At 55.1% G+C, this 52,735-nt stretch carries 70 protein-coding genes and 1 tRNA gene (1 of these 71 cut by a window edge); 18 read left to right on the top strand and 53 right to left on the bottom strand.

What is annotated here, in order from left to right; translation table 11 throughout:
• From ACR9ZQ_RS30345 to ACR9ZQ_RS30305, 9 genes are all read right to left on the bottom strand, one after another.
• On the bottom strand, positions 1-24 hold the 5' portion of the coding sequence (locus ACR9ZQ_RS30345; protein ID WP_481429441.1) for a hypothetical protein. 375 nt of this gene lie to the left of the window's left edge; 24 of the gene's 399 nt are visible here — the first part of the coding sequence; it begins with the start codon at positions 22-24; its stop codon lies beyond the left edge, outside the window.
• The gene (locus ACR9ZQ_RS30340) at positions 21-560 is read right to left on the bottom strand and encodes a hypothetical protein (RefSeq protein WP_481429440.1); all 540 of its coding nucleotides are present in this window, start codon (positions 558-560) and stop codon (positions 21-23) included. The genes ACR9ZQ_RS30345 and ACR9ZQ_RS30340 overlap by 4 nt, the downstream gene beginning before the upstream one ends.
• A gap of 1 nt (position 561) precedes the next feature.
• The gene (locus tag ACR9ZQ_RS30335) at positions 562-759 is read right to left on the bottom strand and encodes a hypothetical protein (protein ID WP_481429439.1); all 198 of its coding nucleotides are present in this window, start codon (positions 757-759) and stop codon (positions 562-564) included.
• A 10-nt stretch (positions 760-769) separates the two neighbouring features.
• Complete coding sequence (locus tag ACR9ZQ_RS30330; RefSeq protein WP_481429438.1) at positions 770-1,000, bottom strand: hypothetical protein; 231 nt, start codon at positions 998-1,000, stop codon at positions 770-772.
• Positions 997-1,356 carry a hypothetical protein gene (locus ACR9ZQ_RS30325; protein ID WP_481429437.1) on the bottom strand — a complete coding sequence of 120 codons (360 nt, stop codon included), beginning with the start codon at positions 1,354-1,356 and terminating at the stop codon, positions 997-999. Before ACR9ZQ_RS30325 ends, ACR9ZQ_RS30330 begins: the two co-directional genes overlap by 4 nt.
• A gap of 26 nt (positions 1,357-1,382) precedes the next feature.
• Complete coding sequence (locus ACR9ZQ_RS30320) at positions 1,383-2,003, bottom strand: hypothetical protein (RefSeq protein ID WP_481429436.1); 621 nt, start codon at positions 2,001-2,003, stop codon at positions 1,383-1,385.
• Positions 2,004-2,153: 150 nt separating this feature from the next.
• Positions 2,154-3,566, bottom strand: a complete 1,413-nt coding sequence (locus ACR9ZQ_RS30315) for a hypothetical protein (RefSeq protein WP_481429435.1) — start codon at positions 3,564-3,566, stop codon at positions 2,154-2,156.
• Between the two features lie 32 nt (positions 3,567-3,598).
• Complete coding sequence (locus ACR9ZQ_RS30310; RefSeq protein ID WP_481429434.1) at positions 3,599-3,988, bottom strand: hypothetical protein; 390 nt, start codon at positions 3,986-3,988, stop codon at positions 3,599-3,601.
• Positions 3,989-4,012: 24 nt separating this feature from the next.
• Complete coding sequence (locus tag ACR9ZQ_RS30305) at positions 4,013-4,288, bottom strand: hypothetical protein (protein ID WP_481429433.1); 276 nt, start codon at positions 4,286-4,288, stop codon at positions 4,013-4,015.
• Positions 4,289-4,484: 196 nt separating this feature from the next.
• Here ACR9ZQ_RS30305 and ACR9ZQ_RS30300 point away from each other — a divergent pair, with 196 nt between their 5' ends.
• The 3 genes from ACR9ZQ_RS30300 (at position 4,485) to ACR9ZQ_RS30290 (ending at position 6,224) form a co-directional block, all read left to right on the top strand.
• Entirely contained in the window at positions 4,485-5,057 is a 573-nt protein-coding gene (locus ACR9ZQ_RS30300) for a hypothetical protein (protein WP_481429432.1), read from the top strand.
• A 136-nt stretch (positions 5,058-5,193) separates the two neighbouring features.
• Positions 5,194-6,012, top strand: a complete 819-nt coding sequence (locus ACR9ZQ_RS30295; RefSeq protein WP_481429431.1) for a metallophosphoesterase — start codon at positions 5,194-5,196, stop codon at positions 6,010-6,012.
• Between the two features lie 41 nt (positions 6,013-6,053).
• Positions 6,054-6,224, top strand: coding sequence for a hypothetical protein (locus tag ACR9ZQ_RS30290; RefSeq protein WP_481429430.1), 171 nt, complete (start codon positions 6,054-6,056; stop codon positions 6,222-6,224).
• A gap of 39 nt (positions 6,225-6,263) precedes the next feature.
• Here the strand turns inward: ACR9ZQ_RS30290 and ACR9ZQ_RS30285 are convergent, their stop codons facing one another.
• The 3 genes from ACR9ZQ_RS30285 to ACR9ZQ_RS30275 form a co-directional block, all read right to left on the bottom strand.
• Positions 6,264-7,058, bottom strand: a complete 795-nt coding sequence (locus tag ACR9ZQ_RS30285; protein WP_481429429.1) for a hypothetical protein — start codon at positions 7,056-7,058, stop codon at positions 6,264-6,266.
• A 137-nt stretch (positions 7,059-7,195) separates the two neighbouring features.
• Entirely contained in the window at positions 7,196-8,233 is a 1,038-nt protein-coding gene (locus ACR9ZQ_RS30280) for an HNH endonuclease (RefSeq protein ID WP_481429428.1), read from the bottom strand.
• A 1-nt stretch (position 8,234) separates the two neighbouring features.
• Entirely contained in the window at positions 8,235-8,762 is a 528-nt protein-coding gene (locus tag ACR9ZQ_RS30275) for a hypothetical protein (RefSeq protein ID WP_481429427.1), read from the bottom strand.
• A gap of 115 nt (positions 8,763-8,877) precedes the next feature.
• On the opposite strand from ACR9ZQ_RS30275, the gene ACR9ZQ_RS30270 reads away from it, so the two are divergent.
• The 4 genes from ACR9ZQ_RS30270 to ACR9ZQ_RS30255 all read left to right on the top strand — a co-directional run bounded on the left by ACR9ZQ_RS30270 (position 8,878) and on the right by ACR9ZQ_RS30255 (position 11,313).
• Positions 8,878-9,561 (top strand): AAA family ATPase, encoded by a 684-nt coding sequence (locus tag ACR9ZQ_RS30270; protein ID WP_481429426.1) that lies wholly within the window; start codon positions 8,878-8,880, stop codon positions 9,559-9,561.
• Positions 9,521-9,811 carry a ribbon-helix-helix domain-containing protein gene (locus ACR9ZQ_RS30265; protein WP_481429425.1) on the top strand — a complete coding sequence of 97 codons (291 nt, stop codon included), beginning with the start codon at positions 9,521-9,523 and terminating at the stop codon, positions 9,809-9,811. The genes ACR9ZQ_RS30270 and ACR9ZQ_RS30265 overlap by 41 nt, the downstream gene beginning before the upstream one ends.
• 125 nt (positions 9,812-9,936) lie before the next feature.
• Positions 9,937-10,452 carry a hypothetical protein gene (locus ACR9ZQ_RS30260; protein ID WP_481429424.1) on the top strand — a complete coding sequence of 172 codons (516 nt, stop codon included), beginning with the start codon at positions 9,937-9,939 and terminating at the stop codon, positions 10,450-10,452.
• A gap of 78 nt (positions 10,453-10,530) precedes the next feature.
• A complete protein-coding gene (locus ACR9ZQ_RS30255; RefSeq protein ID WP_481429423.1) occupies positions 10,531-11,313 on the top strand; it encodes a hypothetical protein in 783 nt (260 codons plus the stop codon).
• Between the two features lie 55 nt (positions 11,314-11,368).
• Here ACR9ZQ_RS30255 and ACR9ZQ_RS30250 read toward each other — a convergent pair whose 3' ends face one another.
• From ACR9ZQ_RS30250 to ACR9ZQ_RS30200, 11 genes are all read right to left on the bottom strand, one after another.
• Entirely contained in the window at positions 11,369-11,872 is a 504-nt protein-coding gene (locus ACR9ZQ_RS30250) for a DUF6634 family protein (RefSeq protein WP_481429422.1), read from the bottom strand.
• Complete coding sequence (locus ACR9ZQ_RS30245; RefSeq protein WP_481429421.1) at positions 11,869-12,861, bottom strand: hypothetical protein; 993 nt, start codon at positions 12,859-12,861, stop codon at positions 11,869-11,871. Before ACR9ZQ_RS30245 ends, ACR9ZQ_RS30250 begins: the two co-directional genes overlap by 4 nt.
• A 79-nt stretch (positions 12,862-12,940) precedes the next feature.
• Positions 12,941-13,402, bottom strand: coding sequence for a hypothetical protein (locus ACR9ZQ_RS30240; protein ID WP_481429420.1), 462 nt, complete (start codon positions 13,400-13,402; stop codon positions 12,941-12,943).
• Positions 13,383-14,039, bottom strand: a complete 657-nt coding sequence (locus ACR9ZQ_RS30235; protein ID WP_481429419.1) for a hypothetical protein — start codon at positions 14,037-14,039, stop codon at positions 13,383-13,385. Before ACR9ZQ_RS30235 ends, ACR9ZQ_RS30240 begins: the two co-directional genes overlap by 20 nt.
• 10 nt (positions 14,040-14,049) lie before the next feature.
• Positions 14,050-14,415 (bottom strand): hypothetical protein, encoded by a 366-nt coding sequence (locus ACR9ZQ_RS30230; RefSeq protein ID WP_481429418.1) that lies wholly within the window; start codon positions 14,413-14,415, stop codon positions 14,050-14,052.
• 97 nt (positions 14,416-14,512) lie between these two features.
• Positions 14,513-14,986 carry a hypothetical protein gene (locus ACR9ZQ_RS30225; protein WP_481429417.1) on the bottom strand — a complete coding sequence of 158 codons (474 nt, stop codon included), beginning with the start codon at positions 14,984-14,986 and terminating at the stop codon, positions 14,513-14,515.
• 63 nt (positions 14,987-15,049) lie between these two features.
• Positions 15,050-17,458: a hypothetical protein gene (locus ACR9ZQ_RS30220; protein ID WP_481429416.1), complete on the bottom strand. Its 2,409-nt coding sequence runs from the start codon at positions 17,456-17,458 to the stop codon at positions 15,050-15,052.
• 47 nt (positions 17,459-17,505) lie between these two features.
• Entirely contained in the window at positions 17,506-17,859 is a 354-nt protein-coding gene (locus ACR9ZQ_RS30215; RefSeq protein WP_481429415.1) for a hypothetical protein, read from the bottom strand.
• Positions 17,860-18,104: 245 nt separating this feature from the next.
• A complete protein-coding gene (locus tag ACR9ZQ_RS30210) occupies positions 18,105-20,444 on the bottom strand; it encodes a TraM recognition domain-containing protein (protein WP_481429414.1) in 2,340 nt (779 codons plus the stop codon).
• Between the two features lies 1 nt (position 20,445).
• Positions 20,446-21,285, bottom strand: coding sequence for a hypothetical protein (locus tag ACR9ZQ_RS30205; RefSeq protein WP_481429413.1), 840 nt, complete (start codon positions 21,283-21,285; stop codon positions 20,446-20,448).
• Entirely contained in the window at positions 21,285-21,455 is a 171-nt protein-coding gene (locus tag ACR9ZQ_RS30200) for a hypothetical protein (protein WP_481429412.1), read from the bottom strand. Before ACR9ZQ_RS30200 ends, ACR9ZQ_RS30205 begins: the two co-directional genes overlap by 1 nt.
• A gap of 281 nt (positions 21,456-21,736) precedes the next feature.
• On the opposite strand from ACR9ZQ_RS30200, the gene ACR9ZQ_RS30195 reads away from it, so the two are divergent.
• Together ACR9ZQ_RS30195 and ACR9ZQ_RS30190 are read left to right on the top strand one after the other, a co-directional pair.
• Positions 21,737-21,925, top strand: a complete 189-nt coding sequence (locus ACR9ZQ_RS30195) for a hypothetical protein (protein WP_481429411.1) — start codon at positions 21,737-21,739, stop codon at positions 21,923-21,925.
• Positions 21,926-21,931: 6 nt separating this feature from the next.
• Positions 21,932-22,519: an ATPase gene (locus ACR9ZQ_RS30190; RefSeq protein WP_481429410.1), complete on the top strand. Its 588-nt coding sequence runs from the start codon at positions 21,932-21,934 to the stop codon at positions 22,517-22,519.
• Positions 22,520-22,565: 46 nt separating this feature from the next.
• On the opposite strand, the gene ACR9ZQ_RS30185 is transcribed toward ACR9ZQ_RS30190, so the two are convergent.
• Together ACR9ZQ_RS30185 and ACR9ZQ_RS30180 are read right to left on the bottom strand one after the other, a co-directional pair.
• On the bottom strand, positions 22,566-27,173 hold the full coding sequence (locus tag ACR9ZQ_RS30185) for an AAA family ATPase (RefSeq protein WP_481429409.1): 4,608 nt from the start codon (positions 27,171-27,173) through the stop codon (positions 22,566-22,568).
• An 11-nt stretch (positions 27,174-27,184) separates the two neighbouring features.
• Positions 27,185-27,643 carry a hypothetical protein gene (locus ACR9ZQ_RS30180; protein WP_481429408.1) on the bottom strand — a complete coding sequence of 153 codons (459 nt, stop codon included), beginning with the start codon at positions 27,641-27,643 and terminating at the stop codon, positions 27,185-27,187.
• Between the two features lie 691 nt (positions 27,644-28,334).
• Here ACR9ZQ_RS30180 and ACR9ZQ_RS30175 point away from each other — a divergent pair.
• The 5 genes from ACR9ZQ_RS30175 (at position 28,335) to ACR9ZQ_RS30155 (ending at position 31,301) form a co-directional block, all read left to right on the top strand.
• On the top strand, positions 28,335-28,790 hold the full coding sequence (locus tag ACR9ZQ_RS30175; RefSeq protein WP_481429407.1) for a hypothetical protein: 456 nt from the start codon (positions 28,335-28,337) through the stop codon (positions 28,788-28,790).
• A 33-nt stretch (positions 28,791-28,823) separates the two neighbouring features.
• A complete protein-coding gene (locus ACR9ZQ_RS30170) occupies positions 28,824-29,711 on the top strand; it encodes a hypothetical protein (protein ID WP_481429406.1) in 888 nt (295 codons plus the stop codon).
• 64 nt (positions 29,712-29,775) lie between these two features.
• Positions 29,776-30,555: a hypothetical protein gene (locus ACR9ZQ_RS30165; RefSeq protein ID WP_481429405.1), complete on the top strand. Its 780-nt coding sequence runs from the start codon at positions 29,776-29,778 to the stop codon at positions 30,553-30,555.
• Positions 30,556-30,619: 64 nt separating this feature from the next.
• Positions 30,620-30,964 carry a hypothetical protein gene (locus ACR9ZQ_RS30160; protein WP_481429404.1) on the top strand — a complete coding sequence of 115 codons (345 nt, stop codon included), beginning with the start codon at positions 30,620-30,622 and terminating at the stop codon, positions 30,962-30,964.
• A 7-nt stretch (positions 30,965-30,971) separates the two neighbouring features.
• Positions 30,972-31,301, top strand: coding sequence for a nucleotidyltransferase domain-containing protein (locus tag ACR9ZQ_RS30155; protein WP_481429403.1), 330 nt, complete (start codon positions 30,972-30,974; stop codon positions 31,299-31,301).
• Between the two features lie 143 nt (positions 31,302-31,444).
• Here the strand turns inward: ACR9ZQ_RS30155 and ACR9ZQ_RS30150 are convergent, their stop codons facing one another.
• The 5 genes from ACR9ZQ_RS30150 to ACR9ZQ_RS30130 all read right to left on the bottom strand — a co-directional run bounded on the left by ACR9ZQ_RS30150 (position 31,445) and on the right by ACR9ZQ_RS30130 (position 34,262).
• On the bottom strand, positions 31,445-31,651 hold the full coding sequence (locus ACR9ZQ_RS30150; RefSeq protein ID WP_481429402.1) for a hypothetical protein: 207 nt from the start codon (positions 31,649-31,651) through the stop codon (positions 31,445-31,447).
• On the bottom strand, positions 31,639-31,917 hold the full coding sequence (locus ACR9ZQ_RS30145; RefSeq protein WP_481429401.1) for a hypothetical protein: 279 nt from the start codon (positions 31,915-31,917) through the stop codon (positions 31,639-31,641). Before ACR9ZQ_RS30145 ends, ACR9ZQ_RS30150 begins: the two co-directional genes overlap by 13 nt.
• Before the next feature lie 96 nt (positions 31,918-32,013).
• Positions 32,014-32,382, bottom strand: coding sequence for a hypothetical protein (locus tag ACR9ZQ_RS30140; protein ID WP_481429400.1), 369 nt, complete (start codon positions 32,380-32,382; stop codon positions 32,014-32,016).
• 609 nt (positions 32,383-32,991) lie between these two features.
• Positions 32,992-33,063: transfer RNA gene (locus ACR9ZQ_RS30135), tRNA-Val, on the bottom strand.
• Between the two features lie 32 nt (positions 33,064-33,095).
• On the bottom strand, positions 33,096-34,262 hold the full coding sequence (locus ACR9ZQ_RS30130; protein WP_481429399.1) for a DUF2806 domain-containing protein: 1,167 nt from the start codon (positions 34,260-34,262) through the stop codon (positions 33,096-33,098).
• A gap of 180 nt (positions 34,263-34,442) precedes the next feature.
• On the opposite strand from ACR9ZQ_RS30130, the gene ACR9ZQ_RS30125 reads away from it, so the two are divergent.
• A complete protein-coding gene (locus ACR9ZQ_RS30125; RefSeq protein ID WP_481429398.1) occupies positions 34,443-35,201 on the top strand; it encodes a transglycosylase SLT domain-containing protein in 759 nt (252 codons plus the stop codon).
• Positions 35,202-35,258: 57 nt separating this feature from the next.
• On the opposite strand, the gene ACR9ZQ_RS30120 is transcribed toward ACR9ZQ_RS30125, so the two are convergent.
• Complete coding sequence (locus ACR9ZQ_RS30120; protein WP_481429397.1) at positions 35,259-35,549, bottom strand: helix-turn-helix domain-containing protein; 291 nt, start codon at positions 35,547-35,549, stop codon at positions 35,259-35,261.
• A gap of 94 nt (positions 35,550-35,643) precedes the next feature.
• Entirely contained in the window at positions 35,644-36,375 is a 732-nt protein-coding gene (locus tag ACR9ZQ_RS30115; protein ID WP_481429396.1) for a hypothetical protein, read from the bottom strand.
• Between the two features lie 115 nt (positions 36,376-36,490).
• On the opposite strand from ACR9ZQ_RS30115, the gene ACR9ZQ_RS30110 reads away from it, so the two are divergent.
• Together ACR9ZQ_RS30110 and ACR9ZQ_RS30105 are read left to right on the top strand one after the other, a co-directional pair.
• Positions 36,491-37,711 carry a hypothetical protein gene (locus tag ACR9ZQ_RS30110; protein WP_481429395.1) on the top strand — a complete coding sequence of 407 codons (1,221 nt, stop codon included), beginning with the start codon at positions 36,491-36,493 and terminating at the stop codon, positions 37,709-37,711.
• Between the two features lie 15 nt (positions 37,712-37,726).
• Positions 37,727-38,332 (top strand): hypothetical protein, encoded by a 606-nt coding sequence (locus ACR9ZQ_RS30105; protein WP_481429394.1) that lies wholly within the window; start codon positions 37,727-37,729, stop codon positions 38,330-38,332.
• Here ACR9ZQ_RS30105 and ACR9ZQ_RS30100 read toward each other — a convergent pair.
• Positions 38,221-39,282, bottom strand: coding sequence for a hypothetical protein (locus tag ACR9ZQ_RS30100; RefSeq protein WP_481429393.1), 1,062 nt, complete (start codon positions 39,280-39,282; stop codon positions 38,221-38,223). The two genes, ACR9ZQ_RS30105 and ACR9ZQ_RS30100, sit on opposite strands and share 112 nt — an antisense overlap.
• Positions 39,283-39,967: 685 nt before the next feature.
• Between ACR9ZQ_RS30100 and ACR9ZQ_RS30095 the strand changes: the two genes are divergently transcribed.
• Complete coding sequence (locus tag ACR9ZQ_RS30095) at positions 39,968-41,038, top strand: hypothetical protein (RefSeq protein WP_481429392.1); 1,071 nt, start codon at positions 39,968-39,970, stop codon at positions 41,036-41,038.
• Positions 41,039-41,040: 2 nt separating this feature from the next.
• Here the strand turns inward: ACR9ZQ_RS30095 and ACR9ZQ_RS30090 are convergent, their stop codons facing one another.
• The 20 genes from ACR9ZQ_RS30090 to ACR9ZQ_RS29995 all read right to left on the bottom strand — a co-directional run bounded on the left by ACR9ZQ_RS30090 (position 41,041) and on the right by ACR9ZQ_RS29995 (position 51,741).
• Positions 41,041-42,006: a hypothetical protein gene (locus tag ACR9ZQ_RS30090; protein WP_481429391.1), complete on the bottom strand. Its 966-nt coding sequence runs from the start codon at positions 42,004-42,006 to the stop codon at positions 41,041-41,043.
• On the bottom strand, positions 41,996-42,403 hold the full coding sequence (locus ACR9ZQ_RS30085; RefSeq protein ID WP_481429390.1) for a hypothetical protein: 408 nt from the start codon (positions 42,401-42,403) through the stop codon (positions 41,996-41,998). The genes ACR9ZQ_RS30090 and ACR9ZQ_RS30085 overlap by 11 nt, the downstream gene beginning before the upstream one ends.
• Positions 42,400-43,053, bottom strand: coding sequence for a hypothetical protein (locus ACR9ZQ_RS30080; RefSeq protein ID WP_481429389.1), 654 nt, complete (start codon positions 43,051-43,053; stop codon positions 42,400-42,402). The genes ACR9ZQ_RS30085 and ACR9ZQ_RS30080 overlap by 4 nt, the downstream gene beginning before the upstream one ends.
• Positions 43,054-43,309: 256 nt before the next feature.
• Positions 43,310-44,161 carry a hypothetical protein gene (locus tag ACR9ZQ_RS30075; RefSeq protein ID WP_481429388.1) on the bottom strand — a complete coding sequence of 284 codons (852 nt, stop codon included), beginning with the start codon at positions 44,159-44,161 and terminating at the stop codon, positions 43,310-43,312.
• Between the two features lie 158 nt (positions 44,162-44,319).
• Complete coding sequence (locus ACR9ZQ_RS30070) at positions 44,320-44,607, bottom strand: hypothetical protein (protein WP_481429387.1); 288 nt, start codon at positions 44,605-44,607, stop codon at positions 44,320-44,322.
• Positions 44,552-44,929, bottom strand: coding sequence for a hypothetical protein (locus ACR9ZQ_RS30065; RefSeq protein ID WP_481429386.1), 378 nt, complete (start codon positions 44,927-44,929; stop codon positions 44,552-44,554). Before ACR9ZQ_RS30065 ends, ACR9ZQ_RS30070 begins: the two co-directional genes overlap by 56 nt.
• 126 nt (positions 44,930-45,055) lie before the next feature.
• Positions 45,056-45,376 carry a hypothetical protein gene (locus ACR9ZQ_RS30060; RefSeq protein WP_481429385.1) on the bottom strand — a complete coding sequence of 107 codons (321 nt, stop codon included), beginning with the start codon at positions 45,374-45,376 and terminating at the stop codon, positions 45,056-45,058.
• A gap of 170 nt (positions 45,377-45,546) precedes the next feature.
• Entirely contained in the window at positions 45,547-46,068 is a 522-nt protein-coding gene (locus ACR9ZQ_RS30055; protein WP_481429384.1) for a hypothetical protein, read from the bottom strand.
• Positions 46,065-46,526, bottom strand: a complete 462-nt coding sequence (locus ACR9ZQ_RS30050; protein ID WP_481429383.1) for a hypothetical protein — start codon at positions 46,524-46,526, stop codon at positions 46,065-46,067. Before ACR9ZQ_RS30050 ends, ACR9ZQ_RS30055 begins: the two co-directional genes overlap by 4 nt.
• Complete coding sequence (locus ACR9ZQ_RS30045; protein ID WP_481429382.1) at positions 46,526-46,951, bottom strand: hypothetical protein; 426 nt, start codon at positions 46,949-46,951, stop codon at positions 46,526-46,528. Before ACR9ZQ_RS30045 ends, ACR9ZQ_RS30050 begins: the two co-directional genes overlap by 1 nt.
• A gap of 11 nt (positions 46,952-46,962) precedes the next feature.
• The gene (locus ACR9ZQ_RS30040; RefSeq protein WP_481429381.1) at positions 46,963-47,355 is read right to left on the bottom strand and encodes a hypothetical protein; all 393 of its coding nucleotides are present in this window, start codon (positions 47,353-47,355) and stop codon (positions 46,963-46,965) included.
• Positions 47,356-47,362: 7 nt separating this feature from the next.
• The gene (locus ACR9ZQ_RS30035; RefSeq protein ID WP_481429380.1) at positions 47,363-47,725 is read right to left on the bottom strand and encodes a hypothetical protein; all 363 of its coding nucleotides are present in this window, start codon (positions 47,723-47,725) and stop codon (positions 47,363-47,365) included.
• Between the two features lie 76 nt (positions 47,726-47,801).
• Positions 47,802-48,545, bottom strand: a complete 744-nt coding sequence (locus ACR9ZQ_RS30030) for a hypothetical protein (RefSeq protein WP_481429379.1) — start codon at positions 48,543-48,545, stop codon at positions 47,802-47,804.
• 236 nt (positions 48,546-48,781) lie between these two features.
• Entirely contained in the window at positions 48,782-49,162 is a 381-nt protein-coding gene (locus ACR9ZQ_RS30025) for a hypothetical protein (protein WP_481429378.1), read from the bottom strand.
• Between the two features lie 11 nt (positions 49,163-49,173).
• A complete protein-coding gene (locus ACR9ZQ_RS30020) occupies positions 49,174-49,479 on the bottom strand; it encodes a hypothetical protein (RefSeq protein WP_481429377.1) in 306 nt (101 codons plus the stop codon).
• A 21-nt stretch (positions 49,480-49,500) separates the two neighbouring features.
• A complete protein-coding gene (locus tag ACR9ZQ_RS30015) occupies positions 49,501-49,788 on the bottom strand; it encodes a hypothetical protein (protein ID WP_481429376.1) in 288 nt (95 codons plus the stop codon).
• Positions 49,785-50,027, bottom strand: a complete 243-nt coding sequence (locus tag ACR9ZQ_RS30010; protein WP_481429375.1) for a hypothetical protein — start codon at positions 50,025-50,027, stop codon at positions 49,785-49,787. The genes ACR9ZQ_RS30015 and ACR9ZQ_RS30010 overlap by 4 nt, the downstream gene beginning before the upstream one ends.
• Positions 50,024-50,515 carry a hypothetical protein gene (locus ACR9ZQ_RS30005; protein ID WP_481429374.1) on the bottom strand — a complete coding sequence of 164 codons (492 nt, stop codon included), beginning with the start codon at positions 50,513-50,515 and terminating at the stop codon, positions 50,024-50,026. Before ACR9ZQ_RS30005 ends, ACR9ZQ_RS30010 begins: the two co-directional genes overlap by 4 nt.
• A 95-nt stretch (positions 50,516-50,610) precedes the next feature.
• On the bottom strand, positions 50,611-51,087 hold the full coding sequence (locus ACR9ZQ_RS30000) for a hypothetical protein (RefSeq protein WP_481429373.1): 477 nt from the start codon (positions 51,085-51,087) through the stop codon (positions 50,611-50,613).
• 63 nt (positions 51,088-51,150) lie between these two features.
• Positions 51,151-51,741 (bottom strand): hypothetical protein, encoded by a 591-nt coding sequence (locus ACR9ZQ_RS29995; RefSeq protein ID WP_481429372.1) that lies wholly within the window; start codon positions 51,739-51,741, stop codon positions 51,151-51,153.
• Positions 51,742-52,735 lie beyond the last annotated feature (994 nt).

The following is a 52,735-nucleotide window of genomic DNA, read 5'->3' as shown; positions in this document are numbered from 1 at the left end:
GATGGCTGGGAGCAATCTGATCACGGCTGATCATCCTCGTTATGCTGATCGCGGAAATCGGTCTCGAAACCGGCCGCCCTAACTTCGATACGCCAAGCCACGATGTCCTCGCCGCCCTTGGGCGCGATCCAGACTTCTCCATTGACGACAAAGCCGAAAATGGTGCCAAGCCGCTCGACCAGCAGACGCTCGGCCTCGGAGAGGTCGAGGGGATAGCTCAGGCGTAAAGCACCGACTGGCTCTTTCAGCCAGGTAGCGACGATCACCTTAGAATTGGGGGCTGCTTTATCAGCCAGAAGCTCATACCCTCGGCTTTCGAGAGCATCGCGCAGAACCGAGATCGCATTGGCGGATGACAGCTTTTTGCCAGGACCCGGAACCGACCACACTCCCCTAAGAGCGCCCAATGCCCGTTGGTGCCCAGCGCCTTCGACGATGAAACCGAGATCGTCAGCAACTTGCTCAACCTCTTCGATTTGGAACGGGAACATGCGAGGGAACTGGACGGCCAAGGCCGGATGTCCGTCCTTCTCCTGCCAAGCGACTTTGATCGTTTTCATGTCAGTACCCAAGGAAATCGAGGACAGCAGAACCCTCGTATTCGCCATGCTCGTCGGCTTCCGCGACGACATCGCCGGTCTCGGTCTCGATGATTGCCCGGTCACTCTCCCGCAGCTCGGCCGCGATGGAATGACGACGGCATTCGGCAATGACCTCAGGGGCAGTGACAGTCGCTTGAAGCGCTTCCCAGTAGTTCACGGTCATTTCCTCAGAGATCGGTGACCGACGTGCCCGTATCATGATCCTTCTGGTTCATGATGAAGGTGGCACTGCCGTAGGCCTGATTGATGCTGTTGACGATTTCACCGCAGGCCTGGCGGATCGCGGCCGACGCAGTTGCATCGCGTTCGATGATTGCTGCTTGCTCCTGCAGGAGGATCAAGTTGTCGGCATACTTATGAAACAGTCGCAGCAGGTTGTTCACGCCCGGATGGCTCATGGTGCCTCCCCTGCCCGACTCTCCCAGATCGAACGACATTCGGTCGCCATCTGACGGAGGTTGGTGAGGATCAGCGGGAAGGCAGGGTCGTGTTGCAGATTGTCTGCAACCTCCTCAGCGAATTCAGCGATCTTGATCTCGGGCTCGTCTGCCTCGACCAAGAATGACGGGTACTGTTCCGTCACCCAGCCGATCAGGTCAGCGCCAGTCCAGGGATCGCGACGATCAATGGCGCGGAGCAGCTTGCTCTCCATCTCCTCGAACAACATGAACGCCTCCAAACTCTTCGCCGTAGCACGCGATTTTGCCAGCGACTGTTCCTGACGGGCGCGAAATTCCGGGGTTGTCTCAACCATGTTGCGCTCCCGTCAGGTTATGAGGATCAATCGCGACCGTCGCGCTGATCGGCAAGAACGGCCACACGCGAAATCGGGGTCGGCTTGTTCGCCTCGATCTCGATAACAACCGTCTGCTCATTGAACAGGAAGTCCGGAACCAGCTTCAGGATGTGGTCACGAGCCGCCAACAGTTCCGATTCCGCAGCCTCAAGGCCGATCTGCAGAAGGGCCTTGACCTGATGGGCATAGGCAGCGTCAGCGTTGGACGCGACTTCCAGCGCGGCCTTGAAGGCGAAGTCTGCCAGGTTGAAAGTGGTGCTGTCACCGACAAACACAATCGGCTCACCGCCTGCCAGGCTGTCCAGCTTCATCTTCAGAACCTTGGCGGTACGGTCCATCTCGGAGCGGCTACCGCTGAAGGGTGCAACTTCCTCGGCGTCACGGTATGCCTTGATCTGCGCGAGGCGAGCCTTGCAGTCGATAACCAGCTTCTCAGGAGACAGCTTGCCGTTGCGATGCGAGGAAAGGCGCAGGTCGTTGTGCTCGGCCAGCATTGCCGACAGCTTCGAGCTGATGATGGGCATGTCCAGTTCAAGCGGGAACTTCACGCCATTGTAGGCGACGGTGATGTCGGTGGCAGGCTTACGCTTCAGGAGGTTAAGCATTACAAGTTTCCTTCCTCGGGATTGGCAGTGCAGATGAGAGACAGCCGATACTGCATGAACCCAAAATAGTGGACAATGGGCACCATGTCAATATGTCATTGGCTCAATAGTGCGATCATCATGCTCGCGAACGGACGTCCGAAATCGGGACTAGAGAGTGGTAATGACACCCTCGATCTGGTTCCAGATACCTGTCGAGCGGAACACTTCCGCAAAAGTGTCAAAGGCAGGTTGAATTTTGACAGCTCGTTCAACGATTTGGGCGTAAACGCCACCTGCTTTTGAATCCTGGTAAACGGATGCTTCCGTGATTGTGTCGCCTTTTACCGACATCACGACGATGCCAGTGAGGAGGACTGCACCTGCCACATAATGCCGGTAGCGCTTCAGGCCGATCAGGGACGCCGCATAGCCTGAACCCTTGAACACATGCAGCGCAGCGCCAGCCAATGACAGCAGCAGAGCCATTGCAGGAAGGGTCGCGATACGGTGCGCCTCCTCCAGCTGATCCCTGGTTTTTTCGCTTCTAATTCCCTGAAGAACACGGGCGTAGGCGGGACCGTAGACACGAGCGGCGAATTGCTTGGGCGACATGGCCGGATCAACTGCCCCGGTCGGCTCGAATCCGAAGTCGCGGCCGATCTGACGACCGATCTCGTTCTGAACCTTTGCCGTTTGCCAGAACTCCGCTTTGCTGAGACCAGCAGGCAGGTCCATGCCGGTGGATCGACTGGCGATCTCCTGTCGGGCCTTCTTACGGTAGGCGGCGACGAAGCTGCCCCGGTCGAGGACATGCCAGTTCTCGGAAACGGGGATTTGAGCGCGCACCTTGTTCCGGATTCCAGCCGCAGTGTAACCGACGGTCGGCACGCCGTCAGGATACCGGCGACGAAGCTCATCGACGTACTTATTCCATTCGTCGGCAGCATCGTGGTCAATCCGCCCGACCGCGTTCAGGTAGGCATCAGATGCCTGCCGATAGCTGGAATAGGATCGCTCGATCTCAGGGGAGAGCTGATCGAAGAAACGGCTCTGGAACTCCTCGATGCTCCCGAGCTGACGCTTTGCCTCACGTTCTTGCAGCTGATCTGTATCATCGATCATGCCAAGCGCACGTCCACCGTCGGCAACAACGGGCATCGTAGCAATGAAGGCGTTCCAGGACGCGCTGGAAAGATCAGGCTTCAGATCGCCAAACCCCCTCTCCCGCATTTCATTCTGCAGGATCACGCTGTCATAGGAGCGCTTCAGCGCTTTTTCAGGCACCAGGAGCGGAGAATACTGCCCGATGGCCCAGAGCGCAGCGTAGGTGCCTCCTATGGTCAGCAGGGCTCCCAGCAGAGCGACCCCGACCGCCTCAGACAGCTTTGGAAACTCAAACCGGCAAAAGGGGATCAATGAGCCGCCGACGAATGCGAGGAAGATCGCGACACCCGTCAAGATGCGACCGAATTTCTCGACGACAGAAATCTGGTCCTGAGTGGCACCGGCGGCGATCAGGTGCATCAGGTAGCCGGAAAACGGCACTTCAATGCAGAGGTAGAGGGCGATCATGCCGAGCATCAGGGCATCGGTCTTGCGAGTATCCCAGAGCATTAGTCGCCCGCCTCGATCTCGCGCACCACATCTTCGAGATCGAAACCTTTGACGCGCTCGATCTCGACTTTTGACAAATCGGGTAGCTCCGGCATCTGGTCGCTGAAGAGGGTGAGGTAGATACGGTTTGTAGCGACGGCCATTTCATCACGGGCCAATTCGTAGGCACCGCAGGCCGCCTCGACGACATGCATTGCATTGACGACATTTTCCCTCAGCCGGGGATCGCTCAAGACCATAGAGCTGGAGCCAAGGGCAGAGAGCTTGTCCATAAGGCTGAAAGCGTGCTGCTCCGCAAGCGCCAGGTCAGCAACCAGACCGCTGATTTCGGAGGTCCTGCGAGCCGCGATATACGGGCCGAGGTAAATGATCTGAGCTTCTTTCGTCATGACATCGACCTCCCGGGCGACGGCTTAGGCCGCCTCCACCTTGCTGTTATCGTTCGTCTTAGGGGTTGGCATCCCGTACAGCTGCTGCGCACGGGCACACGCGACTTTGTCCATGCGGTCGATGAGGCCGATAGCCGTGGCCAGGTCCTTGACCAGATCATCAGTTGCTGGAGTGTCCGTCGCATTTGTCTGCGACATCAACGACCACCCGATTTGCTGAAGGTCAGCGATCCGGGAACGAATTTGGCGCAATTCACTAAGTTCAGCAGCGATCTGCTCACGCGGGTAAGACTTCGACATTCTCAATCCTTTAGACGCAATACTGGTAGTAGAAGGACGAGGCAGCTGAGGGCCGCCTCGTCTTTTGACGGGGTCAGTCAATGCCCTTCAGAAATCACCCATTGAGCTACTGATCTGATGAATTAATAGTGGACAATGGGCACCCTGTCAAGTATGGTGATGTCAGTGTTGAGTCTGAGTTCGAAAGGAAATGACGATGGGTTTCACACGTAAATGGTTCATGGCTGACACCCACTTCGGGCATCAGGCCATGCTGGGCTTCTGCCCTGAAACCCGCCCGTTTTCCTCAACGCACGAGATGGATCGGGCGATCATCGACAGCGTGAACGCTCGCGTGAAGAAGGATGACATTCTCTACATCCTGGGAGATTTCGCCTTTGGGAAAGACGAGAACCATATCAAGCGCTGCTTCCATGCCCTGAACGGTCGCAAGCTGTTGATCATCGGCAACCACGATGTTGATCGTGATGGGATGCTGAAGCCGGTCATCGCCGCCCTGCCCTGGGACGAAGCTCCCGTGCATTCTCTGATCACCAAAGACAATGGCACTCGCCTGTTCCTGGCTCACTACGCTCACCGCGCCTGGCCGGGACAATATAAGGGTGCGATCCACCTGTATGGACACAGTCACGGTCGCCTGCCCGGCTGGGCTCGCTCTCGTGACATTGGCCTGGACGTTGCAGACATGGGTTTTGGCCCCATGACGATGGACTTTATTCAGTCCACAGTTCCGGATCACATCGAAACAGGAGAAGAGGTCGAAGAGTGAAGAGCGTCAGTCGTCTCGGGTGACCCCTCCGAAATATGATCTATAGGTCATAGTTCAGCGAAAATATGGCTTATAGATCATAATACACCTATAGCCCTATACACCTAGCAATGTTGACATGTCGGAAAGTAAGACGATGAAGGCTGCTGTAATCTCCGACCTCCACCTCCGCCATGGAGCTGCCGGTGGGTACGGCCATACGCTGCCGAACGACGTCGACGTTGTGATCCTGGCTGGCGACATCACCGCGCCGATCACCAGCAGCCTCGCTTGGGCTCACCGCAACTTTGTCGTGGCGGGATACGAGGTTGTCATTGTCGCGGGCAACCATGAGTTCTACGAGCATTGCTTCGAATACAGCTTGCGCGATGCGCTCAGATATCGATCCAAATATCCTGGGGTCCACTTCCTCGAAAATGAGCAGGTCGTCATTGGCGGGGTTCGTTTCCTGGGTGCTACACTCTGGACCGATTTCAACCTCTACGGAGACCCTTTCACAGGAGCGATGCACGCTCTCCGTGGAATGAACGACTATCGAGCTATCACTTCTATTTCCCCTCAAGGATCGCGCCGCGATTTCGTGCCGTACATGACGGCCGATATGCACGATGCCAGCGTTCGGTTCCTGATGCAGTCGATGAACGAGGCTTTCGATGGTCCGACTGTCGTGGTGACGCACCATGCCCCTCACCCGCTCTCGGTTGCCGAGAAGTACGCGGGCGACGACTATAATCCATCATTCGCCTCGGACCTGTCGAAGCTGATCGAGAATTACCAGCCGGAGTTCTGGATTCACGGTCACACGCATACCAGCTTCGATTACGAAGTACCTGGTACGGGAACCCGCGTGGTCTGCAATCCTCGCGGCTATCTCCGCAGGAATCTTGGCGAATACGAGAACAGGGAATTCGACCCGCTCAAAGTGATCGAGATACCCATTCAACCTGCGGCTTGAGAAGTCGAGGGTTATAGGTCGCTACAATTTAGGGATAGCTGATGGACGAGACTCTCTCTCTTGATGAGCTGATGGACCTGGCTGAAAAGCAGTTGGATGCCATCGAGGCAAACGAGGCATTTGCGGACACCACCACGTGGTTATCCGTCCTAAGCTTCATTGAGCGCGTACAAAGGATCAACGCTTCACTTCAAGCGGATGAAACGCTCTAGGAAGCTAGTCCTATACACGTCGAGTCGTAGAGCTGCCGCTCAGCACTTCACGACCCCGAGGATGCTGAGCCCATCGGGTCCATGGCATTGCGCTTTTGCACGGTTCTCCGGCAGGAGGCAGTTTAGGGTGCATTCCTGAGGAGTAGCGGCGGCCGGTTCGACTTTCTTGACCTCGTCCTTGATGAAGGCGGGAATGAAAAACATCTTTGATTCAAAAGACGTATTCACCACAATCGTAATGGGATCGTCGCTTTCGCGGGTGCAGGTCTGAAATCTCCCGCCTGTCGTGATCACTGTGCCGTCTTTGACTGCCTCATCGCACTTCGCATTGATTACGGTTGGGTTACCCTCAACCGTAGCCTGGTTGACTGCCCCAGCCGAACGCATCTTGTATTGGATAACGAGCGTTTTTCCGTTCAGTTGCCCATTCAAGAACAAACCGGTCTGGTTGCCAGTGCAACTTGCCCACGCGTCCACGATGTTTTTGTCAGCTATTAGCTTGAGGACTTCTAGGTCGCGCTCATCAGACTGTGCGCTAGCAGTGTCGCCGCAATAGTCCTTTGACATACTCTCCATTTTTGAATTGCTCACGCTGCCATTTGCCGAGAATGGCCCATACGAACCGCCCGCGCTGCCAGAGTTGCTCCCGCTCTTCGATGAGCTGTAGGCATCACAAAATTTCTGCTTGAAGGTCGAGCTGAAACTGCCGCTTTGTAGCGTTTTATAGGTGTTGCGGACGCCGTCCTTCAGGATTGCGTCGCACTCACCCGCAAGAGCTGGCGAAACTGATGTGATAATGAAGGCTAGTGTCAGTAAAGATTTCTGAAAAGACATTGCTAAGGCCCCCCTCCGCAAAAAACACCCCCAATTTCGCGCTAACGTACTTGAATAGCAGCGCGATATCTAGGCCGCCGGAGACGCCAGCATTACCAAGCTACAGATATACACGTAGCGTCCTATAGTCGTAGGCGTTATAGCGCATTGGCTGCCGGTGGGCCTGAGCTAACGACCTCGGCATGTAGGACCACCGTGAAATCAGCCTTGGTAGGTTGATCCGACGAGAGATCGATCTTTGCCGACTTAGCCTCACCAAACGTGGCCGGGTCGACGAGGTCCGGGAACCGGAAGGGCGGCAAAGGCTCCCAAGGTGGGCTCGGGTCTTTGGCCTGGGAAGGCACAACTACCGTAAAGGTCTCGTTGCCATAGCGGAGCGCCAGAAGCATGTAGGGCAGTTTCGCGCCACCTGATGCCCTTCGCATCAGGGAGACTTCCAGCAGATCGGGCGGCATAGGTCCCGGCTGGAAGACGTATTGAACTTCGAGTTTCCCGGTCGCAAACGTTGTGTCAGGTGTGGTGATCCAGTTCAAAACGTGAGGAAAATTGGGAAGCTCGCTCTCTGGCAGAAGCGTGTAGGCGATTTTCCAGAACGCTTTCATTACGTTAAGCGGGATATGGTTTTCGCGACGAAGTTTCAGGGTCAGCTGCTGTTTCTCTTCGTCGAGTTCGAAAATCGGATCATCCTCGTAGGATACGATTTTGAACCCGTCGGTGCGGTCGTAATCGACCCTCCAGCTCTGGTCCCCTCCCCTCTTCAGCGTCGGAACCCCGTTTTTGCCCGATATGCGCGCGAGGGTCCGCATGGGCTTCGACCACTTGCCAAGGTCGTCTTCGATCCCATTGCCGAACATCTCATTGCAGGGATCGCATTCGTAGTAGCTTTCGAGAGACTTGTTCCCAAGGCCTTCCGGGATCGCGTGGGCGATCTTTTTAAAGGTTACCTCGGGCTTTGCTTTTCCACAAAACCGGCAAACCCTATTGTCCTTGTCCCCCAGCCTCACCTTTTGACCGACTTTAAGCTTGTGGTGCTCGATCAGCTCGTAGTTTGCCATGTAGAACAGGATCGCCTTCTTCCATTCTGGAAGCTCTCTCCGAACGGTACCGTTGACCAGGGCTTCTGGCGAAGTCGAGGAATTGAGATGTATACGCATAGATTTGTAGATTGATAGCATTCTATAGCTCTCGACAGTATCGGTCTGGGTTTGCAGCAATCTTTTCTGGCGTCACGCTGCCATCGGCTCTTTGGTCTGGAGACTCGTACATTGCCTGAGCGACCTGGAAAGACTGAAACAGCTCGTACTCCGGCCCATCGAGCGTATTGAGGATCGCATCCTGATCCTGAACCGTCCGCTCCAGGAAGTCGCGGTAGTGATCTACGTGTTCAGCATCAACCGGCAGATACTTCAGCCGGTATCGATCCTTGACGATCTGATTAAGGTCGAGCTTGCCCAGCGGCATCTCCCAACCGGCCAGCTTTGTGAACTCGCGGGCGACCAGGATCGCTGATACGAGATCGACGTGCATCTCCTGAACGAAATCGAGCTGCTGCCTCAGCAGGACATCGCTGAAGAACGCCAAGGCGTACGGGTCGCCTTCGCGGGCGCTGGCGGGATCAGCGATCAGGCGGGCAAGGACGTCGGTCGTTATCTTACCGCCGCACGCTTCCGTTATCGTATCAAGGACTGATGTCGTGGTTCGCATGCTCGGAACCATATCAGGAATTGAAACCGATGCAATCTAGGTGTATACATCCCGACACATCGACGCCTATCCAAATTTAACCGTATATTAATCGACACAGATACAGATAGGGCTCATGAAGATTCTCGCTATCACTTCACAAAAGGGCGGCGTCGCAAAGACCACGCTCGCCACGGCCCTCGCGGTCGCCGCAGAAGAAGACGGCAAGTCGGTTGCCGTATTCGACCTCGATCCCCAATCCAGCGCCTGCTTCTGGAGCGACCAGCGCAAGAAGGAGCTAGGCGAGGAAAAGGGGGCTTTGGCAGTCCGGGACATCCAGATTTCCCGACTAGCCCACTATCTTGATGCAATGCGCGAAGCCGGTGCTGACCTGGTAATCCTAGACTGCCCGCCGGTACACCGCGACATCGCTCACGACGCGGCTTCCCATGCAGACTTGGTGCTGATCCCGACGAAACCCGAGGTATTCTCGATCCGAGCTACACAGGCCACCGTGCAGGTCGCCCAAAGCCTGGGAAAGAAAGTCTCTGTGGTTCTGACGTTTTGCCCAACCCAAGGCCAAGAAGTCCAACAAACGAAGGCTATCATCACCATGCAGGGAGCAAGCCTCGCTCCAGTGGATATGCACCAACGCAAAGCCTACGGCCGGGCTCAGATGCAGGGCCTTACGCCTCAGGAGTTCGAACCCGATGGCAAGGCAGCGGAAGAAGTTAGACTCCTATACACGTATATTTCTCAACAGCTAGACGGAGCGACCGATGGCAACGAAGCCAAAACCAAGTCTGTTAAGCGCGCTTGATGCTGTAACGCCAGCGCCAGTAGCTGCAACACCGACCGTCGAGACACCTGTCGAGCCCGTAAAGAGGGTAGGGGCCATTCCAAGCCGTGAGAGTACGGTCCTCGTTGGAGCACACTTACCGGCACCATATGGCAAGGCGCTGAAACTCCTGTCGGCCGAAACCGGCCAGTCGCAACGCGATCTCATCGAAGAAGCACTGAAGATGCTTTTCGTGAAGAAGGGCGCTAGGACGCTAGGAATTGAGATGTAAACACCTAGAGCTGTCGGCACGCATACGGATCGGCAACCGCCATAGGAAGGCCGTGGTATGCCTGGAGACCGTGTAGGCAACTAGGCAAACCTACAGCTATACACCTCGACAAATATCGGAATAGAATGAAACCTCATACCTTTTGCGTCGCAGCCATTCTGGCCGCATCGTCAGCAACTGCTCAAGAACGCGTTGCACATCAGTCCGCAGAAAACGTCGAGTTCAAGCAATGGTCGCTTTGGTGCCGGGCCGATGTACTCGATGACTACGGCGACATCCGCTTCAAGCGCCATTGCACGGCATACCTATCGAGGCCGGGGGAGTTCGACAGCATCCCGATCATGACAATCACAGATAAGCACACCGGCCTGGCGTCGGCGGCAGCCCCTTCAGATTGCGATTACCAGCCGACACGAGTGGCGGTCGATGGCAAGCGCATCGATAACCTCGACGACGACAAGCAGATGGAAGCGATCTTCGCCGGGAAGAAGATGGTTCGCGAAGTCTGGAAGCTGCATTGGCCGGAATGCCAGCACAAGGACGTGACGGTAGACATCACCGGAGCGAAGGAGGCCTGGGAACGTCTGCTGAAACTGAAGGCAAAGATTTACGACAAGAATATTGCCTACACGCCTAAGTGACGCGATGGTGGCCCTCGGCACAACCGAGTCGGGGCAGGGGTCTTCATGGGGGTAGGGAAAGTCATTCGGCGCTGGCTTATGCTGCGCGTCATCGCTATCGCGTTGAAGAAGCGGACTTCCAAAACACTCATCCCACTCACGGGGGCAGAGAGCCGAACGAACGATATCTACGTCGTCTACCTCGTGAACGGGGAGGGGAAGGTCGATTTCGTCGTGGATGCCATGACCTCGACTGGCCTGGAGGGAAAGTTCATCAACAATGGCGTAGGTGAACCGGTTCAGGGATCGGTATCGCACACTGATCTACCGAATTATCTGCTCGACATTCGGCACTACTATCGCGGATTTGAATTCCAATCGCGTGGCATTTGGGCCTTCCTGTGGCCTTGGGCGATAAACTATCCCTATTTCGCCACCACGAGAGAGCGCCGCATCCAGGCGAAGTTCAACAAGCAGCTCCTGACAAGGATGGATCGGATCAAGGTCCTAGAGTACCTTGAATCGGAAACCGTCAAAGATCGCGCTTTCAGGACGAGCCCCACGAGGCTTCTTTCGGCTTTCTACACCGACCGGTGGGTAAACCGTCCCGACAAGGACGAGCTTATGACCTATTACACGCTGCTCCTTGGGGCTCTGCAGGAATCCGGAGACATCGAGGCGTTTGATAATGGCAGCAATTATGCCCTGAAGCCAAAGGCTCTGAACACAATCGCCGCGTATGGGATGGAAGAGCGCCGCCACAACGAAAATCGCAGCATTCAGGTCGCCATCGTAGCCCTGACGATTATCCTGCTGATCGTCGGCGCAGCCCAAGCTGTCGCCGCTGTCTGGGAAGCATTCTTCAAAGCCGCTTCGCCCTAGGTGTAGACGTGCCTAGGTGTATACGCCTAGACTCCGGATCAGCGTCAGCGTTTCCTCATGCGTCATCGTCACCTCCAGCGAAAGGATCGAGGCCCACTTCCTGGCAGTAGGACATGTAAAGGTCGTACGCCTGCTCCCTGGTCACGATCCTACGGCCGAGCATCACCAGGAGCGTGGACTCGAACTGGCCGACGCGCATGATTTTCGGGCCGAGCAGCTCGCGCATCTGCTCGATATACGATGGATGGCCTGGCTTGATCACGACCACATGATGCTTCTCGATCAGGTCCCAGATGCGGCTCTCACACGGTCCCATGCGAGAGACCAAGGCATAATAGTTGTTCTGGGTTTCAGCCCACTGCGGTTCGTCGGCCATGTCCATGCGCACCAGCTTCGAAGTGTAGATCACCTTGCCATCATCGAGGCGCGGGTGATCGTGAACGACACCCGTCAGCATGTGGTCCTCGCGACCGTAACCGACCACCCGCCAACGATTGAGGGACGGGGCGTTCGCCAACTGCTCGTACGTGGGGGCAGGATTGAGAATATCAGCCATCATGGGCGACCTCCAGGAGCTTCGGGAAGGATAGGGCGATCAGTTTCGGTGAAACCCAAGCGAACGACCAACACCGACATCAGCCCATCGAGTTCCTTTTCAAGGTGAGGGGTCGTGTCGCAGTCGTAATCGACCTCGTAGCCGGGGTTCCAATCGATGCAGTCTTTCAGGACGAAGCCGACGTCCATCGAAGCCGCGATCTTCATGGTTTGCTGCAAAATGTAGAACTGGCGGCTGGTCAGGCGGATAATGCAACCCTCACCAATGAGGCTGCCAAAAATTCCCCGAGCGCGGTCAGTCCAGTCCTGGATATACGGCCGAGTGTCAGCTAGCTCCTCGGCCGTCCCGCAAAGTTCAGTAATCTCCATTCCCACAAGCAGTTCATAGCCGGGAACATAGGTGGGTCTGAGGACCAGGAGGCCATCTTCAAAAGCGAGCTTGATATGGACGTATCCGGCCTGATCCCACTCGCGGACTTTGGCAGCTATCTTCCCGAGGTAGTCAAACGCGATCTCCCGGATGTCAACCGGCATTGAAGGATCGAGGGCAGGGGGTCCATCTCGGAACAGGAACGCGAGATCGGCCCAACGAGCTTCGTCCTGTTCGACCTGGGCGGCGGCAGAGGGCAGGTGCTGTTCACAGATGAAGCTCGTATGAGCCCGCTCCGTCGCGCCAGGCAACGCACTGGCACCTGGAAGACCGCAGACCTCACAATGCGACTGGGACGACAGCAGGAGCGCTTCCTGCGCCTTCAGGAGGGCGAGGGCGCTTTCGCCGGTCCAATTGAATTGCCAAGGGGCGACGAAAGCCTGCAGACCATAGGGCATGCGCTCACATCGAACGATCACGCAATCAGCGAGGTCACCGATCTCCTTCAGCTGGGAGAGGAAATGATCGACGGCATGAAACCAACCGTCCGGAAGCGCTGCCACGCTCGGGTCGAAGTACCACGGATATCTCTTCCGCAAGGTCTCGATCTGGTCTGCTTTCATGACGGTCTCCGGAATGAGAGGAAATGAAAAAGGGGAAAGCGTGAGCCTTCCCCTTCTAGCGATCAGGGCAGGGTAGGCGTCATTTCCAGAGATTGCTGGTGGATTGTTCCGCCGAGGTCCGGACGGAAGAGGTTTGCTCATATCGATCAGCATAATTCCGGCACCAAGCGCGATGGCGATAGACGACGTAGCGGTCGAAGAGATTCATGTTGAACCAGCTGGGGCAGAGGTCACCATGAATCTCATTCCGGGTGGCGATCTCACGAGCGCTCGGCTGTTTGTTCAACAGATAGATGCTGGGCAGAAGGCAGAGGCCTATGACAATCAGTCGGCGGAACGCAGCACCATAGCGGCGGTATTGAAGCACTCGGTAAAGGGAGAAGGCGGAGGGGATCGCAATCAGCGCTGCCCCAACGCAGAAAAACATCTCGTTATTGGGCTTGGTGCCATAAAGGACCAGGCCACAACCAGCCAAGACAAGCAGCCCAGCCTTAGAGGAGAAGGCGGCCAGAACTTTTGGGTCAACAGGTGTGTGTTGCATGGTCACTTCCAAAGGTTGCCGGTTGAGAGCACGGGTGCAATTCAGTCAGAACTTTCTCCAGCAAGCCCTCTTCATGCAGCAGCTCATCCCAGCTGAGCGTGTAGAAGTTGCGGGCGTACAGGATTTCCTTCATCCTTTCAGGCGGGAAAGATGGCCCGGTCATGAGGCCTTTGACCGACTGATCTTCTGGAACAGCTGACGATGCATACTTGCCGCCCTTCAGCTCACACCACTCCAAGTCCCAAACGTCATTGACGCGGCCTTCCCGAAGCGCGGAAAAGTAGTCACTGCAAAGGGCAGCTACATTTTGCTCACGGAATTCCTTCTCAGATCGGATCGCCCTGATACCACGATCCGAATCCTTTCCTGCCACCAACGAGACAATTGGCGGCAGCTTGTGGAAGCCCTCGTAAAAGCCGCCTGCAATAGCCGAGATAGTGAACAGTGCTGGGAGCCAGTTCTGAAAAAGATAGTTGCCTAGCGGCGATACGCCTTTCCAGCGAACGTCGCTGTAGCACATGAACAAAAAAACCGCGCCCGACATGACTGACCCGACCAAGGAATAGCCCGCAATCATCAGCACGAAACCCGCGATGATGGTGAGGAATGGCAGGTTCATTTTAGAGACGGCTCTCATGTTCTGTATCTCACTTGTTCACGTCGTACTGAGGATAGGCTTCACACCAGGAAATGTTGCGGTGAACGACCCACTGACCCCAGACACCGGCCTGGTGGTAGGTTGGGCAAAGGCTGGCAGCCACGCGGTCCCGGCTTTCCTTAAGCTGCTGGGCAGCATCAGCGCGTTCGTATCCGAAGCCTTTGCGGACACATGCCGATACATCACAGTAATTCCGGTAGTAGCTGTTCGTCATCATCGCACCGATGAAGGAACCGACAACCGGAAGGGCGACGTAGTAGACGAGCGCACCAAAGAGAGCGATTGCCAGCAAATCGCTGAGCAGTTCACCGAATGCATTTCCCGCCTTGGTGGCGCGATCAACTTTCTTCGTCATGGCTATCACCTTCAAAAACTCGATACGCTTAAATGATGGTGGACAATGGGCACCCTGTCAATAGGGCGTTGGGCTATTAGGGCATCAGAAGAAAGGATTATTTCCAGAGCTGAACAGCAGTGGTTTGCGAGGCGAGGGCCTGAGTATCCGCGCCTGGGAGGCGGTGGACGTAGTCCTTACACCAACGGCGGTCACGGTACTGACCGATGCTGCGGTCAAACCAGTTCCCGTCGCGCCAATTCAGGCATAGGACTTCGAAGGTGCGCTCGTAGGAAGCTAGCTGCGAAGCTGAGGGGTGCCCTTGCTCATTGAGCTGGCTGTAGGCTCCGAGGAAAAGCGGAACACCTAAAAGCAGGGCAATGACGGCCTGGTCGACGCTGAGCCAAGCCAAACGCGTCTTCGACCTCGACGCTCGATCATATCGAAAATGGTAGTGATAATTCCAGGCTAAGATCGAGATTAGAGTAGCAAAAGCCACGATCCATTCATGATAGAAAAGCGCAGCAGCCATTAGTACGACTAGGACCGGTTTACCAAGGGATTTGAAGTATTGCTTACTCTGATCGTTCATAACGGTTTTCCTCTGCCAGAATACAAATGGAAGGAGCCGCCCGAAGACGGCTCCCAATGTTGATCAGATGGAAAGGCTGGGCTCTTCACCCTCGTTCTTCGATACGGACTTAGCCTTCTCCTTGCTCTCCTGACGGGCGAGGTCAGCAGCTACGTCAGAACGGAGCGTGCCTTCCTTCTTCGCTTCGTCGAGAAGACCTTTGGCGTATTCCTCCCAGGAGGAAGGGCGCTTTGCCTCGACAGGCTTCTCGGCTTTCTCGGTCGTCTCGACCTGCTCCAGGCGAATGTCGCTTGTTTTCAACGTGTTCAGCAGTTCCGACTGGTTTGGGGCCTCAACTGCTGAAACGGTCTCGACCTCGGCGGCTTTGGTCTGGGAAGCTTCCTGACGCCGGGCTTCTCGCGCTGCTTCACGAGCCTCCGCAGAATCGGGATGGCCGAACTTAGAAAGAACATCCTGCTCGCGCTTAGTATCGCTGTCGATCAGCTGAAGGGGATCGTTCGCATCCCAGATAGCCCAACCTTCGGACTCACCGTAGTAGGAGCGCTGAAGCAGCTCGCCGCCTTTGAGCATATAACCGTCACCATCATGATGCAGGACAGTCCCCTCAGGCTGTTCGCGAAGCTGAGCGACCATTTCAACACGAGCGTCATAGTCCACGTACTGCCAAGGTTCGACATTGGCTCTTTCTGCTTCGACAGCGGCTTCCTGCTCAAGACGGCTGTTGTCGGCGGCACGCTTCCATTCCCAGTCTTCAACGCCGTTCGGTACGACAGACAGATCGATGGCGACCGCAGTGTTGCCCATCTCGAAAGAAGCGTGCGTCTGCTCAGCTTCACTGTAGAGCTGGGCGACATAGTCGTTGCGCTCACGTGCAGCTTCGCTTTCTAGTGCCTGCTCCTGCTCGATGGTCTGATTGTCGTAATCGGTGTAGAGGTCGGTTTCTTCCATGACGCCAGCCTCAAGGTTCTCGCGAACCTGCTCCTGAACAGCGCGTTCGCGCTCTTCCAGGTAGGCGGGCGAGACATCGAAAGCGTTGGCTTCTGCCTGCTCGACGGACTTCTCCTGAACTTCAACCAGAGCGGCTTCAACAACCGGCTCCCGAACCTTAGGCTCAACGACGACGCTCTCGCTGAGGAGTTCGCGAATTTCCTGATCTTCGACCTGCTGAAGCGTCAGAACTTGATCCTGAGTTTCCGTGGCGAAGAGGGGGACATCGCACTTATTGGCATCCCAGGCGAAGGACTGGTCAGGATCGGTCCAGGTCTCGATCAGGTTGTCGCCGTCGAGGTGGAAGGAAACGCCTTCGTCCTCAAAATTCAGGGTATCGAGGTCACCTTCGCGCAAGCGTTCAACGACTTCCAAGCGGAGAGCTGCCTGCTCGTCATCGGGTTCGAAGCCCTTCTCGATGGCATCGATTTCCTTCCATTCGACGCCTTCGTTCTCAGCGCCGATCTGCTTCAGGGTGGCGATGTCATAGGAACGGTCGTAAGGCTGGTCGATTACGTCATCGAGTTCCTCGTCATAATCCTTGACGATGGAGGTCTGACGCAGCTCCGAGCCGTCGGCAGACAGGTAATAGGTCTCGCCCGGCTGACCGAGCGCAGCCGACTGATTGCTGACAGTCGCTTCTGGCTCAGCGCGAAGGACATCGCGGATCGCTGCCAGCTGGGTCAGCTTGGGTGAAACGCCGGTATCGTCGGGATGACCGCGAAGGGCGGCAGGGTGATCCTTCAGGCTTTCATAGGTCTTGTTGCCATCATGCGAGATGTAATGGCTCCTCAGGACATTCACCTGCCTGAGCGTCTGTTCCTCTACCTGGCTCTCAACCTTGGAAGGAGAGGCGGGAACGCTACGGGGCGCAACCTCGACCCGAGTGAGGAAGTCATACACATCACGGTCGCGAGAAGCCTTGAGCTTGTCGAGAACGGGCGCGAAGACAGCTGCGCGGACCTGATCGCGAGCGCTCGCAGTCGGATTGGCCTTAGCCTGGGACTGCTTTGCAGCTTCCAGACGGGCATGCGCGGTCATCGCCTCGGACATGAAGCCCACACGAGAGCGCCAGACATCACCACCCCCGAAATCGAGCTTCACATGAGTGGGGGTGCCAACCTTGTTATACTCGATGGAGAACACCGCACCCGTATCAATCGGCAACTTGGCTGCGCGGCCTTGCTTGTAGAGAGCGGTGAGCTGCTGAGGATTGATTAGGCCACCCATCTTGTAGGCCATCTCGATTTCCTGATCCACCTGGACCTGAGCAAGTGCAGCTTTGTGTTCAGGTGTCTCAATCACAGATGGACGCGAATAGGCGTTAGCCGAGCCTCCACCTGGCATCAGGCGGCCGTAACGCAGCACGTAATCGTCTTGCGACATGAAGGAGCCGCCGCGACCGAAACCCATTCCAAGGCCGGGGCGGAATTCGTAGATTGGACGCAGGAGTTTACCAATGCGCTCTTTTAAGCCGTCGGCCATGGTCGTACCTCTCTCTCTAAGATTTCGGAATTAGACGGATGGGATGATCAGCGTGCTCGGCCGCGAGAAGCGGACTGCACATCTTTGGCGGCTTCCCGGTCATCTTTCCGGGTCGCGCTCCAGGTTGCATTTTCAGCTTTCTGGGTGTTGGAAGCGGCCTTCACACCGCGCCAATGTTCACCTGCTGCAGCGTAGTTCCTGTCGCGAGTCTCAGCGCCACGCTGCTGTCCATCATCCAGGGCATCCTGCCCCTTTAGCTGGTTGGCGTATGCCTGCCACTGCTGAAGTTCGTTGGACCGCTGGTGCTGCACCTCTTGCCAGTCAGCATCAAGGTTTGCGGCGATCTTCTCGACCAGCCCAGCGTAAGGCGATGAATTACCGCCACCCTCATTGTCAGCCATTTTCAACCTCGTTCGAACGCAAAACAAACAGAACGGGGATGACCTTTTTTGAAACAAAGGGTCGGCCGTCAGCATAGATAGTGCTGAAATATGCCGGATTTGTCAAGTATTAAGTCATTGATATTGCTGATAAAATCTCTTAAATCCGAGTATAGAACACTCGTAAGATTTTATCTAATTTGACTACTACTTGGACACATTCCCTGTTCTCTCCTTCCAAGGTGAGGGCTTTCGCCCCCTCCAATTCAGAGATCAGCCGTCTTCTCGAAGTCCACGAAGTCGGCACGCATCTGACCAGCTCGCTCGACCATGCAGAGCGCGTAGCCTTCACCTTTCCCGAAGTCATCGACCGTGATGCGGGCACGCGATTGCATTGCCTCCACGACCTTCTGCTCTTTCTCGCGGATTTCCTTATTCAGGTCCATGTGGGCTTTGACCTGCTCTTCGGGCTTCAGCTGATCGATCATCGCTCGGACATGATCGAGATTAACGGATCGGCGCGGCTCCGTATTGGGAATGAATTTGTTCAACCAGAGACCGTCGAACAATTTCACTCCACAGCTTGGCCCCGGCTCAGGGCCTTGTTTCCGGATCACTTCCTCATAGTTGGCGTAAACATCATCGTATGAGACTGGAGCCATCATTCCCTGAGACATCATCTTCGAATAATATTCGATGGTTTCCTCTTCGTCGGTCTTCAGTACGATCTTGGTAGCGAAGTTGTTCAACAGATTTCGTGTCGCAACCTCCCCGATCATAAGCTGTATTGCGGCGATGCTCTGCGTTGCGGCAATGAGGTGCAAATTTGTGGATCGTCCCACATTCCAAAATTTGGTGTCGGTCGCGTCGTCCTTCTCATCATGGGTGATGAGGGATTGGTATTCGTCTGCCACCATGCAACAGGAATATTTTTCAATCAGCTCCGGCTGATATTTCTGGCGACGAAGCGCCTGCGACATGAGGCGGGATTTCATCCACATCGTCGCCAAGGTGCCAGCTTCGTTTTCAGTGTTGGAGCTGATCGCGATCATGACGACATTGCCGTTCAACGCCTCTTCAACCGCTACAAGCTTTTCATTCTCTTTTTGGCCGTAGGTGCCGCAGAAGAAGCGCTTCCGGACTTCCTTGTGACGGAAGGCAGCCTGGAACACGCGGCGAACGTTGACCATGAAGCCATCAGCCGTCTCCTTGGCAATATCGAGATATGCTGTTTCCAGGTCACGGCACGCACTATAAGCGTCTTGAAGACGGATAGATGTCTCTGATCCATCGTCTTTATGCCTTTTGTTGTATATCGCTCGTGTCGCGAGAATGATCAGTTTGAGCAGATCACGATCTGTGGCGAGTTTGTAGATGCCATAAAGAGAGTACGGACGAGCCTCAAACTGCTTCATCATAAGGTCAGTGGCGATTTCTTCCCCGTCAAGGACCCTCGCGATCTGAGCGCAGTTGAAGAAGATTTCAGCAGCGGCGTCGTTCCAAAGACCCTCGCCTTTGCCGTTACCAGCGTCGAGCTGTCGCGCCATTCTCAGCATGGTGGCAGCGGCCATTTCGGGTTCCATGCCTGCAAGGACATCGACACCGTGTTGGTCATCGCCGCTAATTCCGACCACGTAGACTTTCTTTCCTTCAGGAACGAGAGGAAGAAGGTCCCGATACAGAATGCCTTTACCGTCAGTGACGTAAGCACCCATGGTGCGGCCCGACGCGAACTGAGTATTCATGATGCGCCGGAACATGGGGGTGATGACCAAGGTAGTCTTTCGACTACCACTCTGGCCCAGAATCATCACGTGCTTGCCCAGGGACTCCTCGTCGAGGCACATCATCTGGCCTTCCGTGGGAGAGCGCAGATTGCCACGGTCACGCATGATGCCGGTCGCTTGACCGAGAAGGATCAGGCTCTTCGTTTCCTTGCGCGTAGCAGCGCTTTCAACCTGACGACCATAGGCCGTGATTTCGGTGGGCCGGTTGGAAGCGTTCATCCGATGTAACGTGAGCACGTCGCTGGTAGGTGCACGAAGACGCCAGCTGATACTATCCCACATTCGCTGCATACCGGCAGTGAAAGCATTCCACCAGAAGATCGGGAAGAGGAGGGCGATAGGCCAACCATTCGAGATCGCGACGGAACCAGATGTCCACAGCATGGCTGCGGTTGCCTGCAGAGACCAGGATGCGATTGCGCCATATGCACCGCTCTCAACCGCCCACGTGGGGAATTCCGGCAGCATGTACCAGGTTTCCATCAGGAACGGGTAAGAGATCAACGCAACACCAGCTGCGAGGAAGGCGCTGAGTTTCAGAGCCTTGCGACCCGCCTTCGCCAGCAAGGTGCTTACCGCATCATCATCGACCTGATTCCATGCGAGCAGTGCAGCGTTTTGGCCGTTGATAAGCTTACCATCCCAAAGAGGCGGTCGGACCACATCAGCAGGCGCTGCGTACCATGCAGAGGGGTACTGATTGAATGGAACGGTGCGGCCTGCGAAGTCCCACAGATCACCCCTTTCAAGACTGTTTTTGCTGAACCTGAATGCGTGATCGCTTGCTTTAACGAGCGCTTTGGAAATGCCTTTGAACATATCAGCCTCTTGGAGCGATCATTGAGAGCACGGGGCGAACGTCAGTGGGAACGGTGCCAGACTTAGTTCTGTCTTCACATCCCGACGGGACTGGCCCCACAAAAGCGCGGCAAGCCTTGTCCTTGAATAGCAGGACCGACCATTGACCTTCGGCATGGCCCACGAATGGGACGACGTCGCTGTCACGAAGCACGATCAGAATGCCAGTCTGCAGTCTGTCACCGAACTTCGAGATTGCCTGTTCCGCTCCGGACACCTTAGGTCCAAATGACAGTGCAACAACGTTCTCCCACGGCTTTGACACTTTGCCAAAGCGAGGAAGGTCCTTTCGCATTGCTGCGACAAGATCGTTGAGATTGCCGACGGTGAGGCCATCCGGACGAGGACGATAATCCGCCATCCACGCAAGACGACCATCACCCTGCAGGCCTCCTCCCAGATCGAAATAGGTAGAGGCAGACTTCTGCCCCATATTCAAGATGAAGTCCGGAGGCCTGTGGTCGATCTGCGTGCCGAGGCTCACGTGAGGCAACTCTTGAATTTCAGGCATCCAAGCCGATGCAGCGTTGATCGCCAGATGATAACCGGCGAACAGACCTACCCAGATCAAGCCGCGTCTCATTCTTTTCGATCCAGTCAGCTTCGAAACACGAGCACCAAGCACCCGACCGCGAGATGCGATCTTTGAGACCTCCATATCCGACCAGTTGGCGCGGTACTCATCAGGCACGCCATCAGAAGCAGCGGGAACACGGAAAGTCGGCCGCTTGATCTTCGGAAGTCGCATTTTGCTGAGAAGCGATGGACGGACCTCGGTCGAGGTAGGCAGGACGTCAGTCATTATTGACCCTCAAGCTCTCTGCGAAATGCAGGCAGACTGTTATCGATGGCTTCGCGGATTATTGCGGACGCCGAATATTTCTTGGTCTTCCCCTTCGCCATCCGGTCAAGGGCAAGCTCCTTGATGACCCGAAACTGCTCGTCAGTAAGTTCGAATGATGTGGTGGGCATGCAATTATCCTCATGGTTCAACGATCCAATATGTCATTACCATAGGTGCTCATTGTCCACCATGGAAGATACGTGTAAATCATGGTCGAAACACAATTAATGATGGATTGATGATCTGTTGCGCCTATGATTCAGAATGAACCATCTATGAATCCAGAGCGTTAGGCCGGTATTAGAGGATGCAACCGACATGAGGACAGGCCTCGATTCCGTTTCAGATCGTGGCTATATATCGGCGACGGTTCTGGTATGATGTAACCGCTGAAACGACAGGAAACACGATGCTGCTGAAGCTGCTGCATGAAAAGCTGCCTGAGATCGAGCGCATTGGCGTCGAAGCCGAGGAGCGTGGCAAGAAGCTTGGCATCAAGCCGTCCTGGTCGAAAGCCAAGTCAACGACTGTCAGCAAAATCACCCGAGAGACAGCACCCTCGATCCCGGCTCCTACCGGCAAGCTCGCCAGCCGGTAAATCAGCATGTCGAAACCGCAATGCACGATCCTGGCCGGTCCTAACGGCTCCGGAAAGTCCTCGATCTACGCGAAGATGAAGCCGCCGGGCGAATTCGTAAATGCCGACGTCATTGAGGCCGCTTTAGAAGGCGACCTCAGCAAGGGCGAGCGGCAAATCAAAGCGGGCAGGGGTGCGGTCACCCGCGTTCGCGAGTTGATAGACGCAAGAGCTGATTTTGTTTTCGAAACCACCCTGGCAAGCCACCATTCGATTAACGTGATCGAGAGCGCCATCGACCACGGTTTTGAGGTCGGACTTCTCTTCGTAGCTCTGGATCATCCTCAAAGGAATGTGGAGCGCGTGCAGTTTCGCGTAGCGGACGGCGGCCATCACATTCCGTCTCCGGACATCATCAGGCGCTACAAGGCTTCCTTCTCGAACCTGAGCCGTGCGTTGAAGCTGGTCCACTCGGCCGCGATCATCGACAATTCAGATAAAGTCCCTGAGATCGTCTTCGAAATGGAGAAGCGAAGGATCGTCGCAGATCGATCCCGCGACATCGAATTTCATAAGACGTTATCAAAATACGTAAGATCAGCGACCCAAAAGTGAAAAAAGGCCCGCTTGCGACGGGCCTCGTTCTCGATGGGTGAGGGGACTACCGGCCGCGCCGTGGACCCTGAGTGAGTTTTTCCTCGTCCTCACGCTGCTTGGCTCTGGCCTGCTCCAGCTCCTTGGACGAAACCTTGCTACCTTGTTCCCTCACCAGCTGATCGGCCCATTCTTCCATCGTGCGGGGTCTGCGGAAGCCGGTCTTCTGTTCAGCCTGCTCCGACCTCTGCTCGCCGCGCTCGGACTTCAGACGAGCCTGCAGGGCTTCGCTGATATCTTTGAACTGTCGCTCAGGCCGCTCAACCTCGTGCTTGGCATTCGGATTTCCGGTCTCGACAGCCTCCCGAACGTCAGCCTCGAACTTGACGTTCTGCTCGTCGTTCTGACCAATGCCGCGCCAATCAGCATCGGGGTATTTCCGTGCCAGATCGTAGAACATCGCCAGCTCGGTTTCCTTTGGATTGCCAGCCGTGGTGACCCACAGGGTGTCCTCGCGATAATTCTGCGCCTGGAAGTCGGTTGCTAAGTCTGAGCTGCTTTCCGCCCATGCGATGAACTTCGGATCGACCGTATTGCCGTAGGTCATCAAAACACGTTGGGTGTCCGCAGAGGTCTCGTTCATGCGCTTGCCTTCGAAGCGGCCTACCGGCCCCTTGCGGATGACGCCAACAACCTGATCCTCAAACTTCAAAGCGAACATGAAGCCGTCGATATTGCGGTTCGGAATTGGCGTGTAGGTCTTTTTGACGCCACTTCCATCCACGATCCAATCCTTCTGCTCTGCGCTCTCCAACTTAAGGACGCCGAACGCTGCCAGGCGACGCTGAGTTTCCTCGTTGATCCCCCTGTTGATCAGGTCCTGGCTGTAGACGCCGTTTCCGACCTCGCGACCGAGAGCCCAGCGCTTCTCCTGCTTCTTGATCATTGAAACGTCGAAATCGGCCATCTTCGGCAGATCGCGCTCAAACCTCTCCTTTGGCGGAAGCTGAATGACGGGCTCCGGTTTGTAGGTGGAATTAGCAGAAGTGAATTCCTTGTCCGGCCGGGTGCGGAACACCCCACGCAGGAAGTGTTTCGCATCGCCGTTTGTCATGCCACGAAAGTGTTCCAGGAAACTTACGATATTACCATTCGCGCCTTTTTGCCCGCGCAGGAACCAAGTCCAGTCGCCCTTGAGCCACTGGGTCGCAACATATTTCACGCCCTTGCCGAAGCGGACGGTGTACTCAGTGCCTGCACCAAACTCCGCATGATGAGTGTTGCGGCCCCAAATCGATTCATGATCCTTAGTACCACCCTGCGACAACATGAATTCCGCCAGGTCTTTCCTGACAAACTCGTTGACTTCGTTGGGCATGACGCGACCCAGGTTCTCCGGATATTTCTTCGACTTATCCTTTGCCTTGAATTCATACCCGCTCTTCGCCGCCTGTTGCCTCAGCGCTTCAGCCGGGTTCTCCTTGGCATTGATGGGTTTATTCGAAACGGCGTTCGATAAAGCCTTCTCCTCTACTTTCGGCTTCCAACCATTTGCGAATGGGCCGGTCGGCCGGGTAGGGGGCTGACGACGTGGCAATGTGTTTTTCTGGCTTTCCTCCATCATTTCAAACTCTCTCACTCTCTCTTCATAAAGAACAATTTCTTTGTAGGCCTCGATGACCTCTTTTGGTGCGTCTACGAAATCACTGATGTTTTTCTTTGCGTCCTCTTTCTGGCTCTCACGAAGCCAGTCTTCGAGGATCATCTCGTCGGTCACGATCTTATCGCTGTCCGCAGGGTTCTCTTTGGCAACGACTTTGCCACCGCGCGAGAACTTCATCTCGACGCCACCGGCAGAAGCCAGTTTGTCGATCAGGCGCTCGCGCTCGACGTAGATGTTGCAGGATTCCTTGAATCTCGTCGCCGCGACATATGCTTGACGCCATGTCCAGCCGTCCGAAACCAGCAGGAATGTATGCAAAAATGTTGACCCCTGGGCGGAATGATTGGTTCCTGACCAAGCCCAGTTGACTTGTGGCACCTTCGGGGTAGGGCGCTTGTTTTTCTCCGATGGCTCCTCGCGGAAGCCGACCAGCTCGCTGACCTTGATTGCCATGTCATGCTTCATGTGATCGAAGCGGACAACGAAGACGTCCTCGGTGCCTTTCTGCTTGTCGGCAAGGATGATCTCCTTCACCGTGAAGGTCTGGCCGTTGAACAGCTTCTCCTGGTCGATGCTCAGGTTTTCGCCCAGCTGCATACGCTCGCCAGCGCGGACGCCAAGCTTGGTGATCGTTTCGCCGTCCTTTGCGAGAACGTCCAGCTTATATTCGAACTCGCCCAGCGCACCCTTCTCGATGAGGGCCTTACGGACGGACTGGTTGATCTTGCGAACTTCAGCGTTGGTCTGAGCGATTAGGTAGCAGGACTCGCCTGGATTGCTCTCCATCTTCTTCAGCATGTCAGACACGGCGCGATCAACAACCTGATCCCGGCCGTTCACGAAATGAACGAAGCCACGGTCATGATACTCGCGGAGAGCATCAGAGGTCTGTCGCATCGAAAGCTGTACCGAGGCCTTACGAGCCCACTGGTGGTTCTGGCGAATAATCTCGTCGAGGACGAATGAGCCATAGATCGAGCTGATGGCTCGGAACGGCGCACCGGCCTGAACGGCTTCGAGCTGACGGCTATCCCCGGTCAAAATCACCCGGCAACCGGTGACCCGTGCCATTTCGATAAGGTCTTCCATCTGTCGTAGCGAAAGCATTCCTGCCTCGTCGCAAATTATGGCCGACTGTTTCCCGATGTCGAGCTTCCCGGCCTTCCACTTTTCCAAGAGGCCGTGGATGGCCATACCGCGCTTGTCGCCACCGAACTCAATGCCGGTGTCGTCGCAGAGAACCTTGACCGCTTTCCAAGCGACAGCTGTGCCGTAAACCTCGTAGCCGTCTTCGCCCAGCGCCTTCACGAGAGCGCCCATGGTGAATGACTTACCGGCACCAGCTCGGCCTTCGATAACCTTGATCTGGCCTTCCCCGGCAGCATAGCGAACAGCATCAGCCTGCTTCTTCGTCAGGTGCAGGGTTTTCTCAACGGTCAGGAACGATCCGTCTTCCTGTTTCTGCTTCACCTGGACGGTCTTGCCCTCGGCAATGATGCGCTCGACCATCGACCTGCGTAGGGCAGGGGCAGTCGTTGCCATCATGTCCACCTTGGCAAGCATCTTCCATTCGCGGTCGATGATGTCTTGGGTAGAGAAGAAGCTATCAGGACCTTTCTTGCCGAGTGCGATCAGCTTCTCGTCACCAGCGATCTTGTCGTAAACGCGGGTCTGGATCGGCGTTCCACCATAAACTTGGACAGCCTCATAGATGTGCTTACGCATTTCCCTCTCAGAGAATGCGACTTCATTTTCGACCAGGTGATTGAACGCCTCTTCGACGACATCTTCTTCAACCAATTCGACCGGGCGTTTCTCACCGAGTTCGATACCAATTCGAGCAGCTTCCTCACGATATGCCGCCCACGACTTATCAAGCTCTTCGTCACGAGCTTCCTTCGCCTTCGTCATCTTGTCGATGACCGAATGAAGGTCCATTCCGAGATCGGTTGCTTCCTTTGCCCACTGGTCAACCAGCTCCTCGAAAGGCGGAAGCTCATCCTTATCCAAGCGGGTGTTGCGGTTGATATTGACGGTAGCTTCACGATCCTTCGATTTGTCATAGCCAAGGACTTCGGCCATTTCCGCAATCGTGTTCGTGCGCTTGCTCCAACCATCCTTCAGCTCGGATTCGAAACCGACGATACCCCATGCTTTGCGGATTTTCTCAAAATCCATTCCAGGGACCAAGTGGCCGATCTTATCCTTTAGCTTGTCGACCATATTGCCACGGAAGTTCGCCGCCAATGCGCCCCCGTAACGCTTCAATTCGATGTTATCGCCAGCGGTAATATGACCGTCCTTGTAAACGACCATGTTGATCCAGACGTTATGGATGTGCAGCTGCGGATCGCCATCGCGGCTCGTGCGATGGAAGAACTTGATGATCGGAGCATCGACAGCGGCCTCATAACCATATTCCATCAACAGCTCGCCGGTCTCCGGATCGTGTTTATGTTCGCCGGTAATAGGATCGATGACAGGCTTCGAGCGGCGGCCGACAATCCAGCCATTGTCGAATGCGTGCTGCAGCATGGCATCGTTTGCCTCATGCAGAGCAGCCTCAATACCCTGGACCAGCTCCAAGGAATATTTGTCGTTCGGGTTCCGCTTCAGCTCGGCCATCGCCAGCGCCCACAGAGCGGAGACATCCTTTGGCGGAGCGGTCATGTTGTCGAAACCGGGGCGGCGGTTCGCGTGAACCGGCTCACCAGTGATCGGTGAAACCTTCACGAAGTAGTCGCCGGTCAGTGGGTGACGGCCCTTCGCCATATCTTCCATGACGTCGAAGCTGACGTGCTGGCCGTTCTCGAAGAGCGCCTGTACGGGAAGAGAGGAAGGGACTTTTTGCTCAGGGGAGAATGCAACACCAGGCGCATCCTCGTTATCGAAATAACGGAACTGACGATGATCAAGTTTGCCTTCAGCCTGCAATTTCGCAGCCGACATCTTCGCCTTGTAGGCGTTCTCTCTGAAATACCCGAGGTGGGAGATGGCGACGGAAGTGAACAATTCGGAACCCCTTACGCGCTCTGCTTGATGCCGAGCAGGGCATTCTTCGCGGCCAGCTGATTGCGGAGGTCCGCGTTCTCTTCGAGCAGTCCAGCGATCAATTCGTTGTTGCGTTCCAGGTGCTCATTGTGGGCCTGAGAGGCTTCGAGTTCGACCTTTGCGATCTCGCCTTCAGTCAGAGCGCGGAACAGGAAGTTGAGGGCGTTATCGCCCATAGCCTGATCCTTCAGGATACCGATGACAGAGGTAAGTTGGGACACGGCATCATCAAGGCGACGGCCGCGATCCAGCTGAGCGAGCAGGGCTTCCTTGATGACGTCTGCACGCTTCAGAAGTTTTCTGTTCTCAAGACGATGAGCGTCGATCTCCTTATCGATGAGATCGAGAACGTGCGGCGGAAGAGAGACTTCAATAGTCTTCGAACCAGACGATGCCTTCGCCTTGGCGGGTGCTGCCTTCTTTTTTGTCAACGTCTTTGATGTCCCTGCAGGCATCGCATTTTCCTCTAATATTTCCGGCGGAGAAATCGTTAGATTTCAGAGACTTACCCGGCGACAGCCGGGACAATAAGGGCCATCCCGATGGCGTCTAGTATTCACCGCTTCCCCAGAAGCGTCTCCGCAATCATCAAACATCAGTTTGTGAATTGTCACAACAGCCGAAATCCAACTTCATTAATAATTCCTTCCACAACCAAAACCTAATTGATTTTTGAATATTTCTGAACTCAGCCTCAATCCCATCTTGTTGCCGACGATGACAACGTTGAAATCACACCATAGGTAATGTCCACAGTGTCAACAATGCACAACACCAAGCATCAATTTATGAAGAGCCCAGTTAAATCCTGATCAATCGCATAAGGTAAATTATGGAACTGACAACATATTTTGTGAACGGCACAGGTTATAAAAGGTTGAGATACCTTATCTTGCCTTTTTATAACGTCAATCCGATGTTTTTCGAATTATCGAATGGTAGCGATTTGACGAACCGTCATTTAACGTTTGCGGATTTTCAAAGCAGACCGATTTCAGCGCCGTATTGACGACGCGCGAATTTATGAGCAAGCGAGGAAATGATTAACCTCGAAATCTGATTGACAAAGCCCAATGTCCACTTCATCAATGTCGCCACGATAACGTGATGAGGTTTTCTCGGATGGCAGACGAAGAAGCAAAAGAGGTCGATTACAACGACATTGTAGCGGCCCTCAAGGAAATGGCGAAAACGCCAAACCGCAAGAACAAGACCCTGAAGGATCATCTGCGCGATCCAGAAATGAAAGCCGCAATCGAAGCTGCAAAATCTGCTGGATACAGCAACGAAGACATTGTGAATGTTCTTCGGAGCAAGGGCGTCATTACGACAGCCGGAACTTTTGGCAGTTACTGGTCTGAGGTCAGCCGTGAAGGCCAGGCCAACGCGGCACCCAGAGCGAAAGCAAAATCCACCAAGGCGTCCGCGCCGAAAGCTGCCGAAACCAGTTCCGAGCAGACTGCGGAAACGTCCGCAAAGCCGGATGCGAAAGCACCGGAAACGGGTTCCGATAACGGCAGCAAGCCTGAAACCAAGACACCCATCAATCCCGCACAGAGAGATCGTAAGTCCCTCTAAGAATGCCGACAGCGCCATAAGGAGTATTGTGTAATGGCAACTGCAGCAAAGAAGGTTGAAGCTCAAAGCTCAACCGGTCTCTTCGTGATCATGGCCTCCGACAAAGGTGGCGTTGGTAAATCCTTCTTCTTCCGCTTCCTGGCTGAATTCCTCCGGAAGCAGAAGGACGGCGTTTTGCTGTTCGACGGCGACGGCGGCACAGGTTCCTCTTTCCGCATTTTCGGCAAGCGCGATAATGACGGTTATCTGCTCGATGACCAGGACCCGGCCGTAGGCATCCAGCCCTACAATCTGCGAAAGTCTCGCCCCCGTGAAACCCTGATCAACTCCGCTACCCTCGGCGGCACGATCACGATGCACGATCTTCCCGGTGGTTCCTTCGATGCGATCTCCGAGATCGTTGATGGCGGCGGCGAAAGCCTGCACGGCATTTTTGAAGGCATCATTTCCGTCGATCAGAAGCCGGTCGTTTTCCACCTCGTCCACCATGAAGATGAAAGCACCGAGTCCGTTGCTCGTTTTCTGGATGCGACCGAAGGCCTCGACATCGTGCACATCGCCGTCCTCAACTACCGTGACGCGGAAGCCAAGGAAGATTTCGAGATGTGGTATGGCTTCGAAAATCATGAGGGCGAACGTGAAGGCGGTCGAACCCGTGAACGCCTCCTCGCCACTGGCGGATTTGAGATCGTGGTCCCTCGTCTGATGCTCTCGGCAGCATCGCGCATCAAGCGCAACAACCTGCTTTTCAGCGAAGCAGGTGACAAGGACAACCCGAAGTCAAAGCTCCTGACGCTGGCGCAGCGAGCGCAGGTGGATCGCTGGTATCGCCAGATGGTCAAGGCGCTCACTGACACTGAGAAGGCGACGAACCCGCAGTTCGAAACGGCGAAATCCTTCAAGGCTCTCTTCGGCATCTGATCAAAGCAATACCCGGTCTCTGCCAGGGACCGGGCTCCACCCATAGGAATAAGAGGGGCAGGATATGCGGGTGAAAATGGAGGCGGCCGATTTCTTCAACCGGATCGCCACGACGCTCGAACTCAAACAGGAAGATCGCATCCTCGCTTGGGACATCCTGACGAAGACGGGTTTTGCCGACGACGAATTCATGTCGGTCATGTTCATGACGTTCGCCAGAATGGGCGTCCTGAACAAGGAAATCTCCGAACTCTTCGCCAAGCTGCCCGAGGACATCCGGGAGGCGGTCACCGACGATCTGAAAGCAGAAGTCGAAAAGGCGCTCGCATCCGTTCCCGATAACCTTGCCGCCAAGGTCGATGAAGCTCTCAAAGCTTCCCTCGATCAGCTGGCTACAAATGTTGACATTATGGCCCAGAAGGAAGCTGACCGCCGTCAGACATTCCGGATGACTCAGGTCGCGGGTGGATGTGCGGCTATCGTCCTGGTGGCTCTCGGCTCCGGCTATTTCCTCGGTCGCGAAATGATCACTGCAGAAGCGCTCCGGATGGAGCAGCTGATGCAAAGGCCTGATGCGACCGCGATGATGACCCTTTCGAAGTTCAACGACTTCAATCGGATTGTCGCGGAATGTGGGGTGGGTCAGTTCGAGTTTCGTGGTGCCGCTGCTTGCCGTCCAAACGTCATGGTCAGCAAAGCGATGGTCACCTCGGAAGGGATCAATGATTTCTTCCTAACCGTGACCCGGTGGATTGTCTCCCTCGGGACGTTGGGCCTCCTGGGTGTCGGTGGTCTGATCGGCCTCGTCGCCGGTCGTTTCTGGGGCTCGCGTCGTCGGGCCTGATTTGAATCGGAATAGGAAGAACAGGGAAAGGGATCGAAATGGCTGGCAACGATATGTTTGGACAATGGCGAAAGCCTACATGATTGCGGACATGCTCTCCCCTCCTCGTCAGCCACAGGTCATCGAGACCGGCTACTCGCAAGCTGAGATGAATGCGTTTTCGGCAAAGGCTAATCGCGCCATCAAAAACCGCGACGACGCCATTCAGAAGCTCATCGGCCATGTAACGCAGCTCGTCGGTGCCAACAAGCAGTTGGTCAAAGGCGGCGGCAAGGCAACAGCCGATTATCTCGCAATGTTGGAAGGACAGCAATCGGAAGCGTTCCGGGTGATCTCTGAGCTTCGTACTCAGATCGCTCGCTTGGAAGTCGAGAACGACGATTTGAAGGCGGGCCGAATTCCGGCTTGATTATCGGATGACGCTCGAAGAACGAATTGCCGACGCGATCAGCAAGGCGATCACAGTTACGGAAACAATGGCATCAATGGATGTCGAAATTCTCGTGATCGGATCGTTGGCTGAAAGCCGGTTCCAAGAGCATTCCGATCTCGATTTCTTGGTGAGACGTTGCCCCCGAGACCTGATCTACGCCATCGAAGGTAAGATCGAAGACATCGTTCACCCGTTCAAGTTCGATGTCGTCTACGAAAACGAGATACCAAGTCACCGGCTGGATCGCTTCACACGCCACGCTGTCGATGCCCGCGAGCTGGCGCAACGTGATCTGCCCACGCTCGGCAGGTGACTACGCGACAGCGGTCACCCACGAGCCCGAAGGGCTCCGAAATTTTTGCCCCGCTTTCGGTACTTCTATATCCCAGGAACAAATGTTGACACTATGGACCTGGGAATAGGCAAAGAGGCCGTTTGGCCTCCTGCGGCCTCGTCTCAATGTCGGAAATCTTCCGGGCGGGTTTTGCCGTGAAACAGAAGGCCGGTCATGTTGACCAACGCCTCGGCATCATCGACCTCGACGGCCGAGAACAGATTTTTCTCTCTGTCCCGATTCAGCCATTTGAGGGCAGCTTCCAAAACGGCTTCGTTTTCGGTCCAGCCGTGGTAGCTCTCGAAATTCGCCTCGATCAGATACCACATCGAGCCGACTCCGTCCTGGATAGCATGGCTTCGAATTCAGCCCGTATGGTCTCGACCAAGGGTTCGACTGCAATGACCGGTGAACCGCTATCGCTCAGACCTTCGCGGACGTAATCGTAGCGGTCGCCGCCTGATCTATCGAAAAACACCTCGTAGATAAGCCCGTTGTCATGTTTGATGAAATCGCGCTCGACGCGTTTCCCGTCGCCGTCATCGTAGGCCAAAGCCACATGGCTCCGGCCGAACTCCTTAAAAACTGCCTTCATGTTCCTGCTCCCTGTTCCTCTGAGGTTTATTGTTCTGAGCGGTGAAGCTCGATTTCCGGCGCTGCCTCCCAACAGTCCGGAAACTGAGAGCCACCCTCAGGCGGCGGCTTTCACTGCCCACTGCTGCTCCTGCTTTTCGAGATAATCCTTGCAATCGTTGAAGAGCGTTCTCGGGTTCTCGTTTGCCAGCCAAAGCAGATCGAACAGTTTCTCGTCGCTCAAAGCCGGTGAAAATGCCTCATCTCCGGACTCCGACAGAAACTTGATCCGGATGTCCGCATACTGTCCGAACTGACCCTCAATGTTGGTCATGTTTCGTACGCCCATGACCGCCAGGGCCAGACCGCGAGCGTGGAACGGGTATCTCTGCTCCTCCTGGTATTTGAAACCCTTCTCCTTACCCTTGAAGCGGGCGACTTCGATAATGATGGAGTGAGCGATCTGCGGTGGTGTGAAAGTCAACATTTGTGGTTCTCCCAGTTCGGAGCTAATCGCCTTTCGATTAACTCTATATTTTTATTATTGAACGGGAGCTTGTCGGCTTCAACGGATAATGTATTTCCGAATGTTGCTAGACAATATGAAATGTTTCTGAGGTATATATTCGAAGAAGCCGTCAACGTTATTGAAATGTTGCTGAATTTTGCTGTGAAACTCACCCCACCTCGCCTCTCGGTGAAATCCCGTCAACAAAATACGTTGACGAAAAATCCCTGCCAGCAGGCCCCGGAGTGTCAACATTACTGACCCGGCCGGAAGCGTCTCCGGTCAGGCGACGGGTTGCCTTTGCAGACGCCGCTCAGGCTTTCCACCCGCCAGGCCAAAAGGGCCTGGCGGTGATCGAAGATCAAGGAAAGCGGCGTCAGCACAGGCACCGGCAGACGAAGGTTCCACTTTCCATTCTTTCGCCTAGAGAGGCCCCGTTTCGACGCGACGCGTGGCGCGGAGGAACGGCAGGCCGAACTTGGCGGGGGAATTGAAATGGAACGGCTGTCGGGGAACCCTCGGCGGGATTTTCAATCATCGACGCCATCGAGTGCTGCCAGGTGAAGCCATAATGAGCTAAGGGGTGGCTAGCCAGTAGAGGAATTGAACCTCTTGCCTCTGTGGTGTTATCACAGCGCTCTAACGATGAGCTAACCGGCCATCTCCCATGAAGCGCCACAAAGTGTGAGCTGTCAAGAACGTTGAAAGGCCGATGGCACCTCAACATCGGGACCAGTTTTACCCTTAAACAGGCTTTTGACAGCTTCGTAGTAAGCGTCGCTCTTCTCTCGCCGAGCCAGCTGGAAAAGCTCTCGGCCGACGGTCGAGAGCGGATTGGACTTTAATGCGACCTTCTCAGTGACTTGGAATTTCTGGTCAAAGTAAATGAACCAACTTCCCGCGTCAGCCTCGAATCCTCGGGTGCCGATATTTACCAGGTCAAAATCGGAAAGCTCAACAAGGTCGGGCCACTCAAGACCAGACATCCTGAGGTAGCTGTCCGTGCTGCCATCTAGTCGAATGGAAAGATACGCGGGGGCCTCACCAGGCTCCTCTACGACGACAACGGAACCGCAGAGCTTTGTGAAAAGCAAAGCCTGCCTCTTCGTCAGGTCCTGAAGGATGCGAAGCGATTTCAGCGATATCGATCCGGCTGAGGTCAATTCCCGCGCCAGAACCTGGCCCCAAAGCGTCTGCAGCTCCTCATCCGATATTTTCTCAGCAAACGATGTGTAGGTATCCAGCCACGTTTGATCTGGCGCTTTCTCGATTGATGAGGTGTTGCGGAGAAAAGGCAATGTCTTTTCCGCGATCCGCCGAATGTTTCGTTCGAACCTAAGTTCACGTTCGCTATTCCTCAGGCCAGTAAAATAGCGTTTCGCATCCGGCGATTGCACTTCGTCTGCGAGCGAGCTGGAGAGGATTTTTCCGGCGATATCTGAATAGAATTCCTCTTCCGATTTTTGATCCGGCCCTAGCTGAGACACCATCCCAGTGATGAGGGTGTCGACCAAAACCTCAACAACCTCGTCAAGAACGTCGAGCTGCAGTTGATTTTTCGCGAACGGGACGACCGCCGAACTAATACTCTCGTTTGCGATCAAATAATCCACATCGACCTTCAACACTGCTGCGATGCTGGCAAGCCGTTCCCAAGTCGTCCTGGAGCCCATCCGGATATTTTGAAAGGATTTGGCCGAGACGGTCGGGCCACTTACCCGCGCAGTTTTCTCAGCAATTTGCTCGTAAGTGAGCGATTCCCGCTGCGTTCGCCTATAGGCCTCAATCGCAGCATCTAGTGCCTTCACGTCTGGCTTGACCCTGATCATCAGCTCCCCCGCTTCCTGAAAATCGCTCAACGGCCACAGACTACCTCGATCTCCACGCGCCGCAACGGCCAATCGGCAAGTCATCGGCAAGTCATCGGCAACTGATCCGACGAGTTGCCGATAGCTGTGTCTGTATTGTGCCGATGGTTCCGAGGCACCTTCGATTTCAGAGATCGGGCCCGGTCTCCTTTCCAACCGAAAGGAAGACCAATGATCAGAAAGCTCATTACCGCAATCGCGGTAGCCTTTAGCCTTGCCGGATGCACCGGCCTTGGCATCACCGATGGTACACTGGCTGTGAAAATTGCGCCAGATGGCAGCGGTCGTCTGCAACCGTCGATCTCTCTCGATCTGAAGATCGAGGAGCGCGGGCCTGCAACGGCGAAGCCGAACACGACGCACTCTAACGTCGCGCCTTTGCCCGAAAAGGGCGCGAGTGCTTCGCGTAGTGCGAAGGCGTCGGTAACTCTGTCGTCGTCTCAGCGCGAGGTCCTCGACCTCACCGCTCAGGTTGCAAAATCCCGAGGCATCGAGGAAGCCGATTTTGCTGCCCTCGTGTGGATCGAAAGCAAATTCGATCCGCGAGCCAAGCACCCGGACAGCAGCGCTTCGGGGCTGTGCCAGTTCATCGATGCAACTTCCAAGCACTACGGTTTGACAGAGCCCTTCGACGCTCGGAAAAACCTCGAAGCCTGCGCATCGCTGTGGCAGGACAACTCGAAGCTTTTCGAGAAGCAACTCGGCTACAAGCCCGCTGGCAGCGATCTTTACCTGATGCACCAGCAGGGTGGGATGACTGCGATTTCCCTGGCGCGCGCTAGTGATCAACTTGCAAAGAGCGTCGCCTCGCGAGACGCCATCGCACTCAACGTTCCGGGACGCAATCCGGATACCATCACCGCCCAGGAATTCCTCCGCCTATGGAAGGAGAAGTTCGAGAAATCTCGACAGCTGTTCACTTCTAAATAAAGGAAGGCCCTTTAGGGGGCCTTTTTTATTTTTTTGTCGTGCTACGCAACATCAATTTCAGTTTTCGTCCTCTTTTGCAAATCGGACTTCCTGCTCGTCGTCAGGGTACAGCTCTTCCTCATCCAAATGAGGCATCTTTTTGAACCCCGTATTCTGGAGGTGCTCTTTCCCCCTCGGAGGCAATCCGGCTTCGAGCGCTGCGAGCACGTAAACCATGTAAGGCGGTATCTTCCGCAAGCCGCCTTCCCATTTTTTAATGGTGTAGACGTTCTGAAAGAGCACCTCGGCCATCTTCTCCTGCGTCAACTTCAACCGCTTTCTCTCAGCGACGAAGAAATCCCGGTCCATCGATAACGCCATAGGGGTACTGCACTCCTGGAGTAGGCAAGAAAAAGGGGCGGTATTGCCGCCCCCTTCTACATCCCACAAGGAAATTACTCAATTATCTGCGGAGAGCTAATCCCGGCGCAGCGTCATAATCTAGCTCCGGCTTATTGACCGCCTTGCTTGTGACCGGCTTGCGAGGAGAATTTCCCGCGACCGGTGTTGCATTTTGCAAAGGGTCTTTAGCTGAAGCCTCGGCAACTATTCTAGCATCAGCCAAATCGATTTTCAGCGCCTTCTTCACAGCAGCTGGTTCCTGCTGCTTGAACTCGGCCACGTTTTCCATGTTGTTCTTCGGGAACGCAGGAACTCCTGGGATCGGACGAATTCCGTCCATGATATGATACCGAACACCATCTTCACCGGCCTTGGCGATCCGGCTGTGATGGTCATCAGTCAGACCCTGCACCCATTCGCGTGTAGACTTACGCATCTTCATTGCGATCTCCTCGCGCTGCTCAACGCTATCAGCCTTGGAGTAGTCGTAGATGTCCTTGGGCTCCATGCCGTCGGTCAGAGCGCGCGTCTGAGCATTCAACTCATCCTGCTTATCGTCATCCATATCGGCCTTGAGTTGGGCCAGGGCTTCATCGAGTCCGGACATATCCGGTACGGTCTGAATTTCTTCTTCTGGTTCCGGCGGCTGGAAGCGACCTCCACCTCCAAACAAGCTCGCCAATGCGGCTTTGCTGAAATTGCCAGCCTTTCTGATGCCCATACGACCCAACGATTTGGTCGTCTTTAATGCTGCCAAAACCGCCTTAGCGATTGTATGAAGTAGTTTAGCCATAGGTAAAACCTCCCATTGTTGCGATTACCTGAGCAAATTATTGGTCGACGGGATGCAAGGGACAAACGGCCGACGAAAATGTTATGCCGGAGGAAACAATCGAGATCAGGACGAAATGAGCGAGCGCGACTTCTACACTGACGACAAGGATTTCCGCGATCTGGAATACAACTGGGAGGGCGCATCGAGACTATGCTTCGCAGACGACGACTTCTATCAGCGCCCTATCAAGGACGTACACCCCGTCATAAGAGCTAAAGCCCTCGACTGGTACGAGGACGAGGAGAAGGTCATTAGCTACTTCTGCGCACCGGCAGCCAAAGTTCGCCGCCGTATGGAGGTGCAGGGGTACACTGCCGAACGATGCAGAGCTTTGTGGGAACGAGAATTTGCTCACCATATAGCTCGTGCGGAGGAATTGGTCGCCAACGGCGACCACCCAGACTTTGCCAGAGAAATTGCCGAGCAGAAGGACCTCACCTTCGAAACCTGGGAGGCCAAGCAGGCTGCTGCAGGAGTCGACGAATTTCTTCGTTTCGGCGGGGTCCACATTTTCAACTTCGCAGACAGCTTTGCTGCGTTGGCACTTTATATCGATGTTTATAAGCCGGAATTGATCTGGACGGAGTTCACTGAAAGCTTCGACTACGACCCCACACTGTCGATCCGAGAGAACCTCGACGCCCTTCCCGTCGACTACGAATACGACTTTATCGAAGCCTCTGGGAACGTCCTGATCCTGACGGAAGGGACTTCAGACACGAAGATACTTTCGAGAGCAATCCGGGCGATGTATCCGGAATTCGCAGATATGTACGAGTTCATCGACTTCGAGGAATTCAAGATCGAGGGCGGGGTCTCGGCTGTAACGAAGATGATAAAGGCGTTCGCCGGGGTTCGGCTGGCGCAGAAGACAATCGGCCTCTTTGACAATGACGCCGCCGGGTGGGAACAGAAAAATCTCCTCGACCGTATGACAAATCTTCCCCCTTCGATCCGGACGATGGTCCTCCCCGACGTCGAAATCGGCAAGGACTACCCCACGCTTGGTCCTGAGGGTCTCAGGAATATGGACATCAACGGCTCCGCATGTTCCATCGAGCTTTTCCTGGGGCGCGAAGCCATTTCAGATGAGCAAGGCAAACTTCGACCTGTCCGCTGGACCGCATGGAACAAGGCTGCTGCCAAATATCAAGGCGAACTTGAGAATAAGAACGCGGCTACCCAGCACTTTCTCGATGCATTGAAGGCTGGCGGTGACCCGGCCCGCGTGCGGGCTCGGTTTCCGGAGATGGATGCTCTGCTGAACCATATATTCCAGGCTTTTCACGGTTGAAGGAAGGTGCCGTCAATGAATTGGGTGAGATTTAGTTATTTGAATGGCGTCAGCAGTATCGAGCGAGCATACCGTGAGAGCATCAGGGCGTTTGAAGCTGAAGGCGCGACATCGGAACAGCGCTGGCAGCGAATGCGGTCGGAGCCTGACTTCGATGCAAATGATGAAGAAACCCGACACCATGCTGAACACCTGGGTGAGATCGCGCTTCAGTCAGAGCAATCGATCAAAGCGGTTCGCGAAGCCTTCGCGCTGATCCTGTATCACTACTGGGAACATCAAGCCTGCTTCCACCTAAACATAAAGCGCTACAAGCAAGACCCGGTCTTCGACAAAGCCTCCGATTTCTTCAAAATCGACAAGGTCGGCATAGATCGCTTGCGCCAAATTGTGAACGTCCTCAAACATGGGAATGACGAGCTTGTCGGGAATGAGCCAGAGCTATTTGACGCGTCCCTGATACCCCAGAACCCACCCAACGAAAGCGAGGTTGGGCCAGAAGCGTTCCATTATCGAAATGCATTCCGTCTCTCAGCTGCTGATCTGGATACAGCATTCGCAGCCGTTAAAGCGTCTGGTCCGTCTGGTGAGTACCCTGACGATGAAGAGGATGAGGCCTGATGAGGGATGATCGACCTCCAGTGAGACTTGTTCGTCTTCATGATCGGCTGGAAATTCGAATGAGAAGTCGGCCCCGATCTCTGGGGTTTCGGTTCTTCCTCAGGTTTATGAATCAATAGAAGGTTAAATGCGGAAACTTCTTTCCGCCCCTCCTCTTTGCGGCGGAGGCCTTGGTGCAGGTTCCACGAGAACGCAGCGACAGTCTCAGCCATCTCACGAAGCGCGGGATTAGAAGAACGACGCGCCAACCGATAAGCGGTGATGTCCTTCGGTTCCTGATAGGGCTCGGGCTTTGTAATCGGCAGGATGCGAATGTGGACGGTGTTGGGGTTGGTTCCGGGTCTGCGGAGGATCAGTCCGCATTCCTCCAAAGCGATGAAGTAGTTCCGGACAGTGCGCGGCGTCCGGCCGAGCATCGTGGCAATCGAGCTGGTGAACGTGACCACCTCGTCCTTCTTGCCAGCCAGGGTCAAAAGCGTTGCAAGACAAGCTTTCGCGCCATCAGGCAGATCGCGATGGCAGATGACATCCATCGACATCTTGGGGACGAACTGATCGGAGACCTTCGGCAAAGCCCGACGGACACGATGCTTCCGCGTGAGGTAGGCAGCGCGGCGTACTGAGGATTTTCGCGCACTTGAGAGAATCGAGTGATTTACCTCCCACTGCTCGACATCTTCGTAAGACCAGAGGCCGTCCGCGTAGCCGCGATAGACGACACGACGCGGCTCTTCGTTCGGGTGGGATCGAATATGCTCCAGCATAATCAATGAAACGGGTCGGGTCTTCTGAAATTGGACGGCCCGACCAGCTGCGGTGGCATCGACGAAAGTCTTGAGAACCGTGAGATCGACATCACCGGCCGCGACTGCAGCGGTAAGACGCTGGATGCTCTTCAACGGATCGTTGTCGATCAGGGCTGCGCAGTCGGCTGGAAGAATATCGGACATACCTAACCTTTCCGCCGGAGAGCCGGTCGGTCGAATACAAGGCACTCAGGTCCAGAAGGACGCAAAAGTTCGCTTCCGGAATTGCCGAAAGTCCTTGCGGATCAATGGTTGATGGGGTAATTTCCGAGATGTAAATCGGGCTCGGAAACGGTCCCATTGAAATTATCGCCGTTCACGCGCCAACGTGGGCGGCGATTTCGTTTTATGCGTTCATCTTCTCGTCACGTCGTAGTTTTGGTTGCCGAACCATAATCCGATTCTACAGCGTTGCTAAAGCCGAGGATTTCCACGCGGATACCTAGGATTCTCACGCGGATGCCTAGGAATTTCACGCGTTTGCAAAATTCACTGGTGGCTCACCCTCCTCACCTATCTAGGAATTCCGCGCGTTTGGGCCGATCTCAATCCCAAAGTCGAGCAGATCGGACGCAGGGTCGGCCGGATCGTGAGGTCGGAACGGCGAGATCGAAGCTCTATTCACAGCATACTGACCTGTTGAGGCGTTGATTCAACAGGGTATTGAGGTACTGAGGAATTGCGCGCACTTGAGTCGTCACCATCTCCCGGACGGAAATCGTACCTAGGATTTTCACGCACTTGCTGAGGAGCTGCGCGCGATTGGGCGAAACGGCTTGCGCGAATCTAAGACATTGGGCACCTTCGCATCACCAAGTCGGAGCGTCCTATGACAAACGTCCTGCAGCTATCCCTCTTTCAGACGCCCGACAAAAAGCACACCAACTTCACCGCGCTTTATGACCTGGCACCCCGATTTGTGCAGCGAACGGAGCGTGAGAACGACACGCCGTACCTTTCCCGCGTAACCCGTGAATTCCCTTTCGCGGGCGACACATACTCGGTCACCGTCTACCCGGCACGCATCACTGACGCCAAAGGTGAGGAGCTGGATGAGCTTCCGGGTGATCGTGAGGCTCTGATCGAAGACGTTCTTCGTCGTTTCGCGGCCGAAAAGATGGCCTTTGGTGAAAAAGAGGAACTGATGGTTCCGTTCTCGCTCTATCAGATCGACCAAGAGCTGCGGAAGCACAAGCACACCTTGAGTTACACCGAGATCAAGGAAGCGCTGGCAATTCTCGCCGGTTCGAAGATCGAAATCTCGCGGGTCGTTCAGCCGGGGCAGAAAAAACCGAAGCCGGTCGTCCATGCTTCAGCCCTCCCTGTGCTCGTCTACAAAGACGACAACGATCCGAAGGCTATGTCGTATGCCCAATTCAATCCCCTACTCGTGCAGGCAATCCGGGCACTGGAATTCGAACAGGTCAACTACGCTTGGATGATGCAGGTCCGTGGTGCCCTGCCCCGCTGGATTTTCAAATTCGCGTCTCTCCTCCTTGCCGACGAAGATCGCCAGACGGATTCGATTAGCCTGTTTGCTTCCGATCTGATGAAGGGCTGCGGACATTCTCGCTCCCGCGAACGAGATGCTCTCACCGATATCGAGAAGAGCATCCTGAAGCTGAAGGCGTGCGGGGTCATTGCGGACGTCCAGAGTGAAGCTGTGAAGCAGGGAAAGGTGAAGACTGACATCCGCTTCTCGATCCGGTTCTCGGAGAAATTCCTGCATGATCGCCGGGAAGCGCGAGCGATCCGTCAGCACCGCACTCAGGAAGCCCTCCGCCTCACGGGTCAGGAACGTCCAGACAGTTTCCACCAAATCAATTCAGATGATGCAGCGAAGATTGCGATGAAGCGTCGGCAGCTCACGCAAGCTCCGACAGAGCCTGCGCTGAACTGAGGTCAACCCGCCTTCCGTACTGGGTGGACTGCCATGGGCTTGACCGCCACCTTGGGCTTGTCGGCCGGAGCCAGATAATTTGCGCGTAGGAGATACATCAAATCGATGTCGTACCAGGAACCGGTGTAAAGGCTTTCGATCTTGTCACCCTCGACCCCCTGGAAGACGCGATAAAAAAACCAGAGGTGATCTTCTGCTTCATTGTGGGGAGCCGCAAATTCCTTCTCGCAATCCAGCAGCTCACACGCGAGATCGGCGTAAACGGTCCACAGGTAGGTAAAGACAGCCCAAGGGCCGTTTTCGAACTCAGTTCGCAGACGGGGCAGGTGTTCCCTTCTGATTTCGCCTCTCTCGATTGCCGTCTCTATTCTTGGGCGCTGATTTCCGGGTTCGAAAATCTTACCCAACACTCTTGCTGCGAAGGTGTGACATCCTTGGATAGCAAGCGCGATGTCGCTCCATCGGAAGATACCGTGGTCATAGGCCTCCTCCAGGAATTTTTTCTCGTTAGCTACCGTGGTGATAAGCGCTTTCCAGAAAATCTCTCTTGTGGCCTGCGCGTCTCGACCTGCTGAAAATAGTGCGGTTGGTGCTCGGCGATACACGCCGCTTTCTAGCACGTCGTAGATGTCTGCAGCGTGCTCGTGATCTGTTGAACCTTGTCCATCAAGCCAGAAGACCTTGAAAGCAGGGGCAACAATGAATTCAGCGAAGGGAGCGATGCGCTCAGCATGATGCATCAGTGAGGTAATGACCTTTTTGTTCGACAACTTGTCGTAGGGGCTGGGGATCAGCTCTACCCCGCCGAACATCGAGCCGATCTTGTCACCGAGTTCCAGGACAATCGGATAGCGTTGCAATTGTGGTTGTCCATCGTCCCCAGGAATGGGGATATCCATTTCGTCGAGCTTCACGCACGGAAACTCTTCGATGAAACGCCAGTGCTGGCATGCCATTCTAGTAGACATTTTCTTCTCTCCTCCCATAGTTCAGGAATTCGAACCGGTCTCCATATCCGGGTTCGATACGTGTTAGTTCGTGCGATGCGTTTACAACCCGCCATTCGTCCTTTTGGAATTCGAGATAGGTCCAAAGGAACATTGCTTCGTTCATTCGACACGCTCTGGTGTGCTCTTTCGCCACCCAGTAGCGGAGCCGTGTCCCGTCTATTCGAACCTCAGGATCGAAGCGGGCAGCTTGGCGGGCCTGAGACATGACCTCGTCGCAGCATCTGCGCATATGTTTGATCGTCAGGTCCACGTCCTTCGTCCGAGGGTTCACGTAACGCAGAAACTTCGGAAGATTACTGGTCATGCTGATGAGAGCAGGGAGCAGCATGAGGTGGCCTTGCTTGATCTCGATCATGCTGCCTCTCCCAAACCGATAGCTGTCGATCCGAAGCGTGGAACCTTGAGACTGATGGTCGTGCGTCCCTTGTTCTGACCGTACCTCTTGAGCCGCCAGCCCTCACGGAAGCGCTTGAGTTCGACGCGAGCGCCCTTGTCGATTATGACGCATTCCGCTTCCCGGCGCTTGTCCAGTGGGACATCCTGGGCATCCAGAAGCCGCTCCGCTCGTTCCATTGCCTCTATGACCCAAGCGCCAGCCGGGTCGCAGGTGGGGATAGCAGAGCGGCGAATGCCATTCCGGCCGATCACTGCAGTCGTGACGCTTGCGCCAGATACCCTGCGGGCTTTCCTGATCGCAGCCAGGGCCGAAAAGTGGCTTTCTAAGGTGATCTCATGATCGCTGATCGACACGACCCTGTAATCGAGGCGCACTGAGATCAGCTCGCCGTTCTCGATACGTGTGTCCCTTGCCAGAATGAGCACATCGTTGGCGTTGACCGATGCAAGCTCGACCATGGTCATCATGCTCGGCAGATATTCCAAGCTAACGTTCGACTCCGTGAGATTTAATTTCCGGCAGACCGCCACAGCAGCCCACATGTGGACATTGCCCTCGGGTCCGAATGATGGCATGTCGAACCACCAGTTGATAAGCGGGTAGGTCATCGCAGACACCCTCTTGTTCGCTCCCATATTATCCTCCAACTCACTTTCAATCGGTCATGAATAACCCTATGAATTCATTCTGAGTTGGAATTTTGCGGGCCGCAAAGACTATTGTGTTTCCGAATGTTGCTGGATTTATCAATAGTTTAATGAGCGCGTGAGAGTGCCGGTGCCCTATAGATCGCATGAGAAAACCCCCGCAACCGGAGCTGCGAGGGTCTAGAGACAGGGATGGAGAACTGGGAGGATGTCCCTGTCACATAGCGTGTTGGCGGACTGGCTCCTGCTCGTGCTTCATGGCCGGAGACGGCTTTTCCTGATAGGCAGGAAACTGCGGTCGGATGACGTTCCCTTGCTTAACACCTGCGGCCTTGTTGATCTGACTGACGTCGATCTTATCGCGAATAGGCCAGCCTGCTGCCTTGTTGGCTTCCTTGGCAGCTTCGATTTTCGCTTGCTGTATCCTCATAAGTGCCGACGCCGGAGGACGTACACCCGCTAGTTGGCAACAGTTCAATACAAGCTCGCTCTCGTTCTCATGGCGGAAAGCAAGCTTTGGATCGGTGACCATTTGACCATCACGACCACGTACTTTCCGTTTAGCGAAGAAGACCTTGGCATCCTGACGTTCTTGGCTAGGCTTTTCGATGCGCGTAATATCGATTTCGAGACCACCGCTCTCCGAGAGCTTCGTGTCACCCTTAAAGTTTGACTGGTAGAGAGTGAATTCCTCTCCGGTTCTCGGGTTACTAAATGCCCCGACGACTGACACTTGGAAGTGTTCAACACCCTTTAGGGCTCGGTATGAGTTTGCATCGGCGGGCCTGAAACGGGCTTCAGGCGGCATTTCTGCCATGATCGTCTTGGCCGTGGCGATTGCTGCCTTAGCATTCTTAGCGCGCGCCATCTTTTCTACGTCTGAGCGCTCGATCTCTTCCTTCACCGGGGCCTTGGCGGCGGCGGCCTCGGCAGCAATCTTCTCGCGGCTTTTCTGGTCAGCGCCTCGAAGGAATGCCGACGGGCCATGCGACTGGTTTTTCAGCGCATCATATTGAGCAGCGTCCTGCTGGTATTTTCTGTTGTCGAAGTATTTGCTGATGAACGTCATGTTTCCCTCCCAAGGAAATGTGTAGGAGAGAAGCGTGACATGGGCTTCTGCGAGCAAAAATAGCCGACAGGAACGTGAAAATCTGCTGGAAATAGAAAAGGACGGAATTGCTAGTCCCGTCCACGAAATATTTTTGTTGCTGAATGTGTCTGATTACTTCAGTGGATTGAAAGGCCTCTTTGGGCGATCAAGTCAGGCACCTCGCCCTCATGTTCGACTTCAATCCCTGCACCTACAAGAGCTTCAGCGACGGCCTCGACGGCGTGATCCTGAACGACAAAAGCCGCTTTGAAAGGCCCGCGTTTGAAGTCGAATTTCACTCCTTCTAATCCCACCATGGCCCGAACGATCTGTTCCTGAACGGTCGTGCGGTTCTCGTCCGGTACATCCTCAAGCGACGGCCGAAAGGCGAACGGGTTCGAGGTCCATATCAGTTTTGCGGTCATGATCGCTTCCCTTCTGAAGGCATGGTGGTAGGTGGCCGACGTGTCTGAGCTGATACCCTTCTTTTTGAAGGGTTGCGATCATTCTTCGTGCCATCATATCAGGTGTTCCGAGACCAAGGTCAGGTTTGAAGGCCAAGCGATCTTCGTCATACACATACCCGGCGCGGGCGGCGGTGTTGGCGACCATGCCGACGACGGGATGGTTGAGGAGGTGACCGGTTCGGAAGCCGCGTACGGTTCCCTGCTTATCAACCTCGACATCGAAGGCGAAATCCAGCGCGAAGCCCTCTTGTTCACGGTGGTCCCAAATCACAGCAATCATAATGTATTCTCCCAGTTTCAAGGACTTCAGCGTCCGGTCTGGGCTTGCAAGGCACCACTGATCGGCGGGCAAAGAAAAAGGCCCCTGGAAGGAGCCTCTTCAACAATCGATTTGCTCGGCCTATGCTCAGTTGGAGAGCTGCGCATTGTGCGCTTCTGCACGTTTGATGTGACGGTTCGAAACCATTGTGAAAGCCTCGGTGTATGCCTTCGAAAGCTTATCATACGCATCGCGGACCACCTTGGCATCATCGACATCAGCCTGTTCCATAGCCAGATCGGCGGAATTGTTATTCGATGCGTCACCTTTCCAGGCTTCATGCAACTCTTGAATGTTGCTCAGCATCTGCTCAGTAACGTCGAAAATATCGATCATTTCGTACATCTCGACCTTTAATCGCAATGACACCTCCAGCAAGAAAAGGTGGTTCGGAATCGGTAGTCTCATTTTGGCTTCTCCGGTTGATCCTAATGACCAACCCTATGAGAAGATTGTCATTTCCCAAGTCATGGGCTGCAACGATTATCGTGTTGCTGAATGTTGCTGGACATGACCTTTTGTGAACAAAAAAGGCCCCGGTGAAGGAGCCTTGTCTAATGAATGATCGCTGTCATATCTCAGACGGCCTTTTTCATCCGGATTCGCTCGATGCTGACCTTGATCGCAGCATAGCCGGGGTTCCTCGGCGCGATACCAAGCTTGCTGAGGTAATCCGGGACCGGCAACATGGTGCCAGGACGCAAATGTTTTGGAGCCTGGGGTGCAGCCTCGACCGGTCCGAAATACTTGTCTAACAGGGCCACGTCGTCGGCCGTGATAGCCGCCTTCTCTGGTATCGGCCGGATGAACTGAACCTGCTGACCAGCTTCGTCTGTCAATTTTCCGATACCATCTCCCACGTCGGGGGCGGTAAACCGTTCGATGAAGTCGAGCCAGTCGAGCGAAATATCCAGCGGCTTACGGCCTTTTCCGTCCCCAAAATGGACGGCGAAATTTGCCACGAGCGCCCTGAAAGTCACCGGCAATGATTTGAATTCATCTCCTTCCAGCAGATTTGCAATGTGTTGCGCTTCACGCTTATTGAGCAGCCAGAAGAACGGCTCCTCCGACGGCAATTTGATTGGTCGTACCGTTCTCATGTATTTTTCCCCCTCTCCTTCCAAGCTTTGAGGCTGATAATTGTCGATGCCAGTCCCTGATCAGGGCACCCGGCGTTGAACTCGGAAACCCTGGCTTTCAGGATTTCGATGAACCGCTCGATGTCGATGCCATCGCCAAGCGACGGCCACAAACAGTCCAAATAGAACAGACTGATCGAGCAAAGCAGTAGGTCGCGAACTGCGATGTCCTCGGCTCCTTCCATCGCCAGCGCAATGAGGGCTTCCCGGTCGAGGTCCACGATCTGCTGAAGCCTCTCGACGGAAATGATGTTGCCGATCTGCTCGCGAACGATCTCATGAGCCTGTTGCCAGTCTTGATCCGTCGGTCGTTTGTCGTGGTGAAGGAGATTCATTCTGGATCGGCTGAGATGAGCGGCAAAAACAGCCTGCCGCCCTTCCCTCCCGCCCAGTTCCATCACGGTGCTGATCCGCAACATCACATCGCCCTCCGCTTTGCAGCGTGGTCCTGAAGAATGCGTTTCAGCATGTCTTCGTGATCCTGCTTCGCTAGGCGGCTATTACCGGCATTCCAATCTGCAAGAGCTGCTGGTGAGAGCTGGCTCTTCATGTATTCGAGACTGCAATTTTCCATCGCGACGGTGTCGATGTTCATGATGATCAGGTCGAACAACTCCATGGCCTGCAGCAGGGCAGAGCCTGAGGTCTCGATCAGGTCGAGCCGTTCACGGTCGCAGATGACCTCGTACCTCTCCTGTTCATCGATAGCCTGAGGCCTATTGTTCAGGGCAAGATGCTGATCGCGGGCGACCTGCTTTATCAGCTGAAGTGTGTGCTGCATTCCAGCTCGCAGCGAGCTGAGATCGGACTTCAGGCGCTTCACTGTCTTTTTGGGGTTCGACATCGCTGATCTCCTCAGTGCATCTTGCGACCGGGCGAGGCCTGAAGGGTGGGGCCGTTTCCAGCTTCGATGCTGTCGAGATGATCCTGCATCGCTTGAACCGACGTAGCCCTGCTCCTTTGCATGCTTTGCAGGGTCAAAAGTGTCTCGTGCATGTTGTAGCGCAGTTGTTTCAGCGCAATGATCGCTTTCACATCTGTTTGGAAACTCACCCCGATGATCGACAGCTTATTGAAGGCGATGGAAGTTTCGGTCGGACGTGATGCAATCTCAGCTTCAAGAGCCGACATTCGCTCGTTGGAAACCTCGGTGCTCTTGCGGTCGAAAGCGGCGAGACGGACGTCCAGCTGCTTCAGTAGGTCCTCGATCTCAGCGGTGAAGTCCGTGTTCTGATCAAAATCTGACATGGTGACCTCACATGATCGAGCGACTGGACGTCGCGTTTTGCGCCAGATCGATTTCATCACTCGCGTGGATCAGGTAGCTCGCCTTGAGCGACTGAACGTGTTCGAGCTGCTGCAGAACCACGGCCAGTTCCTTACCAAGGTCCATCAGTTTGGTGATGGTCTTGATGTCTTGATTGTAGCAGATGGCAGCCGTTGTATACCCAGCCTCTTCCATGCTTTCATTGGTCGGATATTTCTCGTTGAGCGCGGCTGCTCTTGCGTTGTGAACTTCTGCCATCGATCTGGCGGTATCGTTCACCGTGTCCATAATGGCCGCGACCAGGTCCATTCCGACCTCGGTCAAATCTTCGTTTTCGTTGATGTCGGACATGGATTGTTCCTCTCTAATTCCGATTTCGATGATGATTGGGGGCTCCCGGCCGCATTGGTCAGAAGCCGAATTGGTGTCAGGCAGCCATGATCTCGCGAACGGCTGCAAGTGTCCCGGCGAGTGCGCCAGGGCCGAAACCGCCACTGGTCTTCATGGCCTCATGTTCGCTTCGATAACGGGCCTCGAAGGCGTCGCGCTTGGAACCAGTCAGCTTCGACCGGGCAATCTCAATTTTCGCGATCAGATGGGTGTTCTCAGCACCCTGGCTGCGTAGGTCCAGAGCCAGTCTGCGAAGCTGGTCTTCGTCCTTCGCAGGGATAGGAGTACATTCCTGTGCAGGCTCCGGCGCGGAGATTGCGAACGACATCCGGCTCGATCTCGCCGGGACCAGCATGGCAGCTTCGCCATGTATCCGGGCGCTCTGACGATCCTCGGTGATGAGGTGGTCGGACTGCTTGCACTGGAAATTCAGTTTGCCCTCTGTGTCCCAGATCGGAAGGAAGCGAGTGTCTGCCATTGCAGCGATGATCTCGGCCGCCTTGGTATCGATCTGGCCTTCATTGAACTTCGAGCAGAAAACCGAAAGGCGGAGGTCGATGACCTTCAAGGGCTCAAGAGCAGCCTCGCGCAGCTCGTCCAGCGGGCAGGCAGTCTGAACCTGCGCCCATCCCGAAACGATCACGGGCTCGATCTGCATATTGTAGGCTGCTTCGCAGGCCAGCTGGTGACCACGCTCCGTGAGCGGAAATGTGTCGATAGGCTCGATCTTTCCGGCTTCGATAAGCAAGTAGCGGCGCTCAAATTTGCTGATCATTTTCATTGTCTTAATCTCCAAAACTCCATGATTTAATTATGCTTTTGGAAAGTGCGGGCGACAAAGATTATTGTGTGTCTGAATATTGCTGGGGCAAAAACGGAAATAGAGACGAGGCAGAATGGGAGGTCGTCAACGGAATATTTTCGCAGGATTCTGCGGTTTTCGGCCGATCAGGATTTTGGGCATGAAAAAGGAGCCGAAGCCCCTTTATTTCTTGTCATCTCTATTCCCGCGAGTGCCTAGACCTTGACAGAAGCGCCCATGTCGTAGGCCTCGGTCAGGAGGCGCTCCCGGCCGTAATAGTACATGTCGATCAGCATCGTGTGGACGGTATCCAGCATTTCAGCGGTGACACCAGGCTGACAGGACAACGGCTCCATTTTGTGCAGAACCCATTTTGTCAGCTTTCGGTCGTTCGTCGTTTTGATGCTCTCCAAGGCATGGTTGGTGAACACGATCCGGCCGTCAGCTGCTTTTTCTTCGTTGAACAGGGCATCAACCAGTTGCTGGGTCTGACGGCTCTCATTGGCGAAACGGATTACATATTCAGCCGCAATCTCGGCCTTTTCTTCGGGCGAAAGAACACCTCTTGGGATTTCCTGATGGTTGGTGGCTATCATCGCAATCTCCCTTAGTTGCCTGTCACATTGTACCAGAGCGGGTGGCCCTGAAACGAGGGTTCGGGTTTTTCGCGCCGACTGTTCTTATGAATGTAAAGCGGGGCATCTACGCCGTCATCCATTTCGCCAGTGTCAGCTCGCAGGGTTTCGTTCTCACGCTTCAGCTCGGCTGTCTGCACGCAGTCCCCGGCCTCACTCAGCAGCGAAATAGCCTGGTTGATGAGGACGGCAGCATCATCGTATTTCCGAATGTTGCTTAGTTTGACGAGTTGTTGACGCGGTTGTAGCGCGGGCTTGACGACACCAATGCTCGTCAACGAATTCGGCTTTGATGCCCTTCAGAAATATTCTGCAATCCCTGCTGCGGTCGCCTCCGCGAGAACCCGCTTCTGCGAGACCGTCCGTGCCAGGACCTTCAAGTCCCTCAGAAGCGCGGAAACGTTCCTCTTTCTGATCCCGGCCACTTCATAGGCTTCCGGGCTACCGCCGAACGGGATAGCCGCGAGAGCCCGGTCAAAGGTTTCGAGGGCGGTCTCCAGTTCGGCTTCAGCATCTCGGATCAAGTGAGCCAGGGAGCTTTCGCAAAGCGTCAGTTCCAGAAGGGCGTAATCGAAGATCGTGTTCATTCGACCTCTCCGCCCATTTCGGTGTGAAGGATGCGACCCTTCCCGAGGGGCTCGATACCGGCGTCCAAGGCCGCGAATGCGTAGACGACGAACGGCGGGATTCGTCGAGAACCGCCCTCCCACTTTTTGATCGTATCTAGGCTCTGGAAGAGGATGGCTGCGATCTGCGTCTGGGTCAGCTTCAGTCGTTTGCGTTCGGAGACGAAGAATTCTCGGTCGAGGTGGGCCTTGATGCTCATGGGTTTCCGGCTCCTGGAAATGGATATGCCGGGGCGGATGTCTCGCGTTCAAACCCTTGCCCTGGTCCCCGGAGACGCTCCAGGATGCCATTGAGTAGGCGTTCTTCCTCGCGGCTGCTAACCTGTTCGATCAAGTTCTCGATGGCCTCGGCAACAAGGGTCCGTTCTTTGGCAGTGAGCGTTATCGACTTGTTGACCTGTAGCGTCGGCATGGCCGTTGGATAAAGGCGATAAGGGACGTTGAACAACGTGACCGGCTTTCCACCGTCGAGCACCCTGCCCTCGTCGAGGATGAAGGTGGCATCGTCGTTCAAGCCGTCCATTCTGGCGATCCAGTTCCGGAGGACCCGGTATTCGAGCATCTCTTCCTGAGAAATGACGGTCGAGTTCGCCAGCTCGTTGGCGCGGGCTTTCATGTCGGCAAAGGTGAATGAGGGCATTATCTGATCGAGGGGCGATGTCTTTCGCGGATTCTCGTGATCGGTCATGGTGGTTTCTCCAGAAAATAGGCAAAGGGGTGCCGATCCGGCCCGAGGGAGAGCCGGTCGAAATGGCTGTGGTTGTAAGAAGTCAGGTCAGGGGATCAGAGCGGCCGTTTGCGCAGTTCGCTGATGCGCGCCCGCATGTAGTTTTCGCAATCCGCCATGAGCTGTCCCTTGGCTGAGGCGCGTGAAAGTAAGCTTTCCACTGTCTTCGTCGGGACACCATATGGGGAACCGCCGAAACGGATGGTGATGTCGGCCCGCAAACCTTCATCGACCTCACTGAACTCCTCGATCCCTAGAATGGCCTGATACAAACCCGTGGCACCGAGACCAAAGCGGAGAACATGGTCTTCGCCATCGCTGAACTTTAGGTTCAACGTGAGGTGATAGGGGTTGGCACCGTAGATTGGGTTTAGGTCTGACACGGCAGACAGATCGATCATGAGATCGCGCTGGAACCTGCCTAAATCATCTCGAAGCTGGTCTAGTCGTTCAGCCTCATTGCCTCGGAAAGCGGCTGCCTCGTAGGCCTGGGCGATGTTGATCAAGGTGTGGATGGAATTCTGTATAAGCATGGGTATTTCCTCTGGATGATTTTTTGGTTGCGATGGGAGAGGGTCGTTGCCCTCCCGTTTTGGTCAGGCGGCGATCTGGGACGCGGGAAGCAGCTCTTCCGGAACCTCGCCGGTGTGCTCGATGTCCCAGCCACGCTCGGCCAGTTCGGCAAAGACGCCCGGCCAAGTCATTTGGTGGGCAAAGTTAGTGCCGAGCCGCATCAACTCGGTGGGAGGATTGCTGTACCCGTCGAGGTAATGGTTCTCGGCGTGGATGCCCACGCGGTCGCAGGAATTGTAAAAGTCACTGCGTATTTCGAGGCCATCGGTGATCACCTGGAACATCGGCCGGTAGAGAAGCTCGCTGACTGTCCACTTGATCGTGAAGCTGCGGCGCACAAGTGTCTCACGGTCGGCATCCTTCAGGTCGACAATGATGCGATCTCTGACCATCCGGCCGTAGAAGAGTGACTTCTTCGGGTCATACTGATCGAACTCAGAATGGAAGTTTGCCATATCGTAGAGGTCGGCTGGACGAACATCGAAACCGCCGATGCGCAGGCTGTTGCCAGCTCTCTTGGCGACCTTCGCCATGTTGATGATGTTACGTGGCCCAAGGATCGCCGTCAGAACGGTTTCACCTTGTGGATTGATGGCCTCGATCAAGTTCTTCATTGTCTCGCTCCCGTTGATCCCCGTGATCAACTCTATGATTTAATTATGTTTCCTCCTCGTACGGGCGGCAATGACTATTGTATTGCTGAATGTTGCTGAGAGAATTTCGAATGAATAGGCCGAGGATTACCGAGTAGTCGTCAACGAATTTTCTTTTGACGGTCCCTCAATTTTATTATGAGCGCCCTGCAATTCCGCCGAGAAAGCTTCTAGGTGCAAATGTTGACATCCTGGCCTGGGAGACCAAGGCAACACTGCCGGTCACGAGCTGTCCCTTCCAAGGAAACTCGTTCTTCTAATTCCGGAACCGAGCGCCAGCCGGTATGATCTCGGTGTCATGGAAGGATCGGCCGCGATCACGCGCCAGCAGGTCAAACGGAACCGCCCGCAGAAAACCGTTCCCGTCGGCCATCCTGAGAGCTGTTGCGAGCCCCGACCTTCGAGTTCCATGCCGACAAAGGCATGGGATCGCTTTCCTCAGTAGTGCCATCCTTGTCACCGTCGCTTCGCCCTTAAAGGACCAAATGCGGGTCGAGCTGACAGGGGCAAGGGCCGCCCAGAGCCACGCGCAGGCACGTAGTGGCGAGCATGGCGAGGACGGGCGTAGCGCACCCATTGAGGGCTTTAGCCCGACCCTGCCGGATCGAGCTGCAATGCAGTGTCCAGGGCGGAGAGATGGAGATGAGGATGATCGAGGTAAAAGGGAGAAAAGAAAACAACCACGTTGAGACGCGGCCTTGTACCGGATGAAGGAGATCGCCTCTGGGGAGCCGGTTACCGTCCAGATGCACTCTTGCGGTTGGGTGCTCCCGGAATGACAGGCATAACGGAAATAGAGCGAGAACCGCATCGAGGACAGCGTAGGCGGTCCTTCAGGTCGAACACCGGAAAGTCCCGGCCCCGTGTGGCGAGAAGTGTGGTGGTGCAGAGTTCAAATTTCCAATCGCATTTCCTTGACGAGCTGCCGGTATCCATCGTGCCATGCCGACAGACA

It is taken from the genome of Rhizobium sp. KNZ14-9A (assembly GCF_056755015.1).
The sequence above is the reverse complement of the archived record's forward strand: the minus strand, read 5'-3'. Positions and strand labels throughout refer to the sequence as shown.

Bases quoted from the DNA above. Each gene is read 5' to 3' on its own strand.
- ACR9ZQ_RS30330 (WP_481429438.1), bottom strand. From the start codon at position 1,000: ATGAGCCATCCGGGCGTGAACAACCTGCTGCGACTGTTTCATAAGTAT.
- ACR9ZQ_RS30075 (WP_481429388.1), bottom strand. From the start codon at position 44,161: ATGACGTTCATCAGCAAATACTTCGACAACAGAAAATACCAGCAGGAC.
- ACR9ZQ_RS30050 (WP_481429383.1), bottom strand. From the start codon at position 46,526: ATGTTGCGGATCAGCACCGTGATGGAACTGGGCGGGAGGGAAGGGCGG.
- ACR9ZQ_RS30045 (WP_481429382.1), bottom strand. From the start codon at position 46,951: ATGTCGAACCCCAAAAAGACAGTGAAGCGCCTGAAGTCCGATCTCAGC.
- ACR9ZQ_RS30100 (WP_481429393.1), bottom strand. From the start codon at position 39,282: ATGTCCGATATTCTTCCAGCCGACTGCGCAGCCCTGATCGACAACGAT.
- ACR9ZQ_RS30010 (WP_481429375.1), bottom strand. From the start codon at position 50,027: ATGAGCATCAAGGCCCACCTCGACCGAGAATTCTTCGTCTCCGAACGC.
- ACR9ZQ_RS30090 (WP_481429391.1), bottom strand. From the start codon at position 42,006: ATGTCTACTAGAATGGCATGCCAGCACTGGCGTTTCATCGAAGAGTTT.
- ACR9ZQ_RS30300 (WP_481429432.1), top strand. From the start codon at position 4,485: ATGGGTTTCACACGTAAATGGTTCATGGCTGACACCCACTTCGGGCAT.
- ACR9ZQ_RS30205 (WP_481429413.1), bottom strand. From the start codon at position 21,285: ATGACTGACGTCCTGCCTACCTCGACCGAGGTCCGTCCATCGCTTCTC.
- ACR9ZQ_RS30235 (WP_481429419.1), bottom strand. From the start codon at position 14,039: ATGAGAGCCGTCTCTAAAATGAACCTGCCATTCCTCACCATCATCGCG.
- ACR9ZQ_RS30140 (WP_481429400.1), bottom strand. From the start codon at position 32,382: ATGTTGACTTTCACACCACCGCAGATCGCTCACTCCATCATTATCGAA.
- ACR9ZQ_RS30145 (WP_481429401.1), bottom strand. From the start codon at position 31,917: ATGAAGGCAGTTTTTAAGGAGTTCGGCCGGAGCCATGTGGCTTTGGCC.
- ACR9ZQ_RS30315 (WP_481429435.1), bottom strand. From the start codon at position 3,566: ATGCTCGGCATGATCGCCCTCTACCTCTGCATTGAAGTGCCGTTTTCC.
- ACR9ZQ_RS30240 (WP_481429420.1), bottom strand. From the start codon at position 13,402: ATGCAACACACACCTGTTGACCCAAAAGTTCTGGCCGCCTTCTCCTCT.
- ACR9ZQ_RS30320 (WP_481429436.1), bottom strand. From the start codon at position 2,003: ATGCTTAACCTCCTGAAGCGTAAGCCTGCCACCGACATCACCGTCGCC.
- ACR9ZQ_RS30155 (WP_481429403.1), top strand. From the start codon at position 30,972: ATGACGCTCGAAGAACGAATTGCCGACGCGATCAGCAAGGCGATCACA.
- ACR9ZQ_RS30280 (WP_481429428.1), bottom strand. From the start codon at position 8,233: ATGCTATCAATCTACAAATCTATGCGTATACATCTCAATTCCTCGACT.
- ACR9ZQ_RS30025 (WP_481429378.1), bottom strand. From the start codon at position 49,162: ATGATAGCCACCAACCATCAGGAAATCCCAAGAGGTGTTCTTTCGCCC.
- ACR9ZQ_RS30175 (WP_481429407.1), top strand. From the start codon at position 28,335: ATGGCAGACGAAGAAGCAAAAGAGGTCGATTACAACGACATTGTAGCG.
- ACR9ZQ_RS30055 (WP_481429384.1), bottom strand. From the start codon at position 46,068: ATGAGAACGGTACGACCAATCAAATTGCCGTCGGAGGAGCCGTTCTTC.
- ACR9ZQ_RS30085 (WP_481429390.1), bottom strand. From the start codon at position 42,403: ATGATCGAGATCAAGCAAGGCCACCTCATGCTGCTCCCTGCTCTCATC.
- ACR9ZQ_RS30060 (WP_481429385.1), bottom strand. From the start codon at position 45,376: ATGAGACTACCGATTCCGAACCACCTTTTCTTGCTGGAGGTGTCATTG.
- ACR9ZQ_RS30325 (WP_481429437.1), bottom strand. From the start codon at position 1,356: ATGGTTGAGACAACCCCGGAATTTCGCGCCCGTCAGGAACAGTCGCTG.
- ACR9ZQ_RS30220 (WP_481429416.1), bottom strand. From the start codon at position 17,458: ATGGCCGACGGCTTAAAAGAGCGCATTGGTAAACTCCTGCGTCCAATC.
- ACR9ZQ_RS30160 (WP_481429404.1), top strand. From the start codon at position 30,620: ATGGCGAAAGCCTACATGATTGCGGACATGCTCTCCCCTCCTCGTCAG.
- ACR9ZQ_RS30285 (WP_481429429.1), bottom strand. From the start codon at position 7,058: ATGTCTTTTCAGAAATCTTTACTGACACTAGCCTTCATTATCACATCA.
- ACR9ZQ_RS30095 (WP_481429392.1), top strand. From the start codon at position 39,968: ATGACAAACGTCCTGCAGCTATCCCTCTTTCAGACGCCCGACAAAAAG.
- ACR9ZQ_RS30165 (WP_481429405.1), top strand. From the start codon at position 29,776: ATGCGGGTGAAAATGGAGGCGGCCGATTTCTTCAACCGGATCGCCACG.
- ACR9ZQ_RS30115 (WP_481429396.1), bottom strand. From the start codon at position 36,375: ATGGCTAAACTACTTCATACAATCGCTAAGGCGGTTTTGGCAGCATTA.
- ACR9ZQ_RS30340 (WP_481429440.1), bottom strand. From the start codon at position 560: ATGAAAACGATCAAAGTCGCTTGGCAGGAGAAGGACGGACATCCGGCC.
- ACR9ZQ_RS30070 (WP_481429387.1), bottom strand. From the start codon at position 44,607: ATGACCGCAAAACTGATATGGACCTCGAACCCGTTCGCCTTTCGGCCG.
- ACR9ZQ_RS30120 (WP_481429397.1), bottom strand. From the start codon at position 35,549: ATGGACCGGGATTTCTTCGTCGCTGAGAGAAAGCGGTTGAAGTTGACG.
- ACR9ZQ_RS30245 (WP_481429421.1), bottom strand. From the start codon at position 12,861: ATGAAAGCAGACCAGATCGAGACCTTGCGGAAGAGATATCCGTGGTAC.
- ACR9ZQ_RS30000 (WP_481429373.1), bottom strand. From the start codon at position 51,087: ATGCTTATACAGAATTCCATCCACACCTTGATCAACATCGCCCAGGCC.
- ACR9ZQ_RS30310 (WP_481429434.1), bottom strand. From the start codon at position 3,988: ATGACGAAAGAAGCTCAGATCATTTACCTCGGCCCGTATATCGCGGCT.
- ACR9ZQ_RS30110 (WP_481429395.1), top strand. From the start codon at position 36,491: ATGAGCGAGCGCGACTTCTACACTGACGACAAGGATTTCCGCGATCTG.
- ACR9ZQ_RS30270 (WP_481429426.1), top strand. From the start codon at position 8,878: ATGAAGATTCTCGCTATCACTTCACAAAAGGGCGGCGTCGCAAAGACC.
- ACR9ZQ_RS30250 (WP_481429422.1), bottom strand. From the start codon at position 11,872: ATGATGGCTGATATTCTCAATCCTGCCCCCACGTACGAGCAGTTGGCG.
- ACR9ZQ_RS30295 (WP_481429431.1), top strand. From the start codon at position 5,194: ATGAAGGCTGCTGTAATCTCCGACCTCCACCTCCGCCATGGAGCTGCC.
- ACR9ZQ_RS30080 (WP_481429389.1), bottom strand. From the start codon at position 43,053: ATGACCTACCCGCTTATCAACTGGTGGTTCGACATGCCATCATTCGGA.
- ACR9ZQ_RS30215 (WP_481429415.1), bottom strand. From the start codon at position 17,859: ATGGCTGACAATGAGGGTGGCGGTAATTCATCGCCTTACGCTGGGCTG.
- ACR9ZQ_RS30265 (WP_481429425.1), top strand. From the start codon at position 9,521: ATGGCAACGAAGCCAAAACCAAGTCTGTTAAGCGCGCTTGATGCTGTA.
- ACR9ZQ_RS30170 (WP_481429406.1), top strand. From the start codon at position 28,824: ATGGCAACTGCAGCAAAGAAGGTTGAAGCTCAAAGCTCAACCGGTCTC.
- ACR9ZQ_RS30005 (WP_481429374.1), bottom strand. From the start codon at position 50,515: ATGACCGATCACGAGAATCCGCGAAAGACATCGCCCCTCGATCAGATA.
- ACR9ZQ_RS30200 (WP_481429412.1), bottom strand. From the start codon at position 21,455: ATGCCCACCACATCATTCGAACTTACTGACGAGCAGTTTCGGGTCATC.
- ACR9ZQ_RS30035 (WP_481429380.1), bottom strand. From the start codon at position 47,725: ATGTCCGACATCAACGAAAACGAAGATTTGACCGAGGTCGGAATGGAC.
- ACR9ZQ_RS30225 (WP_481429417.1), bottom strand. From the start codon at position 14,986: ATGAACGATCAGAGTAAGCAATACTTCAAATCCCTTGGTAAACCGGTC.
- ACR9ZQ_RS29995 (WP_481429372.1), bottom strand. From the start codon at position 51,741: ATGAAGAACTTGATCGAGGCCATCAATCCACAAGGTGAAACCGTTCTG.
- ACR9ZQ_RS30150 (WP_481429402.1), bottom strand. From the start codon at position 31,651: ATGTGGTATCTGATCGAGGCGAATTTCGAGAGCTACCACGGCTGGACC.
- ACR9ZQ_RS30230 (WP_481429418.1), bottom strand. From the start codon at position 14,415: ATGACGAAGAAAGTTGATCGCGCCACCAAGGCGGGAAATGCATTCGGT.
- ACR9ZQ_RS30105 (WP_481429394.1), top strand. From the start codon at position 37,727: ATGAATTGGGTGAGATTTAGTTATTTGAATGGCGTCAGCAGTATCGAG.
- ACR9ZQ_RS30255 (WP_481429423.1), top strand. From the start codon at position 10,531: ATGCTGCGCGTCATCGCTATCGCGTTGAAGAAGCGGACTTCCAAAACA.
- ACR9ZQ_RS30065 (WP_481429386.1), bottom strand. From the start codon at position 44,929: ATGATTGCTGTGATTTGGGACCACCGTGAACAAGAGGGCTTCGCGCTG.
- ACR9ZQ_RS30015 (WP_481429376.1), bottom strand. From the start codon at position 49,788: ATGAACACGATCTTCGATTACGCCCTTCTGGAACTGACGCTTTGCGAA.
- ACR9ZQ_RS30210 (WP_481429414.1), bottom strand. From the start codon at position 20,444: ATGTTCAAAGGCATTTCCAAAGCGCTCGTTAAAGCAAGCGATCACGCA.
- ACR9ZQ_RS30275 (WP_481429427.1), bottom strand. From the start codon at position 8,762: ATGCGAACCACGACATCAGTCCTTGATACGATAACGGAAGCGTGCGGC.
- ACR9ZQ_RS30260 (WP_481429424.1), top strand. From the start codon at position 9,937: ATGAAACCTCATACCTTTTGCGTCGCAGCCATTCTGGCCGCATCGTCA.
- ACR9ZQ_RS30040 (WP_481429381.1), bottom strand. From the start codon at position 47,355: ATGTCAGATTTTGATCAGAACACGGACTTCACCGCTGAGATCGAGGAC.
- ACR9ZQ_RS30125 (WP_481429398.1), top strand. From the start codon at position 34,443: ATGATCAGAAAGCTCATTACCGCAATCGCGGTAGCCTTTAGCCTTGCC.
- ACR9ZQ_RS30030 (WP_481429379.1), bottom strand. From the start codon at position 48,545: ATGAAAATGATCAGCAAATTTGAGCGCCGCTACTTGCTTATCGAAGCC.
- ACR9ZQ_RS30290 (WP_481429430.1), top strand. From the start codon at position 6,054: ATGGACGAGACTCTCTCTCTTGATGAGCTGATGGACCTGGCTGAAAAG.
- ACR9ZQ_RS30195 (WP_481429411.1), top strand. From the start codon at position 21,737: ATGCTGCTGAAGCTGCTGCATGAAAAGCTGCCTGAGATCGAGCGCATT.
- ACR9ZQ_RS30305 (WP_481429433.1), bottom strand. From the start codon at position 4,288: ATGTCGAAGTCTTACCCGCGTGAGCAGATCGCTGCTGAACTTAGTGAA.
- ACR9ZQ_RS30190 (WP_481429410.1), top strand. From the start codon at position 21,932: ATGTCGAAACCGCAATGCACGATCCTGGCCGGTCCTAACGGCTCCGGA.